Raw genomic sequence first — 57,138 nt, forward strand, 5'->3', positions numbered from 1 at the left:
ACGCCGTGTCCGCAAGGTCACCGGCACCCTCGACACCGTCGTCCGAGGAGGACACGATGCAGTTCCACCACCATGGCTACGTCTCCCAGGACCCGCGCGTGCTCCCGGCATCCGGCACCGGCGTCGAGCGCCCGGCCGATCTCCCTGACCAGGTCGATGTGCTGATCGTCGGATCGGGTCCTGCCGGGATGCTTTTGGCCGCGCAGATGTCGCAGTTCCCGAGCGTGACCACGCGCATCATCGAGAAGCGCGCCGGGCGGCTCGAACTCGGCCAGGCCGACGGCATCCAGCCGCGCAGCGTCGAGACGTTCCAGGCGTTCGGGTTCGCGGAGCGGATCACGGCCGAGGCGTACAACATCGGGTGGATGAACTTCTGGGGCCCGGACCCGGAGCATCCCGAGAACATCCGACGAACCACGCGGACGGCCGACTACGCGTACGACATCTGCGAGTTCCCGCACCTGATCGTGAACCAGGCGCGCGTGCTGGACTACTTCGCCGAGGCGGCGGCACACGGACCAGGGCGGATCGTGCCGGACTACGGTGTCGAATTCCTCGGGCTGACCGTGCACGACGAGGACGAGTATCCGCTCGAGGTGCGGGTCGAGGATGCCGGCGGCGAGCGAACAGTGCGGGCGAAGTTCGTCGCTGGCTGCGATGGCGCGCGCAGCGGCGTGCGGGACGCGATCGGGCGCAAACACGTCGGGGGCATCTCTGCGCATGCCTGGGGCGTGATGGACGTGCTCGTGAACACCGACTTCCCCGACTGGCGGACGAAGTGCGCGATCAATGCCGAGGCGGGCAACATCCTGCACATCCCTCGCGAGGGCGGCTACCTCAGCCGGATGTACATCGATCTCGGCGAAGTCGCCGCCGATGACGACCATCGGGTGCGGCAGACGCCGATCGAAGCGATCATCGAGAAGGCCAACGCGATCCTGCATCCGTACTCGATCGACGTGAAGCAGGTCGCCTGGCACAGCGTGTACGAGGTCGGCCACCGCGTCACGGACGGCTTCGACGATGTGATCGACGGGTCGGGTCGCACCCCGCGGGTGTTCCTCACGGGGGATGCCTGCCACACGCACAGCGCCAAGGCGGGGCAGGGGATGAACGTGTCGATGCAGGACGGGTTCAACCTGGGGTGGAAGCTCGGTGCCGTGCTCACCGGGCGCTCGCCCGAGTCGCTGCTGGCGACGTACGGTGCGGAGCGGCGGCCCGTGGCGCAGCAGCTGATCGACTTCGACCGGGAGTGGTCGGCGCTGATGGCCCGCAAGCCCGAGGAGATCTCGGATCCGAACGATCTGGCGACGTACTACCTTGCGACGGCGGAGTTCCCGTCCGGGTTCATGACGCAGTACACACCGTCGATGATCACCGGGCCGGATGCGCATCAGTCGCTCGCCGTCGGGTTCCCGCTCGGCAAGCGCTTCAAATCCGCCGAAGTGGTGCGCGTGTGCGATGGAAACGTCGTGCACCTCGGCCACCACGCCAGGGCGGATGGCCGTTGGCGTGTCTACGCGTTCGGGGACCAGGACGGTTCGGCTTTGTCTGCCTGGGCGACCGGCGCCGCCTCGGTCTTCGCGCGCTTCACTCCATCGGATGCCGACGTCGACGCCGTCTTCGACGTCAAGGCGGTGTACCAGCAGTCCTTCGAAGAGGTCGACGTTCCGTCGGTGCCGGCACTGTTCCAACCGAGGACCGGTCCGCTCGGGTTGACGGACTGGGAGAAGGTGTACGCGGCGGGGCCGTCGAAGTGGACGTCGACCGACATCTTCTCGGTGCGCGAACTGTCACGGGACGGCGTCGTGGTCGTGGTGCGCCCGGACCAGTACGTGGCGGCGATCCTGCCACTGGAGGGTGTGGAGGAACTGGCGGAGTTCCTCGAGGGCGCGTTCGTGCCGGCGGACTGAGGATCGGGTGGCAGGGGTGGCGCATGTCGGAGGCGGGCCCTACCTTGGACTCGGGCGGGACGGTCTCGCCGTGGAGGTGTGCACTATGGATTGGAAGATCGAGCTGATCTTCGTGCCGGTGAGCGACGTCGACCGGGCGAAGGACTTCTACGTCAAGATCGGCTTCAACCCCGACCACGATCACCAGGTGAACGATGAACTCCGGTTCGTGCAGATGACCCCGCCTGGGTCGGCCTGCTCGATCGCGTTCGGCACAGGGATCGGTGGCAGATTGACGCCGGGCCAGCAGGATTCGATCCAGGTCGTCGTTCCCGATGCGGATGCCGCGCTCGCGCAGCTTCGCGACGCAGGCGTCGAGGCGAAGGGCGTCGACGAGCAGGCGTGGGGCCGCTTCGTCACGTTCGACGATCCGGACGGCAACAGCTGGACGCTGCAGGAGCTGCCCGACTACTCGGCGGCGAATCAGGGCTGACGCGGATCGGACGAGCACCGTGAGTGCGATGACGCCGGAGCAGGCTGCGTTGATCGAGCGCCTCCGCAGCCTGCTCGCCGCGGAGCCCACCATGCGCGAGGTGTCGATGTTCGGCGGCAGATCGATCATGGTGAACGAGAAGATGGTCGTCGCCGCACAGCGAGATGGGGCGCTGCTGGTGCGCATCGCGGCCGAGCGGCACGACGCCCTGCTCGCCGAGCCGGGTGCCGCGCAGGCCGAGATGGGGGCGGGGCGCGACATGGGCCCCGGCTGGATCGAGGTCGAGGCTTCCACCATCGCGGGCGATGACCGGCTGGCGTTCTGGATCGCCGCGGCGATGGAGCACCACCGTGCGATGACGGACTCGCTGTAGCGGCCCGGGACGCGGTGGTGGTCATGAAGGGTCCTTCGCTCGCGTCGGGATGGTCGGCAGCGACGATGCGACCCCAGACCTGCGCTCCCATGAAGGGTTCGACTGGGCCTACGTGCTGAACGGCACCCTCCGCCTGGTGCTCGGTGACCAAGATCTGCTGTTGCAGGCGGGTCAGGCTGTCGAGTTCGACACCCGCACCCCGCACTGGTTCGGGGCTACCAGCGCCGGCCCGGTCGAGTACCTCAGCCGTGTCGGGCGCCAAGGCCAGCGCGACCATGTGCACGCTTCTGTCGGCGGCCACTAGCGGGCCGTCCATCGCAGGAGGGCGTTGACGGGCCCGACGCGATCGCTTGTTCAGTCTTGAACGGCGGCGACTGCCTCGATCTCGACTAGCTGGTCGTCGTAACCGAGAACTGTGACACCAAGGAGCGTGCTCGGCACATCGTGACCAGCGAACGCATCTCGCACGACGTCCCAAGCTGTGACGAGATCCGATTGCCGCGCCGACGCAACAAGAACGCGAGTGCTGATGACGTCGCTGATGTCAGCGCCTGCCTCGGCAAGAGCGACAGTCATGTTCTCGATGCACTTCGTCGCCTGAGCTGCGAAGTCTCCGACTCCAGCCGTGGACCCGTCTTCATTCAGAGGGCAGGACCCAGCGAGGAAGATCAACCGCGCCTCCGCCGGAGCCGTCGCGGCGTACGCGTACTCGGCGGCATCGGTGAGGGAAGACGAGCGAATCAGAGTTATCGCACTGGGCACGATGTACCTTCCTGATCAGGGATCGTTGTCTCATCCTTCCACGCACGTCGTCGGTTCCGAGAAGGCCACCGACGATCGGCTGGCAGCTGTGCGCTTGAACGTCGCGTGCTATCCGCCGACCCACTCGGGGAGGAGGGGTCGTGGGGTGCGCCATCTCTGTTCGGGGTCCCACCAGGCTGGCCCGCGGATCTGGGGTGTGCTGTCGGTCATGCGGATGTGCCAGCCGGAGTGGTTGATGGTGCGGTGGTGCCAGTAGCACAGCGGGACGCCGTTGCTGGTGCTGGTGGGTCCGCCGTGGGAGTGTTCGTGGACGTGGTGGATTTCGCACCAGGTTGCGGGGACGTGGCAGCCGGGGATGAGGCATTCTTTGTCGCGCAGGATGATGGCGCGGCGTTGGTGGGCGTTGAAGATGCGGTCGGTGGTGGTAATGCCCACGATGCGGCCCTCGTCGAACAGGACTCGTTGGATCATTGCCTGGCAGGCCAGGTGCGCGGCGACCGAGGAGGGGACGGGGGCGTCGATGCCGGCGATGTGCGCCCACCCGGTGCCGTGGGCGAAATCGTCGGCGTCGATCTGCACGACCAGTGTCGGTGCGGCGCCGCCGAGAGAGGGCATGTCGTCGTGGCGGGCGGCGATGCCGAGCGCTGCGGCGAGGGCGTCGTGCTGTTTCTGCGGCCGGGTGCGGGGGTCGATCACGTTTCGGGGGTCGGTGTTGAACGGGTCCTCCGGCGCACCGGAGTCGCCGCCGGTGGTGTCGGTGAAGGCCACGCCCAGGTCGACCGGTCCGGCGGTTTTCGGGTTGGTCTGGGCGTCGATGATGAGTTTCAGTTGTGCGAACGCTTCGGGCAGCAGGGCACCGCGGATCGGGTAGACGCCGTCGCGGAGCCGCCCGAACGTCAGCGACCGGTTCAGTGCGGCCTGCGCCTCGGAGGGTGCGGGCCCGTCCGGGTCCAGATAGGTGGCGATCAGCTGCGCGAACTGCCGCAGATCATCCGGCGTCGCCGCCGGCCCCGCACCCGCGTTCTCGTTGGCCGCGTCGTCCGTGCCATCGACACCCGCACCGTCGACCCCGCGGGCGCAGGCGGCGAGTTCGGCATCGGCGCGCAGCCGGTCCGCCCCGGTGATGCGGTCGCGGGTGCGGTCGATGGGGTCGGTCGCGGCGAGCAGCCCGGCGATGCCGATCGCACCGTCCAGCATCGCCTCGCGCAGCGCGGGCGACCGCGCGGGGAGGGGCGCCCCGGTGGTGAGTGAGACGTCGCGGTGCACGGCGCCGGCGGCTTTCACGATCCGCCCGGCCCCGGTCGCGTCGACGCGCAGTGCGCGTTGGAGCAGTTCGTTCATGTTCCGGCATCCGAACACGGCCGGGAACGTCGGCACCCCCGACCCGGCGGGGCGGGTGTCGACCGATGCGACCGTCTCGACGACCAGAGCGTCCAGGCGTCGGTGGGCCTCGCCCGCGAGGCGGAGCACGTCCATCTTCTCCGCGTCCGACATGCCGCCCAGCCCTGCGGATCGCACCGCGCTCTCGATCGTGAGATCGAGGTCGGAAACGACCCGATCAAGAACCGCCGCGGTGCTGTTCATAACTACTATTGAACACCGAATCACTGACACTCATGCCTCGAACATCTTTTCTGTGGAAAACTTCCGACACCCGGGGTCTGAGGTAGCGTTCTGTGTCATGTCGAGTCCTGAATCAGACAGGTCAGGGGCTGCCGGTCACACCGCCAGCCCCCTGAACCGCTGATCCCGGCGCCCGCTCCCGTGCGGGCGTGATCCGGCGTACTCCGGCTGCTGGCCGTGGTGACGAGAAGAACCCTTTCCTGACCTCGCACCTCGGAGTATTCGATGCCTCTTCCCCTCTATCTGCTCGCCCTGGCGGTCTTCGTCATGGGCACTTCGGAATTCATGCTCGCGGGGCTCGTCCCCGCCGTCGCGACAGACCTCGACGTGTCGATCGGCGCCGCCGGCCTGCTGACCTCGGCATTCGCCGTCGGCATGGTCGTCGGCGCGCCGCTGATGGCGGCTTTCGCGCGACGCTGGCCGCCGCGGAGCACCCTGCTGCTGTGTCTGCTCGTCTTCGCCGGATGCCACGTGGCCGGCGCGCTGACGCCGGACTTCTCCATCCTGCTCGCCACCCGTGCGGTCAGCGCTGTGGCCACCGCCGGTTTCCTGGCCGTCGCATTGAGTACCGCGACGGCGCTCGTGCCGCCCGACCGGAAGGGACGAGCACTGTCGATCCTGCTCTCCGGCACGACGATCGCGACCGTCGCCGGCGTGCCGGCCGGAGCGCTTCTCGGCGACGCGCTCGGCTGGCGCGCGACCTTCTGGGCGATCGCGCTCTTGTGCCTTCCCGCCGCTCTCGGCGTCATCCTCGGCATCCCGAACGGGCGCCGGTCACCGGGCCACGGCACGCCGACTCTCCGCGCCGAGCTCGGCGCTCTGACCTCGCCGCGGCTCATCCTCGCCATGCTGCTGGGCGCCATGATCAACGGCGGCACATTCGCCGTGCTCACGTTTCTGGCGCCCATCGTGACGGAAACCGCCGAACTGGCTGACGGCTGGGTGCCCGTCGTCCTCGTGGTGTTCGGCGTCGGCTCGTTCCTCGGCGTGACGATCGCCGGTCGACTGTCGGACCGCCGGCCCGGGCTCGTGCTGGCAGTCGGGGGACCGCTGCTTCTGGCGGGCTGGGTCGTGCTCGCGCTGGCGGCGTCGAGTCCGGTGCTGCTGATCGCCATGGTCCTGGTTCAGGGAATGCTGTCGTTCGGCGTCGGCAGCACGCTGATCGCGCGGGTGCTGTACGCGGCTACGGACGCGCCCACCATGGCCGGCTCGTACGCCACAGCGGCTCTGAACATCGGGGCCGTTGTCGGGCCCGTGCTCGGAGCCATCGTGCTCGCCGACGGACGGCCTCCGACGGCACCGATCTGGGTCGCCGGGATGCTGGTCACGATCGCTCTCGCCCTCATCGGCGCGACCGGCTTCCCCCGCGACAGGCCGGTCGCTCACGCGGCACGCTGACGATGCGGCGGCTCGCGACACCCCTATGCGCCGTCGCGAGCCGCCGCCCGCCACTCCTCGACGACCTCCAGCAGGATCCGCGAACTCGCCTCCGGTGCATCCCACGTGACGATGTGCCCGGCATCCGGGACGACATGCTCCGTGACGCCCTCCGCGTGTGCCCAGCGGGGCATCGCGCTCGCGATGTTCCCCGTGCGATCCAGCGCGCCGCGCACGAGAGCCAGCCGAACCGGCGTGCGATACGTGGCGTCGGGGTCGACGAACGACACTGTGGCGCGCCAGACGTCCAGGAACACGGACTTGGGCATCCGGGCGAACGTCGCCTCGGTCCGTGCGATCGCGTCCGCTGTGACCGCCGAGGCTCGCGCCATGAGGCCAGGAAGCCGTCGTGCGGGAACGAGCGCCAGCGACGGAGCGGCGAGCCGGAGGGCGAGGCGCTCCCACCAGGCGAGTGGTCCCGCGTTCCAGGTCGAGTCCATCACGACCAGGCCTGCGGCCCGGTGCGGATTCGCACGCACGAACGCCTGAACGAGGTTGCCCCCGAGGGAGTGCCCCACGAGAACCGCGCGGTCCACCCGGCGGTCATCCAGCAGCGCGGTCAGATCGCTGAGCGCGTCGGATGCCGTGAAGCGCGACGCCGCGGCGAGCCTCGATTCGCCGTGACCAGGAAGGTCCCAGGTGATGACCCGGAAACCCGCTCCCGTGAGTGCCGCCGCCTGAGCATCGAACATCGTCCGGTCCATCCCCGCCCCATGGCAGAGCACGACGGCGACGCCCGTGCCGCCGGAGTCCTCGAACGCGATCTCGGCGTGCGGACGGAGCAGGATCGTCATGAATTCGTGCCCACCAGAGCGAACAATGCCTCAGGGGCGCCTGCGGGGAACAGGGGCCGCTCGCCGTCGCGCAGGTCGTCGATGGGCACCCACCTCACGGGGGAGCCCTCGTCGAGGACGTGCAGTTCGGCATCCAGTGGAATCTGGTCGAGCGAAGCGCCGTCGACGGCGAAGACGTGGGCGATCTCGTGACCCTCCTCGCCCTCATAGGTGAAGATGTTCTCCGCAACGGCCAGCAGTCGAGAACCGTCCAGCGCGACGCCCAGCTCCTCCTTGAACTCTCGGCGCAGGGCCTCGTCGGCGCGCTCGCCGAACTCGATGCCGCCGCCGATCGCGCGGTAGAAATCGCGACCGATCGAGCGGTCCCGACCGGACAGGACGAGCACGTGGCCGTGCTTCACGGGCAGGCCGACACTGATGTTACGGATCCGAGGCACCCGGCCAGCCTAACCGCGCCGGGGATCGGCCCCAGGATCGGGGTGCGGGGGAATACGCTGGCGTCGACGGGCGCTGTGTCCTGAGCAGGTTCGCGGACCGTCGCGTGGCGGCAGAAGTGGTGGGGTCAGATGGAAGGTCTCGAGATCACGGTCCTGCTCGGGCTGACGATCCTGGTGGGAACGATGCTGGCGCCTCGCCTGCGTCTTGCGCTGCCGCTCGTACTGGTGGTGTTCGGCCTGCTGCTGGGGTTCGTCCCGGCTCTGCGCGAGGTGCAGCTTCCGCCGGAGACCGTGCTGCTCCTGTTCCTCCCCGTGATGCTCTTCTGGGAGAGCCTCACCACCTCGTTGCGGTCGATCCGTCGGGACTTCCGATACATCCTTCCGATGAGCACACTGCTCGTGGTCGCCTCGGCCTTCGCGGTCGCCGGCGTGGCCGTGCTGTTCGGGATGCCGTGGGAGATCGCCCTCATCCTCGGTGCCGCCGTCGCGCCGCCGGATGCCACAGCCGTCGCCGCGCTCGGACGACTCCTTCCGCGCCGCAGCTTCATGAAGCTGAAAGCCGAGAGCCTCACGAACGACGGCACGGCCCTCGTCCTGTACGCGATCGCGGTATCTCTGGCGGTCGGCGGCCAGGTGACGCCGCTGTCTGTCACGTGGACGGTCATCGTCTCGTACGTCGGGGGCATCGCGACCGGTGTCGTCGTAATGGCGGTGGCATGGGCGGTGCTCAGCCGCGTGCGGACGACGATCACGATCAACGTCGCGATGCTGCTCGTGCCGTTCACCGCCTTCCTGATCGCGGAGATGATGCATGCCTCAGGGGTGCTCGCTGTCGTGGTCGCGGGATTGATCGCGGCCTACATCAGCCCACGGATCAGCACCGCTGCGTCGCGCAGACAGGCGGACGCGGTCTGGCCGTTCGGGGTGTTCCTGCTCAACGGCGCCTTGTTCGTGCTCATCGGACTCGAGGTGCAGTGGGTCGTCCATGAGACGTCGCTGCGCGAAGTGGGCCGGCTCGTGCTGATCATCCTCGCCGTCTGGGCGACGCTGTCGATCGTGCGCTTCCTGTTCCAGCTTCTCTCCGTTCCGTTCCAACTGATGGGCGGAGGCAGCGCCCATCCCCGCGGCCTGCGCACGCGCGCGCAGTTCGTCAGCACTGTCGCCGGGATGCGCGGAGCCGTGTCCCTGGCGATCGCGCTGTCCGTTCCCCTCACGACATCGGCCGGTGCGCCGCTCGAGGGCCGGAACGAGATCATCTTCGTCACGGCGGGTGTGATCCTGCTCAGCCTCCTCGTGCAGGGACCGCTCCTGCCGGCCGTCGTGCGCTGGGCCGGATTCCCCGCGGATCACGCCGAGGACGAGGAGTACGAACTCGCCGAGCGCGCGATCTCCGGCGCGGCCATGTCCGCCCTCGACGTGATCGCCGCGGAACACGGCATCAGCGATGAGGTGCGTGACCGGGTGCGCCGTGACGGATACGAGGCCCTCGAGTTGGCGAACGCTCGCGCGATGGCGCGGGAGCGCGCGCTGATCGATGCCGAGGTCGGCGCGATGGAGGACATGCTGGCCGGGTCGGATCCGCTCGCGTCCGACCCGTCATCGACTGCCGCCGACGGGCTCGGAGAGCCCGATCCGAGCGGCGCCACGGGAGCGCAACCGGGTGACGGCGTCGTCCTCCAGATGGTGGCGACATCGGCCGATGTCGACGTGATGCAGCGTTCGCCGCTCGTGCGGCACGATCAGTACTCCCGTTTGAAGCTGGTTCTGCTGGATCACAAGCGCGAGGTGCTGCGGGGCCTCCGACGCGCCGGAACCGTCGACGATCTCGTGGTGCGGCGTCTCTCCGCGAGGCTCGACCTCGAACAGCTGCGCCTGCAGGGTGTGGAGGACATCGACTGAGCCGTCACGGGAACATGACACACGTCACGTCCAGCTGATGACATCGCCCTCCGGCATCCGATCCGCCGCGCGGCCACGCTGGAAGCATGCACACGATAGTTCAGGCGCAACCGACGCCGACTCGCACGACCGCCGACGCGGTCATCGACTTCGCCGGGGTCCGTCGCCACTTCGGCCACGGCGCCCGCCGGGTACAGGCGGTCGACGACGTGACCCTCACCATCTCGCGCGGCGAGGTCGTCGCGCTGCTCGGTCCCAACGGGGCAGGCAAGACGACCACGCTCGACATGCTGATGGGACTCTCCGAGCCCAGCGAAGGGACCGTCCGCGTGCTCGGCGAGCGTCCGGACCAGGCCACGGCACGGGGCGCCATCGCGGCGGTGCTGCAGACCGGCGGCCTGCTGTCGGATCTGACCGTCCGCGAGACGGTCAGCCTGGTCGCCTCCCTGCACGGGCGCGCGGCCCTCGCCCGCGTGCCGGAGGTGCTGGAGCGCGCCGACCTCGCCGGCCTCGCCCGTCGCCGGGTCGCGAAGTGCTCCGGCGGCGAGCAGCAGCGCATCAAGTTCGCGCTCGCGCTGGTCGCCGACCCCGACATCCTCGTCCTGGACGAGCCCACCGCGGGCATGGATGTGACAGCCCGCCGCCATTTCTGGGATGTGATGCGCTCGGATGCCGCGGCCGGCCGCACCATCGTCTTCGCCACGCACTATCTGGAAGAGGCCGAGCAGTTCGCGCATCGCACGATCGTCATGCACCGCGGCAGGGTCGTCGCGGATGCGCCGACCGCGCAGCTGCGCGCCGGCCTGGGCGCCAGGCTCGTGTCCGCGACCCTGCCGGGCGACGCGGATGCCGCAGACACCGTCCTCGCGGCACTGCACGCGCACGCCGGCGTCGCCGAGCTGCGCCGTGACGCCGATCGTGTCAGCCTGCACGCCGTGGATTCCGACGCCGTCGCCGGGATGCTGCTCACAGCCGGAGCGAGCGACCTGGAGATCGCCGCCCCTACCCTCGAAACCGCCTTCACCGCCCTCACGGAGGACTGACCATGCTGATCTCACCGACCATGCTGCGCATCGAGGGCGTCCGCCAGCTGCGCAACCCCTACACGCTCGCTTTCACGCTGACCATGCCCGTGGTGATGTACCTGCTGTTCGGCGGGGCCGCCGCCTACGGCGGGCAGTCCGCCGGACATGGGAACGTCTCGTTCTACGTGATGGTCTCCATGGCCGCATACGGCACGGCCGTCGCCATGAGCTCGCTGACCTCGCTCGCAGCAGCCGAGGCGAAGCAGGGCTGGGGTCGGCAGCTCGCCATGACCCCGCTCAGCACCGCCGGATATGCGGCGACGAAACTGATCACCGCCGTGGCCTTCGCCGCGCTCGCCGTGCTCGCCGTCTTCACGGCCGGACTGCTGACCGGCGCCGAGGTCGACGATCTCTGGCGCTGGGCGGCGTGCGCAGGGATCATCCTCGGGCTCGGCCTGATGTACGGGCTCTACGGCCTCGGCGTCGGACTGTTCTTCAACTCCGACTCGGCCGCGGCGCTGGCGTCGATCTCTCTGACCTTCTTCGCGTTCTTCGGCAACGTGTTCATGCCGCTGGACGGCGTCATGCTGGACATCGCCCGCTTCACACCGCTGTACGGGTACGTCGCGCTGAGCCGCTGGCCGCTGACGGACGGGATGCTGACCACGGGACAGAGCGATCCGCTGTGGGCGGTGCTCCTCAACATCGCCGTGTGGATGCTGGTGTTCGTCGTCCTGGTGCTCGCCGGGGCTCGGCGTGCGCGTTCGCGCCGCTGAAGCGCGCAGACCTGGCTAGGTTTGAACGATGACCGGTGAGAATCCCGACGTGGCGAAGAACCCGTGGGAGCGCTTCGCCTCGGTGATGGCGCTCATCTGGCTGGTCTTCCTGATCTATCCGGTGGTGGCGCTGGTCCGCTCCGAGGCGGCAGTGGGCTGGATCATCGCGGGGTGGATCGCGCTCGCGCTCTTCATCGCGCTGTACGTCGTCGGTGCCATCCGCGGGCTGCGCAGCGACATGCCGCTGGGGTCGCCCGTAGGACCGGCGCCGTGGCTGTTCTTCGCCGGGCTGATCGCGTCTGCCCTGGTCTCGATCCCCGCCGAGGGCGGAGCGGCACTGAGCTTCCTGCCGTTCATCATGTCGTTCGCCTCGTACGGTCTCACTCGGCTCTGGCACTGGATCACGATCGGGGCGGCGCTGACGGTCGCCGCGATGTACGTCTTCCTCGCGCCGGGCGGCATGGGGTACGTCACGATCCTCATCATCATCGCGCTGCTCGCCGTCGTGAACACCGTGTCGACGACCCTGGTCATCCGCTCCGCCGAGGCGGAGCGTCTCGGGCTCGAGCTCGCCACCAGCGAGGGTCGCGAAGCGGTGGCGCGTGATGTGCACGACCTGATCGGCCACTCGCTGACCGTCGTCGGCCTGAAGTCGCAGCTCGCCAGGCGTCTGATCGACTCCGATCCGGAGCGGGCGAAAGCAGAGCTCGCGGACATCGAGGCCCTCACAGCCGAAGCGATCGCGGGGGTGCGGGCGACCGTGTCCGGTGCGCGGACGGTCACGCTGGACGAGCAGCTCGCCGCGAGCGGCGACGCGCTGCGCGCGGCAGGCGTCGAACTCGCGGTGGACGGGGATCCGGCCGCGCTGTCGCCGGCGCAGGCGCTCACCGCCACCTGGATCCTCCGTGAGGCGACGACGAATGTGCTGCGCCATGCCGAGGCATCCCGAGTGCGGGTGCGCGTCGCGGCGGGGCATCTGTCCTTCACGGATGACGGCCGAGGCCGCGGTGGACGGGAAGGCAACGGCGTCCGAGGAATGCGAGAACGCGCAGCGGCCGCCGGCGCGCAGCTCCGGCTCGAAGACGAACCGGCCGGTGGGACCGTCGTGGAGGTGACGTGGTGAGCGACAGCATCCGACTGGTGATCGCCGACGACCAGGCACTCGTCCGCGGCGCGCTCGCCGCGCTGCTCGAGCTCGAGGGCGACCTCGTGGTCGTCGGTGCCGCCGCCGACGGTGAGGAGGCGGTGCGCCTGGTGCGCGAGCTGACGCCTGACGTGTGCCTGATGGACATCCAGATGCCGGGAACCGACGGCATCGACGCGACCGGGCGGATACGGCAGGCCAGCCCCGCGACGCGGGTGCTGATCGTGACGACCTTCGCCCGACCCGGATATCTTCGTCAGGCTCTGGATGCCGGAGCCAGCGGGTTCGTCGTGAAGGACACCCCGGCCGAGCAGCTCGCCGACGCCGTCCGCCGGGTGCACGCAGGGCAGCGTGTTCTCGATCCCGTGCTCGCCGAGGAGAGCCTGTTCACGGGAGCGAACCCGCTCAGCGACAGGGAACGCCAGGTGCTGAGGCTCGCCGCCGACGGGCGATCGGCGGCGGCGATCGCGTCCGAGGTGTTCCTCTCCGCGGGCACGGTGCGAAACCATCTGTCCTCGGCGATCGGCAAGACCGGGGCGTCGAACCGCGCCCAGGCCGTGCGGATCGCGCAGGACAGGGGCTGGATCTGACTTCTGCCGGTCGGACCTGCTGCGTCAGGAGTTCACGCGGATGATCTCCTGCTGATACGGCGCGATCACGGTGCCCGAGATGCGGAGGTCCAGCAGCAGGAAGCGCCGTGTTCCGGCGTCCTCTGCCGCCCACACGGCCAGGCGGTCCAGATCGGCGAGAGTGCGCACGACGACGCCCTCCGCACCGACGGCGGACGCGAACGCGGCGAAGTCGACCTCGGGGATGCGCATGGGCGCTTCGGCGAACCCCTTCAACCCGTACAGGTTCACCTCGGCGCCATAGGCGGCATCGTTCCAGATCACGGCGCATCCGCGGCCAGCGGCGGCGCGTACGGCGGATTCCAGATCGGCGATCGCCATCAGCCCCCCGCCGTCACCGGATGTGAGCACGATCGTGGTCTCCGGGCGGGCGCGTGCGGCACCGACCACGCTGGGCCAGCCCTGACCGATCGCCTGGAAAGCAGTGCCGATCATCATCATGCGATCGGGGCTCGCGACCGGCCAGTACATGTTCGCCCAGCCGATGAAATGTCCGCCGTCGGAGACGACCACGCGGTCCTCCGGAAGCAGTTCGGCGATCCGACGCGCGGCCGAACGAGGGTCGAGCCGACCGTCCGCCGCGAGCTCGTCGCCGGGCTCGTACGCACGTGCCGCGGCGACGTCGACCGATTCTCGCCACGATGCGCTGCGAGAAGGCTGCCCGACGGCACCCTCATCCCGCAGCCGGGACACGAGGGCGTCCGCCACGATCCGTGCATCGCCGCGGACGAATCCGCCCACGTGCGCGTGCGTCGCCGCCGGGGCGACGTCCACCTGGTACACCTGCGTGCCGGGGGAGAAGAGGGAGCCGAAGCGCATCGTGAACTGGTTCAGCGACGCTCCGAACACGACGGCGACGTCGGCCTCGCGGATGAGCTCCATCGCGCCTTCGGCGCCGAAGCCGCCGGTCACGCCGAGATCGTATTCGCCCCGAGGGAAGATCCCTCTGCCCAGGGCGGTGGATGCCGTGAGGGCGCCGACCTCGTCCGCGAGCCGTCCGAGCGCTTCACCCGCGTCCGCCAGCCACGCGCCGCGCCCGGCGAGCAGGAGCGGCCGCCGTGCGCCCCGCAACGCTGCGGCGATCTCTTCCAGCATCCCCTCGGCGAATGCCCCTGCTGGCGCGAGGGGATCAGGCAGCCGGAGCGCGCCCGCATCAGACGACGCCGAGACCTCCAGCGCCGCGACGTCGTAGGGGATGGCGAGCACCACCGGCAGCCGGTACTTCAGGGCGTGCTCGATCGCGATGACGGTGGTGGCCGCGGCATCCGTGCGTCCGACGGTGTACGTGCGGGCGCCGACCGCCGAAGCCAGCGCGATCTGGTCGACGTCCCACGGGCGCGGCCCCGAGGTCGGTTCGTCGCCGACGACGAGGACGAGCGGAATCCGCGCCTGCACGGACTCGGCCAGCGCGGTCAGGGTGTTGGTGAAACCGGCTCCGTAGGTCGCGGTTCCGGCGGCGATCCGGCCGGAGGCACGATAGTGCGCGTCAGCCGCGACGACGGCACCCTGCTCGTGGCGCACCGCGGTGAAGACGGCCGCGGTCCGGGTTTCGATGGCATCGAGGAAGTAGGCGTTGCCGTTGCCCATGACGCCGAAGACGGCATCGATGTGCTGGGCGAGGGTGCGGGCGACGTGTGCGGACACGGTGGGCATGCGAAGACCTTTCGACACGGACGGAGGGTGAGGTTCCGTATGTGTCTCGCCCCGTGGCGTCTTCGCCGCGAGCTTCGTGCCCCTTTTTCGGGCACCGGCGTCAGAGGCCGGACGGGTCCCATTCTAGAGTGGAGCCTGTGACTGATGCACTGATCGAGCGCGAGACGCTCACCTGGGACGGATTCGGTGAGGCGACGCGTGAACTCGCCAGGCGGATCGTCGAGAGCGGATTCGAGCCAGAGGTCGTCGTCGCGATCGCCCGCGGCGGTCTCCTGCCGGCTGGAGCGATCGCCTACGGACTGGGTGCCAAGAACTGCGGTGCGATCAACGTCGAGTTCTACACCGGCGTCGGCACGGTCCTGGAGACTCCAGAGGTCCTGCCGCCTGAACTGGACATGGCCTACTTGGTGGGACGTCGTGTGCTGCTCGTCGATGACGTCGCCGATTCAGGGCGCACGCTCGCTCTCGCGGCTCACCTGCTCGAGGACATCGGCGCCGAGGTGCGTTCGGTGACCGTCTACACCAAGCCTTCGACGATCATCCAGCCCGACTACGCCTGGAAGGACACCGATCTCTGGATCGACTTCCCGTGGTCGTACAAGGGCACCGTGCGCGAAGAGGACCAGGGGCTGGCGCCGACGGCGTGACGGCGGCGACCAGCGCAGGCTCTATCGTGAGGGCATGCACACTGCCGACACGAACCGCGTGCGCGACTGGCTGAGCCGATTCGTCCGGCGACCGGGGGAGACGACGATCTCGCTCGAGGCGGTCGCGCTGCTGGTGGGTGCGATCTTCTTCATCCTCGCTTTCCCGATCTCGTTCCTCGTCTTCTGGGGGCGCACGCTCGACATCACCGGCCCAGGATCGATCGGCACGTACGCGGCCATCGGCGGCGCCATCGTGGCGATCCTCGCGGTCGCGCTCGCCCGCATCGGCGTGCGATCGCGCGGCGAGCAGCCGGTCGTGCGCGCCGACGGCCTCGCCCTCCCTGATGTGCACGTGCGCTGGTACGAGAGTGCGGCGATCGCACTCGCCTACGCGGTGACCGCGCTGCTCGGCTGGGAGGGGATCGCCGTGCTGCTGGCGGAGAGCTTCACCGGCGCTCCGGTGTTCGCGTTCCCCGGTGCGATCCTCGTGGCCGTGGCCTTCGCGCTGACCGCATACATCTGCTATCTCAGCGCGGCCGCGCTCACGCCGATGTCGCTGTCGCTCGTGCTCGCCGTGTTCCTGGTGGTCGGCGCGTTCGCGAGCATGCTCACCGCCTCGGACCCGCTCTGGTGGCAGGACAACCTGTCCGCTCTGGGGATGTCGAGCAACGCCTCGGCCTGGATCTTCAACGGCACGCTCATCGTCGCGGGCATCATCGTCACCACGATCGGTCGGTACGCGACGGCGCAGCTGCCCGTCGACACGGCGGAACAGCAACGAGGGCGCCGCTTCGTGCGCATCGCGATGGCCTTGATCGGCGTGTTCCTCGCCTGCGTGGGCATCTTCCCGGTCGACGAGTTCTTCCTCGTGCACAACACGGTCGCGACCGGTATGACCGTCGCGTTCGCCGCGGTCGTGATCGGCCTGCCGTGGTTGCTGCCGACGATCGCCCGCGTCTTCGTCGCGCTCGGCTACATCTACGTCGCCGTGATCGCGCTCCTCGGGGTGTTCTTCGCGACGGGGTACTACAACCTGACGGCCGTCGAACTGATCGCGGCCGTGCTCATCTTCAGCTGGATCATCGTCTTCCTGCGCACGGCGAGCGTCGGGATGCCGGTGGCGGACGGCGTCGCGCCGGAGGCCGTGGCGGCGTGACGCGGCCGCCGGTCGAGTCTCAGCGCAGGCCGCGCGTCGCCTCGTGGGTGCGCCGCAGTGCGTCGACCGTGTCGTCGTAGCGCCGCTGGGCGATCCCGAGGAACAGGCAGTCGACCAGTGCGAGCTGCGCGATCCTGCTCACCATCGCTCCGGCCCGGAACGCCGGCTCGCGTACAGCCGTGTACAGCGCGTGCTCGACGGCTTTCGCGAACCGGGAGTCCTGCGCGGATGTGACCCCGACCGTGGTCGCTCCGGCGGCCTTCGCCGTTTCGACGAATCGCAGCGTCTCGACGGTCGTGCCCAGGTGCGAGAAGCCGATCGCCACCGTGCGAACGGTGGAGAGCGTGGCGGAGCTGACCGCCTCGTGCGCATCCGAGAGCACCAGGGCGTTGCGGCCGACGCGCAGCAGTTTGTGTCCGAGATCGGCGGCCGTGAACTGGCTCGCGCCGATGCCGAACAGCAGGATGCGATCGGCCGCATCGACGGCATCCACGACCGCGCCGAGCGTGGCGAAATCGAGGCCGGCGATGGTCTCCTCGATCGCGAGCGCTTCCAGCGAGGCCATGGTCGCCGCGATCTCCGGCAGCGAGTCGTCAACCCCGATCTCGGAACCGAACCCGGTGCGCTGCGAGAACTGAGCCGACTCGCGGCCGATCTCGGACGCCAGCGAGATGCGCAGTTCGGCGTAGCCGGCGACGCCGACGGCCCGGCAGAAGCGGACGACGGAGGCCACCGAGGTCTCGCAGCGCTGGGCGAGCTCGGTGATCGACAGGCGCGTCACGAGCGCGGGATCGCGCCGGATCTCGTCGGCGATGCGCTGCAGCGCGGGGGACAGCGAGGGCGACGTCGCGTCGATGCGGGTCTGAATGCTCATGCGTCTCCTCAGCGACGCCTCGACGGCGTCGAAATTTCGTTACAGCTCTCAGCTAGGAAATGTAGACTATTTTCATGCGTGCAGCGGCCATCGACCTCGGCAAGACGCGGTGCCGACTCGTCGTCAGCGACGCGTCCGCACCGATCCGGCTCGATGGTGACGGTGCCCCAGGTCTCGCCGCCCCTGCGGGGGTGGATGCCGCACTGGAAGCCATTCTGCCTCTGTTGGACGCCACAGGGGGTGCGATCGACGCGCTCGGCGTCGGAGCGGCCGGTGCATGGGCCGCTCCAGAGGGTGCTCGACGTCTCGCCGACGCGCTCGCCGCCCGGCTCTCCGCCTCCGTGGTCGTCGCCTCCGACGTCGTCACCGCGCACGCCGGAGCCCTCGGCGGCACGGCGGGTGTGCTGCTCATCGCCGGCACGGGCGCGGCCGCTCTCGGCGTCGACCAGGACGGCGTCCGACTCGTCGACGGATGGGGTCCGGAACTCGGCGACCTCGGCAGCGGATCCTGGCTCGGTCGCGAAGGCATCCGTGCGGTCCTGCGTGCCGACGCCGGACTCGGACCCGCCACCTCGCTCACCGAGGCGCTGCGCGCCCACCTCAGCCCCGACGTCGACGTGCACGCCTGGTTGGCCGGTCCCGTCCCGGCCCCGCGGCGTCTGGCCACGTTCGCCCCCGCGGTGCTGGATGCCGCGGCCGACGGCGACCGGGCAGCCCTCGGCATCGCCGACGAAGCGGTCGGGCTGCTCTCGGCATCCGCTGCCGCCGCTTCGGCCGCCACGACGGACGTCGTCCTCCATGGCGGGCTCACGGACCATGCCTGGTTCCGGACCGCTCTCGAATCGGCTCTGGTCGCCGCGGCGCGCACGATCGTGCCGGCGCGCGGCGACGCCCTCGACGGTGCGCTGCTGCTCGCGGCGCGCACCGACCTGCCCCACGAAAGGTATCTGCACCGTGCTGGATGACTCCTCCCGTTTCGCCGCTCTGCTCGCCGAGCTGTCCGGTCTGACGACCGAAGCGCAGACCGCGGACCGCGGTGATCTCGACCTGCTCGACACCGTCGACCTCGTCCTCGCCATGAACGCCGAAGACCGTCGCGTTCCGGATGCCGTGGCAGCCCAGGCCGAGCAGATCGCGCGTGCCGTGGACGGGATCACCGAGCGCTTCCGCCGGGGCGGACGACTCATCTACATCGGAGCCGGCACCGCCGGACGCGTCGGGGTCCTCGACGCCAGCGAATGCCCGCCCACCTTCGGCACCGATCCGTCGACGGTGGTCGGTGTGATCGCCGGCGGCGAGCGAGCGATCCGCTCCGCGGTCGAGGACGCCGAGGATGACGAAGACGCGGCGATCGCCGACCTCGAACGGCTGTCGCTGGCCCCCGAGGACACCGTCGTCGGGATCTCGGCGTCGGGGCGCACGCCGTACGTGGTGAGCGGACTCGTGCACGCCGGTGAGGCCGGGGCGCTGACCGTCGCGATCGCGTCCAACGCGGGCTCTGCGATCGGCGCAGCGGCCCGGATCGCCATCGAGGTCGTCACAGGGCCCGAGTTCGTCTCCGGCTCGACGAGGCTGAAGTCGGGCACCGTGCAGAAGCTCGTCGTGAACATGCTCTCGACGCTGTCGATGATCAAGCTCGGCAAGACCTACCGCGGTGTCATGGTCGACCTGCTCGCCACGAACGAGAAGCTGCGCGTGCGCAGCGTCCGGACGGTGACGCAGCTGGCGGGCGTCGGGGTCGACGAGGCATCGGAGGCGCTGCGCGAGGCGGGCGGATCGGTCAAGCTCGCGCTGCTGATGCTGGCCACCGGCGCGGATGCCGAGACCGCCGCACGCGCGCTCGAGGCGGCGGACGGGATCCTCCGGGAGGCGATCAGCGCGCTGAGCTGATATCGCGATGTCCCCGGCATCCGTCATGATGTCTCCGTGACCACGACTGCACAGCTGCGGACCGAACGACTGCGCTCGCACCTGCTCTCGGCGCCGGCCCCGGGCCTCGCAGAAGCGGCGAGTCACATGCTGGCGGTGCAGAGCCAGGAGTTCTGGGGTGGGCGCTGGGCGCTCGCCTCGCGCACACGCGGAGAACCGACGCTGCGACAGGTCGACGCGCTCTTCGACGACGGCACGCTGGTGCGCGCGTGGACGCAGCGCGGCACGCTGCACATCGTCCCGGCACGCGACTTCGCCTGGATGCTGCAGGTCACCGGAGCCAGGCAGCTGCAGTCCGCCGCGCCCCGGTATCGTGAACTCGGCCTCGACGCCGAGGTGCTGGCGAGCATCGAACGCGCCGTGCGGGCCGCGCTGCGCGGCGGCAACGCTCTGACTCGTGCCGAGATGTTCGACGTCCTCTCCGGCATCGGCGTCGATCCGACGGGACAACGCGGAGTCCACGCCATCGGCCACCTGGCGATGCGCGGCATCATCTGCCAGGGACCGGTCGTCACGCGGTCCGACGGCGTCAGCCGCGAGCAGCGCTTCGTGCTCGCGGAGGACCACGTCGCCGACGCGCATACACCGTCCGATCCTGCGGCCGAGATGTTCGCCCGCTACATCGACGGCCACGGGCCGGCGACGATCGCCGACTTCGCGTGGTGGTCGGGCCTCACGCTCACCGCGTCGCGGGTTGCGGCGGCAGCGGCGGCCGATCGAGTGGACGAGATCGACGAGGGCGTGTTCCAGGCTCGCGTCCGTCCGCGGCGTCGTGCGGTGCCCGACGTGCGGGCGCTCGCCTCGTTCGAGGAGTACTACATCTCGTACGCCGACCGTTCGATCGCCGGCCCCGCCGAGCGCTTCGGCGCGGTCGGGCCGGGAAAGAACGGCATGGTCCGGCCGATCCTGCTCGCAGAGGGCGAGATCGTCGGCACCTGGCGCCAGTCGACAGCGCTCGGTCGCCACACCGAGCATCCGACGGTCGAACTGCTGGCCGGCGTCCCAGAGGCCGACATCGCGGACGCGCTCAAGCGCTACGCCGCATTCGTCAGCGGGTGAGCCGCCATGCGATCAGCCGATCGCGACATCGAAGCCGTCACCCGCCGCGGTGATCCGCACCGCGGTCAGGTCGTCGACGTGATGCGACGGGTCGAACGACGGCGCGTGGGGTCCAACGCCGATCACGGTCATCCCGGCGTCCAGGCCCGCGCGGATACCCGCCGCAGAGTCCTCGAACACGATGCAGTCGGCGGGGTCGACGCCCAGCTTCGTCGCGCCGAGCAGGAAGCCCTCCGGGTCCGGCTTGCTGAGCGACACGCTCTCGGCCGTGACGGCGAGCGAGGGGACGGCCAGGCCGGCCGCGCCCATCCGCGCCGTCATCAGACGCACGTCCGCCGAGGTCACGATCGCGTGCGGGAACGGGGCGAGCGAACGCAGGAACCTCGCAGCGCCGGCGATCTCGACCACGCCGTCGACGTCGGCGCTCTCGCGCAGGAGCATCTCCTGGTTCTCGACGAGGTTCACGGCATGGTCGCGCTCCGGCAGCAGCAGGGCCATGCTCTGGTGCCCCTGTCGGCCGTGCACCGTGCGCAGCACCGTCTCGGGTTCGAGTCCGTGCGGACGAGCCCAGTCCAGCCATAGCCGTTCGACGACGGCGGTCGAATCGACCAGCGTGCCGTCCATGTCGAGCAGGGCGGCGCGGGCATGCAGGGTGATCGTCATGCTTCCAGCGTACGTGCGGCTCACTCGGCCGCGTGACGGGCGAGGAAGTCGTACACCTCGTTGTCGTCGACGCCGGGGAAAGCCCCACGGGGCAGCGGGGAGAACATGTGGGTGTGCACGCGCGCACTCGGCCACGCCTTGCCGCTCCAGCGGTCGGCGACGTCCGCCGCCGGACGGCGGCAGCACGCCTCATCGGGGCAGGTGGATGCCGCGCGATCCGGCGTCTCCCTGCCGCGCCACCAGCGCGCGTCGTCGAAAGGCACGCCGACCGTGATCGAGAACTCTCCGTCGCTGGACGAGCCGGTCTGCGTCGAGCACCAGAACGTGCCGGAGGGCGTGTCCGTGTACTGATGGTGCTCCGTCGTCCGGTTCTGCTGCGAGAACGCGGCTCTCGCCTGGAACTTCCGGCACACGCGCTGGCCCTCGACGGCGCCGGTCACGTCCATCGGCAGGGGCAGATCATCGTTCTCGTACACCCGGGTGATCGCCCCGGTCTCGTCGACGCGCAGGAAATGCAGCGCCATGCCCAGATGTTCGGTGAGCAGGTTCGTCATGCGCATCCCCGCGGCCTCGTGCGTGACGCCGAACGCGTCACGGAAGTCCTCGACAGCGAGGTTGCGATCCTTGCGCGCCTGCTGGAGGAACGCGACGCCCGCAGTCTCGGGGACCAGGCAGCACGCGGCGAAGTAGTTGATCTCGAGTCGCTGCTGGAGGAAATCCGCGTAGTCCGTCGGGGGAGTGTGGCCGAGCAGCCGGTGCGCCATCGCCTGCAGCGCCATCGAGCGCAGGCCATGGCCGCCGGGGATCGACGCCGGCGGAAGATAGATGCGGCCGTTCTCGAGATCGGTGACCGAACGCGTCGAATGCGGAAGATCGGCGACGTAGATGAGCTCGAAGCCGAGCTTCTCGGCCATGATGCTCACGGTGCGGTGCGTCAGTGCTCCCGTGACATGCCCCGCAGCCCGCAGCTGCTTCTCGGCGAGCTTCTCGATGTCGCCGATGTAGTTGTTCTGCGCGCGCATGCGCAGACGCAGCTCGGTGTTCGCACGGCGCGCTTCCTCCGGCGTCGCGATGGCCTCGCGTTCGCGACGCTGCAGCTCGCGGTGCAGACCCAGCATGGACTCGATGGTCTCGTCGGACATGCCCTTGGTGACCCGGACCGGCGCGATGCCGAGCTGGCGGAACACCGGGCTCGCCTGCGCCTTCTCGAGCTCGATCTCCAGCGCAGCTCTGCGGTTCGGCGGCTCGCCGGAGATCAGGTCGGCCACCTCGGTGCCGGTGGCTTGTGCGATCGCCTGCAGCAACGACAGCTTGGGTTCGCGCTTGCCGTTCTCGATCAGGCTGAGCTGCGACCCGGCGACGCCGACCATGGCACCGAGTTCGTCCAGCGTGAAGCCTCGCGCGGTGCGGTGGTGACGGATGCGATGACCGAGGGTCGTGAGATGGATGCCGGAGCCGCTCATTCCTTGAGCATAGCGAAAGAAACGCGGTTCTTATGCGCCTCACCGCCCGAAAGTCATGCTCTGTTCGGCGCAGAATTGCCATATCGACCTACTCTTCAAAGGAGCGGACATGGCCATCGCCGAGACCTTCACCCTTCGAGCAGCTTCCGTGGCACCCGTGCGCGCGCTGGGGGCGGAGCCGACGTACGACACACCGGGGATGGCAGACCTGCGCGCCTGGGTGGAGGAGATCCGCGCCCTCACCCAGCCGGATGCCGTGCACTGGGTGGACGGGTCCCGTGCCGAGAACGACGCGCTGCTGCGCGGCCTCGTCGACGAGGGCAAGCTCATCAAGCTGAACCCGGAGTGGCGCCCCGGCTCCTACCTCGCCCGCTCGCACCCGAGCGATGTGGCGCGCACCGAGGGGCGCACCTTCATCGCCTCGGAGCGTGAGGAGGACGCGGGACCCACCAACAACTGGGCGGAGCCCGGCGCCATGCGCACGAAGATGGACGTCCTGTTCTCCGGCTCCATGCGCGGCCGCACGATGTACGTCGTCCCGTTCTCGATGGGCGCCGTCGGCGGCCCGCTCTCGCACATCGGCGTGCAGATCACCGACAGCGCGTACGCCGTGGCATCCATCGGCATCATGACCAGGGTCGGCGACGCCGTGACCCGTGAGATCGCCGGCGGAGCGCCGTGGGTGCGCACCGTGCACACCGTCGGTGCCCCGCTGGCATCGGGCGCGCGCGACGTCGAGTGGCCGTGCAACGACGAGAAGTACGTCGTGCACTTCCCCGACACGCTCGAGGTGTACTCCTACGGCTCCGGATACGGCGGCAATGCGATCCTCGCCAAGAAGTGCTTCGCGCTGCGGATCGCCTCGGTCATCGCCCGCGACGAGGGCTGGCTCGCCGAGCACATGCTGCTCATCCGGATCATCGACCCGAACGGCCGGCGGTACCACGTCGCCGCCGCGTTCCCGTCGGCCTGCGGCAAGACGAACCTCGCCATGCTGCGTCCGACGATCCCCGGCTGGCGCGTCGAGACGATCGGCGACGACATCGCCTGGATCCGCCCCGGCGAGGATGGCCGACTGTGGGCCATCAACCCGGAGGCCGGCTTCTTCGGCGTGGCGCCCGGCACCGGCGAATCGACGAACGTGACCGCCGTCGAGACGCTATGGGGCAACACGATCTTCACGAACGTCGCGCTGCGCCCCGACGGCGACGTGTGGTGGGAGGGACTCACCGACACTCCGCCGAGCGACCTCATCGACTGGGAGGGCAACCCCTGGACGCCGGACTCCGGCCGTCCGGCCGCACACCCGAACTCGCGCTTCACGGTCGCTGCCTCGCAGTGCCCGCAGCTCTCCGATGACTGGGAGGAGGCCGTCCCGCTGGACGTCATCCTCTTCGGAGGTCGGCGCGCGTCCAACGTCCCGCTGGTCGTGGAGGCGACGGACTGGGCGCACGGCGTCTTCCTCGGCTCGACGATCTCGTCCGAGCGGACAGCCGCCGCCGAGGGCACCGTGGGCGAGCTGCGCCGCGACCCGTTCGCGATGCTGCCGTTCTGCGGCTACAACATGGGGGACTACTTCGCGCACTGGCTCGATGTCGGACGCAGGCTCCGCTTCGATCGCGCCCCGCGCATCTTCCAGGTGAACTGGTTCCGCCGCGGCGAGGACGGCCGGTTCCTGTGGCCCGGATTCGGCGACAACTCGCGCGTGATCGACTGGATCATCCGCCGTATCGGCGGCGAGGTGGCGGCCGTGGACAGCCCGGTCGGCCGGCTTCCGCTGGCATCCGATCTCAACACGGCCGGCCTGGACATCCCGGACGCCGATCTCGATGAGCTCTTCCGGGTGGATGCCGAGGCCTGGCAGGCCGAGGCGGACGGCATCGAGGAGTTCTACGACACCTTCGGCGACAAGCTCCCCGCCGCGCTGCGGGCGGAACTGGCCTCGCTGCGCTACCGGCTCGCCCGGGCGAACTGAGCGCCGCGCAAGACCCGCGACGGCGGGATGACAGGGACGAACCCATGGCTGAGTGGTCCCCGGCATCCCGCCGTCGCGTCGCATCCCGCCTGATCGGTCGATTTCGCGTATTCTCGGCGTGACAGTGCCCTCAGGAGGAGCCGTGACTTCAGCCACCCGCGCCGATTCCGATGCACCGCTCTCGAGCGCGACCGTGCTGCGACGCAACGCCGTCACCGTGCTCGGACCGGACGACGGGCGCGTGATCGTCTTCGGACACGGCTACGGCACCGATCAGACGACGTGGCGAAAGATCGCGGAGCGATTCGCGGAACGGTTCCGTGTCGTCCTCTTCGACTACGTGGGCTCTGGCGCGTCCGATATCGCGGCGTACGACGCCCGCCGCTACGATTCCCTCGACGGTTACGCCGAAGACCTCATCGAGGTGATCGACGCTGTCGGCGCCCGCGATGTGATCTTCGTCGGGCACTCGATCAGCGGGATGATCGGGGCGCTGGCGTCGATCAGGCGACCGGAGCTGTTCGCGTGGCTCATCATGGTCTGTCCGTCCCCACGCTACGTGGATGATGGAGACTACATCGGCGGATTCCAACGCGAGGATGTGCTCGGCCTGCTGGCCAGCATCGAGGCCAACCAGCCGGCCTGGGCGGCGTCGCTGGCTCCGGCAGTCACCGCGCGCGACGACCTTCCCGATGTCATCGATCGCGTCAAGGGTCTCTTCGCGGCGACGCCTCAGCACGTCGCGACGCATTTCGCGCGCGTGGTGTTCTTCAGCGACGTCCGCCATCGTCTCGGTGAGATCCGCACGCCCAGCCTCGTTCTGCAGTCCACCGGAGACATCATCTGCCCACCGCATATCGGTGCGTATCTCGTCGAGCGGATGCCGTCTGCGAAACTCGTCCGACTCGACACCGCCGGACATTTCGTGCACCTGACGGAACCCGAACTCATCGCGGAACACATCCGGACCGTTCTGTGAGCGAGGCGCCGGGCATGCTGCCAGCCGCACCAGACGACCTCGATCTCCTCGCTCGCAGTCCCGCAGCGCTGTTCGCGCTGGATCTCAACGGGACGGTGCTCTCCCACAACGAGACGCTGGGCGAATGGTTCGGTCGAGCCGGAAGGCAGAGCCTGCGCGGGCGCAATATCGTCGAGTGGCTGACGCCGTCCGCGCGTCTGCTCTACGAGACGAAGGTGATGCCGAGGCTCCTCGAGGTCGGACGGCTCCGCGAGATCGTGCTCGACGTCGTCGACACACGCCAGCGCCAACGCGTCGTGCTGCTGAACGCCGTCGTGGGCGACGAGCCGTCGGGACGACGACGCGTGTACGTCGCCGCCGTAGAGGCGAGTGCCCGCTCGAACTTCGAGCGCGAACTTGTCGAAGCACGCCGTGCAGCTGACCTCGCGCACCGGCGACTCAGCGTCCTGCAGGAGGCGACGAGCGCGCTGGCCATCGCCGGAGGCCTTGGCGATCTGGGCAGGACGCTCACGGCGGCGGCGACGACGGCGACGACCGCGGGCTGGTCGCTCGTACGGCTGGTCGACACATCAGCGTCCACTGGAGTCGTCATCCGTGAGTGGGGGCGCGCGCCGGAGGGAGTGCTGCCGGGCGAGCGGCTTCTGCCGGACGGCGGCCAGCGCGTCCATCGGGATCCGGACCAGATCGCCGACCTGCCACCCGAGGAGGCCGCGGCCCTCCGTTCGGCTGGGGTCGAGTCTCTTGTCGCGACACCGATCGTCCGGGGTGCCGAAGGTTCGGCGTCGGTTCTGGGGGAGATCTGGTGCTGGTTCCGTCGCCCGCGGACACTCGACGCCGATGAGCTCGAGACCCTGCGTTCCATCGCGGCGCAGGCGGAGCGGGTCGTCGAGCATCTTCGGCTGCAGGAGAAGACGCGGCATCACGCGCTGCATGATCCCCTCACCACGCTCCCCAACCGGCTGCTGTTCGAGGAGCGCCTCGACGCACTCCTGGCAGCACCGCTCGCAAGCGGCCGTGTGTGCGCCGTGCTCTTCCTCGACTTGGACGGATTCAAACAGATCAATGACCGCTGGGGGCACGCAGCGGGTGATGAAGTGCTGCGCGTCATCGCAGCGCGACTTGCTGCCGCGATACGCGTCGGCGACACGGTCGCACGACTCGGGGGCGACGAGTTCCTCGTCGCGGTCGGCGACATGGAGCCGGACCGTGTCCTCGACCTGGCCGACCGACTGCGAAAGGCGATCAGTGCCCCGAGAGACGGAGAGGCCGGAGCCGAGCCTCTTTCCGCGAGCGTCGGTGTTTTCGCCTGGCGGCCCGACGAGACCGGATCGCCGCCGTCGGCGGCGGAACTCATGGCGGGCGCGGACGAAGCGATGTACGCGGCCAAGCGCGCCGGCAAGGACCGCGCAATAGTCCGCTTCTGGGAGAGCCGTTGACGCTGCTTCGCCCGGGGACAGTCGGCAGGGTCAGGCGAGAAGCTGGTGGCGGGCGAGGTCTCGATACAGTGGCGTGGTCTCGATCAGCTCGGCGTGGGTTCCCTGACCGACGACCTGGCCGTCCTGCAGCACGACGATGACGTCGCTGTCGACCACGGTGGACAGCCGATGCGCGATCACCACGAGCGTGCGGTCGGTGGCGACGGCGTCGATCGCCTCGCGCATCCGCTGCTCGTTGACTCCGTCCAAGGACGAGGTCGACTCGTCGAGCAGCAGGATTGGCGCCTCGGTGAGCAGCGCCCTGGCGATGGCGAGCCGCTGACGTTCGCCACCGGACAGCATCACGCCGTCCTCGCCGACGGGGGTCGAAAGTCCCAGCGGCCCGCGCTCGAGGACCTCAGCGAGGTTGACGGCATGCAGGACGCGCTCGCAGTCGGCGTCGGTCGCATCGGGAGATGCCAGACGAAGATTGTCGGCGAGCGTGCCTGCGAGCGTCGGAGCATCCTGCTCGACGTACCCGAAATGCGCCCGCAGCTCGGCGCGCGGATACGTGCGGATGTCGTGGCCGCCGAGTCGGATCGAGCCGCCGGTCGGATCGTAGAAGCGCTCGATGAGCGCGAGGATCGTGCTCTTGCCGGCACCGCTGGGACCCACAAGAGCCACGCGGGAACCGCGAGGGACCGAGAACGAGATCCCCCGGAGCACCTCGCGGTTCGAGTCGAGGGCGGCGGGGACCGGCGAGTCGCCGTCGCGTTCCAGGTGCGCATCGACGAGCAGGCTGTGCGCCTCGGTGGCCGCGGCCTTGCGCGCGGCCACCACGTCGTCCGGGTACCGGAAGTGCACGTCGTCGAACGCGAGAGCCGGAGCATCCGAGACATCGGCGGCTCGCCCCACGCGCTCCGCGGTCGCCGCATCGGCATCCGACTCCTGCGGCAGGTCGAGGACCTCCTGGATGCGTCCCAGTGCGCCGAGCGCCTGGTTGACGGACGTGATCGCGCCGAACGTCGATGCCAGCGGCATCACGAGCATGAACAGGAACATCACGAAGGTGATCAGCGCCGCGATCGAGATCGATCCGGCCGCGACGCGGAATCCGCCGACTCCGAGCACGACCAGCAGCGACAGCTGCAGCGCGATGCCGGCGATCGGCACGACGAGCGCGGAGACCTTCGCGATGCGCACACCGAGGCCGTACGCTTCTCCGGCCAGCTCCGACACCGCTGCGGTCTCGCGTTCGGTGGCGCCGGACGCCCGCACCGTGCGGATCGAGCCGACGGCGCGCTCGACTCCGGACGCGAGCTCGCCGACCTTGACCTGCTGCGCGGTCGACGCCTCGCGGATGCGGCCGCTGAGGGCGATGACCACCGCGACGGATGCCCCGATCACGATCACGATCAGCAGCAGCAGGATCGGGTCGATGACGAGCATCGCGATGAGGGCGCCGAGGAAGAGGATCGCGTTGCCGACGGCATCCGCGAGGCCCTGTGTCAGCACCGCGTAGAGCAGGGTCGTGTCGGTGCCCACGCGGGAGACGAGATCTCCGGTGCGCCGGGCGTCGAACTCGCTGATCGGCAGATGAAGGATGCGCGCGATGAGTTTGCGCCGTGAGGAGTGCACGACGGCCGTGCCGGTGCGTTGGAGCAGGTAATGCTGGTAGCCGGAGATGATCGACGACACGATCACGAAGCCGACCAGCAGCCAGATGAGCACGCCGAGCGCCTGCTCGTTCTGGACGGCGGTGATGACCTGCCCGACCAGAAGCGGCTGCACGAGCGATGTCGCGGCGCCGAACACGCTGAGCACGGCGACGACGATCAGGGTGCGCTTGTGCTCGAACAGGAAGGGGAGGAGCTGGCGGAACGTGGCGCGCGGACCATCCTGCGGCGCGCCGCGACCGCGGCGGCGTGCGGGCGCCGTGCGGGACATGCGGAGACCTCGTTCTGAGAGAAGGGAGTACTACGACCGTACTTCCTGTCGGGCGGGAGACTGTGATCGGGAGTGCAGGTTCACGGGGGACAATCGCACGGGTCGGGCTCTCAGGAGTCTTATAGGCAGAGTCGGAGGCCGTCGCTAATGTGTGGAGTACGGGGATACAACGCCGGGCGCCGCCCGCGTCTGGGTGGAGGCACGCGATGACATCAGCGATTCACGCGACTGCACGACCGTCCTCGCGCGCAGGTGGCGCGTCGCCGATCCCGATGGTGATCGGTCTCGGCGCACTCGTGGTGAGCCTGGTCATCGCGATCATCGTGATCGCCGGGTTCAGCGCTCCGGTGGAGCTGTTCCCCGGCGTGCCGCTGCCGCTCGTGCTCGCCGAGCACTGGTGGCTCAGCTTCGTCGGCTATCTGCTCACGCCGCTGATCGTGATCGCCTGCTACGGGTGGGATGTGATCGGGCAGCGGGCGGGTCTGCGTCGAAACGCGAACTTCGCGATCGACGCGCGCTTCACATCGACGCTGCGCTGGGCGCTGTGGCCTGCTGTCGTGATCGGCATCTGGCACATCCTGAATCTCAGCGTGCCCCTGTCCGAGGCCTGGGGGCTCTCGTGACCAGGATCACGCGGCTCAGGACCGCGGTCGTGACCACGATCATCGCGCTGGTGGCGTCCTTCGGGGCGACCGGCTCGGCCGCAGCAGCTCCCGTGACGGCCGTCGCCCCCGTCGCGACGGCGGTCTCGAACGGCGAGCTGTCGGACTCGGGCAGCGCGGCCATCGCGGATCTGCGCGCCTGCCTCGCTTCGCAGAGCACCCTGAACGTCTACTACCTGATCGACTCGTCCACGTCGCTGCGCCGGGCTGATGGCGGGGGCGCAGGCTCGGATCCCGACATGGTGCGCGCCCAGATCCTCGGCAACAGCCTGTCGCAGCTCGGTGCGCTCGGCGACGACATCACGGTGAACTGGGGGGCCGGTTTCTTCGCGACCGATTACTCCGAGGCGATCGACTGGCAGGGCTACGACGCCGGCAGCCCGGACAAGCTCGCCGCTGCGATCGAGAACAAGCGTCCTGAGGGCTACACGAACTGGCCGGATGCGCTCGCCGGCGCGCAGCGGCAGCTCGCCGACCAGCAGAGCACGGCACCAGGGTGCCAGATGCTCATCTGGCTCACGGACGGTGCGCTCGACATCAAGGCGCCCGACGGTCAGCAGACGGAGGATTTCGACGCCCTCAATGCGATGTGCGGCGCGGTTCTGGACGACCGCGGTGCCCAGCCCTCCGGCTACGGCGTCTTCAACTCGTTCCGTCAGTCCGGCGTCGTCGTGGTGGGTGCGCTGCTCGCAGTCGGAGCGGATGCGGCGGATGCCTCGGGCACCATGCAGACGCTCGTCGAGGGCGGGGCTCCCGGCGCTGACCCGGTCTGCGGCCAGCAGCCGATGCCCGACACGTTCGTGCACGGTGCGTTCGTGAACGCGGACGCGCCGGATGCCCTGTCGCTGGTGTTCCTGCAGCTCGGCGCACAGGTCGCCGGCGGCTTTCCCCAGCCGTTCGACGAGGACGGCGGATTCTGGATCGACCAGGGCGTCTCGCGGTTCCGCGTGATCGTGTCGGGCGACTGGACCCTGAACCCACCAGAAGGATCGGACCTGCCGGCCGTCTCCTCCGACGCGGCAGACGCCGCCGAGTGGGCGACTGTGCAGACCGATGTCGGCGTGAGCATCATCGAGGTCGCCGTCGACGACGAGGCCGAAGGGCGCTGGCGACTCGAAGCCGAGAACCGGACGACCTCGTCGCTCTACCTGTTCAGCGACCTGGGCATCGAATTCGACGACATCAATGAGATCGAGATGTCGGCGGATGGCTCGTTCGCGGCGGCCCTCAGCGCGACGGTGCGGGATATCGACGGTGAGGCGGTGGATCTCGGCGGGTTCGGAGAGGCGGCGTTCAGCGCTTCCTACCTCTCCGAGGGCAAGCGCACCGCCCTGCCCGAGGCGACCGTCGATCAGGACACCGGACGCATCACGATCCCGCTGCCGGCCGATGTGAACCTGGCCTCGATCGATGTGTCCGCCTCGATCGATCCGCTGCGCACTGCCGAGCACGACCTCCCGCTCGCCCCGGTGACGACGCAGAAGACGATCACGCTGACGCTCGGCGCAGACTTCCCGCACGCGGTGACCGACCCGCCGACACGCCTCAGCGATCTCGAGGGCGCGGACGGCAGGGCCGAGGGAGTCATCACGATCGTCGGGCCGAGCCAGAACGGGGCGGGCACCGCCTGCGTCGCGGCCGATCGGACCACGATCGCGAGCGACGCCGGTGATCGCGGCGACACGTGGCGGTGGAGCTTCGCAGGCCTGGACGAGAACGGCTGCGTCGCCGTCCCGGAGAACGGCGAGGTGCAGATCCCCGTCGCGGCGACCAATGAGATCGCGGCCGACAGCGATGTCGCGGCCATGGTGCCGATCACCTTCGCGTCCGCCAACGGCGAGGCCGTCGAGCAGAACGTCCCGGTCGAGTTCCGCTCCACCCATCCGGTGAACACGGCCGCCGTACTGCTGCTGGCTCTCGCGCTGCTGGCCGTCGGCCTGCTGCTGCCGCTGCTGGTGCTGTGGGTGCTGAACTGGCTCACCACTCGGATCGACGTGCCCAAGAGCACGCAGCGTGCGGCGTTCCCCATCGAGATCGGCACGAGCGCCGTGCACATCACCGCACCGACTCAGGGCACTGCCCTGTCGGACGCCTTCGCATACCGGTCGCCGTCCGACGGAGAGCGTTCGATCTCCGACCCCGTGCTCGGTGCCTTGCGGGCGCGCGTGCCGTGGTTCCCGCTGCGCGCGCCGTGGTACGAGGTCACGGCCCCCGCGGGGACAGCCCTCATCACCGCGCGAGCAGGCCGAATGGCGACGGGGTCCACGGACTCGCGGCGTCGGCTGCGCTTCGCGAAGCTGCCGCTGGACCGCTTCTTCGGCGTCGTGGTGCCCGAATCCGAGCTGCGTCGGACCGCCCGCGGCGACTCCGTCACGGGCACGGTCGTCATCTACCACCGGGCATCGCCCAGCGATCAGGGCCAGCACGCGCAGCGGCTCGCCGAGATCACGGTGGATTCCACTCTCGCCGAAGCGGTGAACCGCGCCCGCGCCGAGCTCGTCGAGAGCGACAGGGCGAAGGCCTCGTCCGCGACGAACGGCCCCGGTGGGGCAGCGGCGCGGCCCGTGACGGGCTCCCCGGCATCCGCACCGGCGCCCGCGCCGCGACCGTCGTCCGACGGCGGCACGCCTCCTCCGCTTCCCGGCCGAGCCGGCGGCGCGACCGCTCCACCCGCCCGCGGCGGGTCAGGAGCACCGCAGCGCTCCGGCGGCCCGGGGACTCCGCCTCCTCCGCGCCCGGGCACCCCGCCCCCGCCGCGGCCCTGACACCCGAACCGATCGCGAAAGACAGAGAGACATCATGCTTCGTCCCTTCCTCATCATCGGCGTCGGCGGCTCCGGCGGAAAGACGCTGCGCGGCCTGAAGTACCAGCTCGAGCTCAAGCTGCAGCAGGCCGGTTGGAACGGCGGGATTCCCGCCGCCTGGCAGTTCCTTCACTTCGATACGCCAACGGTGCAGGACGGCGTCGACTACCCGGCCCCGTTCCTCCCGGCGCAGGAGTACAAGGGCCTCGTCTCGGCCGGTGCGAACTACGACACGGTCTACAAGACGATCGAGGGCGCCCACGCGACGAATCAGAGCGTGCACTCGGACATCGAGCGTCAGCTGCCGGATCCCCGTCGCGTCAGGGTCGACGTGACGAAGGGCGCCGGGCAGTTCCGTGCGGTCGGTCGCGCCGTCGCGCTGTCATCGACCAGGGACATCGCCGTCGCCGCGCGCAACGCGATCGCCCGACTCGGCGATGCCGCGGCCCTTGCAGAGCTGCAGACGCTGGGTCGGGCTCTGCGAGCCAGGGACGAGTCGGCGAACAGCAGCCCGACGGTCATCGTCGTCTCGTCGGTCGCCGGCGGGTCCGGCGCCGGTCAGTTCCTCGACATCATCGAGATCGTCAAGTCCACGGCCAAGCAGTATCCGTGGTCGAACGAGGTCTTCAGCATTCTCTACGCCCCCGACGTCTTCGATCAGCTCGGCGTCACCGCCGGCACCCCGGGCAACGCGCTCGCGGCGATCGCCGAGACCATGAACGGTTTCTGGACCGACACTCCATCGAGCTCGACGATCGAACTGCTGCAGACGCAGGGCGTCGCTCCGTCGTACGGCGGCGCACGCGACAGGGTGGGGGCCGCGTATCCGTTCATCGTCGGCCGCAGCAACTCCAAGGTGACCTTCGCCGACCAGAGCGAGGTCTACAACGCCGTCTCCGCCAGCCTCGCGGCCTGGATCACGGACGACCGCGTGCAGGACAGCATCACCGCGTACGCCTCGGGCAACTGGCAGGCGCGCGTCGGAGCGAACGTGCTCCCCGACGCCACCGGACTCATCAACTCGGCCCACCACTCGCCGGCGTTCTCGTCGATGGGGTTCGGTCGGGTCACGCTCGGCAGGGAGAAGTTCTTCGAGTACTCCGCGGAGCGCCTGGCACGCTCCGTCATCGACCGGATGCTGTACGCGCACACCGAGGCGGACCCCCTGTTCGCCCAGCGCACGGAAGCCGAGTGGATCTCGGTCCGCGCCGACCAGGACTACCAGCTGTTCATCCGCGAGCTGCGACTGAACGAGGACACCGAGGATCACAACGACGTCACGGATCAACTGCGTCCTGCCGCCGAGCGCGCGGCGCTGGCGACCAAGCTCGGCCAGGACATCCAGCTGCGCCTGAACGACCCGGCCCAGCTCGACAAGAACGGCGGCCTGGACCTCACGACCTGGAGCCAGCGGCTGCTCGCCGAATGGTCGGTGCGAAAGCCAGAGCTGCTGCGCGTCGAGCAGAACCACCGGCAGGTTCTGCTGGACACGTGGGAGCGCGAGGCGCCGGGCGAGATGCTCCGCGTGATCGCTGAGCACGTCGCGACGAACGGGCTTCCGGTCGTGGTCGAGCTGCTGACACGTCTCGACCGCACGCTCAAGAGCACGGTCGATGGACTCGAGTCCGAGGCCCAGATGCACGAGGAATGGGTCCAGTCCCTGCCGTCCCTGGTCAGCGAGCAGTTGCAGAGCGCGCCCAACCAGCAGTCGATCCGTCCGGATCAGGATGCCGTCATCGGTGCCGTCGAGCGCATCCAGCAGGCGTTCGAATGGGCCGCGGAGGCACCGCTGCGCCGCAGTGCGGCCCAGCTGCTGAACGAGCTGCGACGGGAGTTCCTCACCCCGCTGCGCGTGCACCTCGAGGGTGCGTACAAGGAGCTCGCACTGCGCGTGAAGGCGCGCAAGACCGCCGACGACCGCGACAACGACTACGACTTCTGGCCCAAGCGCGAGGACTCGACCGTTCCGCGCAAGTACACCCCCGCGCCGAACGAGCGGCTTCTGGTCGAGCAGGACGAGTACCCGCGAGAGTTCGAGAGCCTCGTCCGCTCCACGTTCTCCTCGGGGACCGGCCGATTCGCGGACGCGATCCTCGACGCCGTGCGCGAGCTCATCGTCGGCGTCGCCGCCGTCTCGCGCAGCGAAGAGGACGCCGGCACCTGGTCGATGATCGACCAGGCCCGCACATGGAAGCCGTCGGTGACAGCCGACCCCGAGGCCTCCCGGTCGCCGCAGAACCCGCGGTTCACGATGGCCACCACGCCGGATGCCTACGTCGACCGCGCTCGGAAGTGGATGCGCCGCGAGGGCACCGCCTTCAACGCGTACGTCACCGAGGACCTGCGGAGCTTCTTCGACGAGTCCGAACTCGCACCCGACGTGTTCGGTCGGCGGCGCGAGAAGTTCCGCGAGCAGCTGCAGTCCGCGCTCGGCGCGAGCGAGCCGCTCGTCAAGCTCAACCCGACGCTGCTGCGTCTCGTGCACGACAAAGCCATCAACGAGGCCACCAGCCTGGTGTTCAGCTCGATCCCCTTCAAGGCCGGCACGGAGATGTATGCGGTCACCAAGCAGGTGCTCGGCGCGATGGGCTTCTGGAACGACGCGGTCTCGGACAGCTGGTTCCAGGATGCGCGGGTCGAGGGCATCGAGGTGTTCGCGATGAGCGGGTTCCCGTATCAGCCGATCGTCATGGACTCGGTGATGGAGCCGATCGCGCGTGACTGGCTGCGCCAGTCGAACACGCAGGAGAGCCGAGAGGCGTTCTGGCGGTTCAAGCGATCGCGCCTGCTCGGCGAGGCGATTCCGGCCGACCCGACCGTGATCAACGCGATGATCCGCGGCTGGTACGTGGCGAAGGCCCTGGGGTGGCTGAAGGTCGAGGGCGACGGCGGCGAGCGAGGACCGGGGCTGTCGCTGTGGGACCCCGAGTCGCGTCGCCACGCAGGTTTCCCTCGTCCGCTGCTGGACACCAGGCGCACCCAGCCGTACGACTACCCCGGTGTGGTCATGCAGTCCCTGACGATCGCCCTGGCGCTGTGCAACACGCAGGAGTCGCTGGAGCCGCTGCGCCCGTACCAGATCCTCGCTTTCCTCGGCGGTGACGATCTCGAGATGTCCGACACGCTCGTGCGCTGGGTGCAGGAGGGGCGACTCGCGCCTGATGCCCCTGTCCCCGCCCCCGCGCGTGCCGGAGAGGCCTCCGGCACGCTGGCCGAACGTCAGCAGGCGCTGCGCGACTACTTCGGCGACGAGTACGCCAACTTCCGCTCGCAGGTCGCCGAGCACGACTTCTCGGTGTCGGTGTACGACTACCCGGTGAGCTGGGAGATCCGCCATCGGGTGGCCGCAGCCCTGCAGAGCCTGTCTTCGGCGGTCATGGCGACGCGCGCCGTGGATACCGGAGTCTGACATGGTCCGATCGTCCTGGCCGGATCGCAAGGTGAGCGTCATCCTGCTCCCCAGTGGGGAGCAGGGTGAGACGCTGCTCGCGCTCGCCGGCGAGTGGACGAGGATGGGGCTGCTCGGCCCGGCGCTCTGGGTGCGTCCGGAGCACGTGCGGCGCGCGCGCTCCGGCCCGCCGCGCATCGGCGCGACGATCCTCGTGCTCGATCGTGAGCACCGTCTGACGGCGGTCGATGTCGACCTCTTCGAATCCCTGGCGCGCGAGAGTCTGACCCTCGTCCGGCTCGTCAAGCTCCGCTCGGCGGTTCCCTCGCGCGAGATCGACGCCGAACAGGATGACATCGCCGAGCAGGTGGGGGAGTACCTCGTCAAAGCCATGCCGATGGCAGTGCCGTCCGTGAGCATCGCCGACCAGCCCACGGACCTCTCCCGGTTGACGCTCATCTGCGCGCCGACCGAGTTCCAGCTGCAGCAGCGTGTGGATTGGGCGGCGTCGGAGTACGGCACGGTCGTCGTGGCCTCGCCGGAGGATCGCTCCACCCCGTGGTCGGGGGACGCGTTCGTCCGCGACAACGACCGTTTCGTCGGGTTCGCGCTCATGCACCTCGCCAGCGTCGCAGGATTGTGGAACGGCGCAGGGGTCGGGAGCTTCGAGCTCGTGCAGCGCGAGGCATCCAGCCACCAGAGCGTCTGGGTGTCCCGGGTGTTCGTCAACGCCGTGATCACCGAAGCGCTCGGCCGCAGGACCGCGGCGCAGGTGCTCGACCTGGCCAGCCGAGCCGACTCGCTGCTCATCGACCCGAGTGCCGGGTCGCCGCCGACGGGCACCGCGTTCATCGAGGACGGCCTCGTCCCCGGATACGTGGAGCAGATGGTCGCCGCCTCGATGTCGCTGGACCAGGGGGCGCTGAGCTTCCACCCGATCGACGAGGAGCGACAGCCGGACCGCGACCGCATCGGCATCGTCGAGCAGTTGCGCCGCTTCGGATCGTTCAGCGCCGACAAGCTGGCGTCGATGCCGCGATGGACGTGGCGCTGGATCACGTCCAGGACCGGCAGGGCGCTCACTCGCCAGCTGCAGTCAGATGACGGCACGCACATCGTCGGACAGGACTTCGACTCCGTGCTCGACGCGCGCGACGCGCAGCTCATCGCCCGTCGAGACGAGATCTTCGACGCCGAGAAGGCGGCGAGGGCCGCGATGGCGGCCCCCGTCGGAGTCGGCGGAGTGCGGACGACACCGCGACTGTGGGCGCGTCTGCGCGAGCTCGTGTTCGGGTCGCTGGACGGCAGCTCGGACCTCTCCGACCTCGGTTTCGTCAAGATCGAGGAGAAGGTCCCGGTGTTCGGCCGCGTCTCGGACGTCTTCCCCGACCCGGGTGATGTCTGGACGATCGAAGCGGGCCCTGCGAATCTTCCCGTACCCGTGGATTGGTACATCCTGGCGGCGGGTGAGCCTCGCACGCACCTGGCCGCATGGGCCAGCGCCGGGGTCGGCGAAGCGCAGCAGGCGGCCAACGAGATGGCAGCCGCGGAGCACGCGTTCCGGCTGCTGCCGGAGCCCGTCACCGTGCCCGCGCCGCCCGCCGCGGTCTCGCCGGTGGTCGAGACCGCGGTGGAGACCGCGGTCGCACCGTCGCCCGCCACGCCCGAGGCGTCCGGATCGGCGCGCCCGGGAGAGCCGGATGCGGTGGTCCCGACGTCACGTCGCGCCCTTGCGGCGTCCGCCGGTCGCTCGGCGGAGGTCGTCGTGGCGGCCCAGGACTCGGCAGCCGAACCGGACTCGGACGTCCCCCACGCCGGTCAGGATGCGCACTCGGACGAGACGCGTTCCGACCAGGACGGGCGTTCCGACCCGTCTCCTGACGAGCCGCAGACGACAAGCCAGGATGACGCCGAGGCTTCGGGTCAGGACGACGCTGAGACGACCGGCCAGGACGACCCTGAGGCATCCGGCCAGGACGACGCTGAGGCTTCCGAGCCCGCGCCGCCCGCGAAGCAGACGCCTGCTCCCGCCCCACCTGCTCCCGCAGCACCGCTCCAGTCATCCGTGCCGGAGACCCCGGAGCAGACGGCGAACCGCGAGTACCGCGAGCAGATGCAACGCGAGATGCGCGTGCAGTGGGAGGACGCCAAGGCGCGACGCGACGCGGCAGCATCCCGCGCCAGGGCAGCCGAGGCGGAGCGCCGCCGCCGAGACGATGCGCTCGCCTCCTACGACGATTGGGCCGTGGGGCGCGAACGCTCGTTCACGTGGCGTCTGCTCGCGGCGCTCAACGCCGACCGCACCGCCGCCCAGACCGCCGTCGCGCGCTATGCCCGTGAGATCGATCGCCTTCGGGCGCCGATGCCCGGTGAGTTGATCCGCCTGCGCAAGGCGTTCCACCGGCGGATGCTCGTCGCGTGGCTCGTGATCTTCGGCGTCGTCGCCCTCGTCGAACTGCTTCCGGTTCTCATCCCCGAGCTGCGCGACACCGTACGGCGGGTCGGATTCTGGTACCCCGAGACATGGGGGACCATCACCCTCGGCGTCGTGGTGGGCGTGCTGCTGACGATCGGTTTCCTCGCGGCCTATCATCGGGGCTGGTCCACGTTCCAGCGGCACGTGAATCTCACCCATGCGCATCTCGAGCACATCTCGGATGCCTCTCGACACGCCAGACGCGAGCTCGCCCGGCTGTCCTCGCTGCATCGTCAGACGGTCGATTGGCTCGACCTGCTCGCCAGGGCAGTCCATCACCCGTGGGCCATTCGTCCGGAGTGGGAGTCGAAACCCGATTACGAGGTCGCGCGGGAGTCGTTGCCGTTCGCGATGAACATCGGGACGGTGGTCGAGACCGACTACGCCGCGGCCACGCGGCTGCGGCGGATGACCACCGAGCACCTGCTGCGCCGCGGTTGGCGCGCCGATGCGTTCCGGGATCTCGTGCGCGAAGTCGGCGCCGAGCTCGGGCAGGACGGCGCGTCCTTCGGCGTCGGAGCACTCGACGACGACCTTCCGCACTCGTCGAACAACGCCAGACGGATGCTGCGCGACGCGATGTCGCAGGAGACGGTCCTGACGCGCGTGGCCGCGCCGCGACTGCGTGAGCTGATGGGCGAGATCCAACGGCACTCGCTGCACGGCAGCAAGCCGCGGGTCACGGCGATCGATGAGAACCCGTTGGATGCCCTGGCGCACATGACCGACCCGATCGGCATCGACGACGGCATCGCCTGGGACGATTTCCTTCTCGATTCGCTGGCCGGCCGGCGCGAGCCGGTGACGCCCCTCAGCGCGAGCTGGCTGGCCCCGCGTCAGGTGCAGGAGGGCCATCACGAGAACGTCACGAGCTATCTCGTCATGCCCGATCGGCTGGAGCGGCAATTGGGTTTCCACGACGATGCCAGGGTGGTGACGGCGCCGTTCCGCGGCTCCGGCCGCGCCGGCATCGACCTGGTCTGGCGAGTGGATGTCGCCGGCCCCCTGCCCATCGGAGCGATCGGTCTGTGGGACGCACCGCAGCGCGCCATCGCGGTCGAGATCGACCCCGACACCTACGACAGCGGCATCTGAGGTGGCGCCGGCTCCGCCCCCGCGTCCGTCGGGGGGAAGTGATCGCGCGCCCGCAGGCAGCGCTCCGCCGCCCCATCCTCGGGCGGGGCGGCCGAAGAACGGTGGGGCTGGTCGGACGCACCGCCGACGGCCGCCGCGTTCTCGTCGGAGGACATGGAGCACCGGCGCCATCGCGCTGGTGATCGTGGCCGTAGCGATCGGCGTCGGTGTCATGAATCTCGGCTCGTCGCCCGCCGCGGGCGGACCTCCGTCAGGACGGCCGGCCGCGACGCCGATGCCTGCGTCGACGCCGGAAGCGGATGCCGTGGTGACGCCGTCTCCCACGGCATCCGATCCGCAGCCACCGACGGGCCCGGCCGACCAGGTCGACGCCTCCGCGCGGGCGCTCGATGTCCTCGAAGGGTTGGCGCCCGTCTCGGGCCAGGCGCCGTACGACTACGACCGCGACCTGTTCGGTCAGCGCTGGGCCGACGTGGATCGCAACGGGTGCGACACTCGCAACGACATCCTGGGGCGCGATCTGCTCGATCCGGTGTTCAAGCCGGGCACGCGCGAGTGCAAGGTGCTCGCCGGTGAGCTCATCGATCCGTATGACGGTTCGGCGGTGGCCTTCGTCTCGGGCCAGGACACCTCGGTGCTGGTGCAGATCGATCACGTCGTAGCGCTCGCCTGGGCGTGGGAGCACGGCGCCCATGCCTGGAGCGACGAGCAGCGCACGGCGTTCGCGAACGATCCGCAGAACCTGGTCGCCGCGTCCCAGGAGACGAATCAGTCCAAGAGTGCGTCGGGGCCGGCGCAGTGGCTCCCGCCGGAGCCAACGTTGCGCTGCGCGTATGTCGAGCAGTGGGTGGGGGTGCTCGGCGCGTACGATCTCGGCATCGACGATCGCGAGCGCGCCGCTGCGGGAGCGGTGCTGCGGACCTGCTGATCCGCCTCGACGACTATGCGCGCCCGAAACGCCGGTGCGCGGCCTGCTTGCTGACGCCCAGGGCGCTGGCGATCGCCTGCCAGGAGTATCCGGCGGTGCGCGCGCGGCGCACCTGAGCCTCCTCGGACTGCGCGATCTCGCGGCGCAGCGCCGCGAGCCGGTGCAGCTCTGCGATCGGCTCGCCTGTCGGGTCCGTGGCGTTGGCGGTGCGCGTGCTCATGATGCCCTCCGATCGTCAATTTACGTTGACGAGGTTCAGATGTCAACATCCATTGACGCGTCCGCGCCGCGACTCGTGATGGGATGGACCCATGCGCATCCCGCCCAAGCTCCGCCCCGGTGACCGCGTCGCCATCCTGTCGCCCGCGTTCGCAGCCCCCGCGGTGGCGCCCGAGCTGCACGAGCAGGCGCTGCGGAGGCTGATCGAGTCGACCGGTCTGGTGCCCGTCGAGTATCCGACGACACGGATGCTCGACGCGAGCCCGGTGGCGCGCGCGACCGACGTCAATGCCGCCCTCGCGGACCCTTCGATCCGAGGCATCCTCGCGACCATCGGCGGAGATGACCAGATGCTCGTCGTGCCGCATCTCGACGCGTCCCTCGCCCTCGCCGACCCGAAACCGTTCCTCGGCTACAGCGACAACACGAACATTCTGAACTGGCTGTGGGGGCTCGGCATCGCGGGGTACCACGGCGGATCGACCGCGGTCCAGCTCGGGCCTGGGCCGGCGGTGGACGCGATCCACCTGCGGTCGTTGCGGGCCGCGCTGATCGAGGCCGCCGAGATCGAGATCACCGAACCGGGGGAGTCAGAGGATGTGGGCCGCCGCTGGGCCGATCCTCGTGCGCTCACCGAGTACGGCGACCGTGCGCCGACCGAGCCATGGACGTGGAGCGGGCCGGAACGACGCGTCGAAGGCCGCACCTGGGGCGGATGCCTGGAGGTGCTCGACGGCCTGGCCTGGGTCGACCGGCTTCCTGCGGCATCCGATCTGGAGGGAGCGATCCTGCTCCTCGAGACGAGCGAGGAGCGCTCGAGTGCAGGCTGGGTCGCACGCTGGCTGCGCGGCCTCGGCGAGCGGGGCATCCTGAACGCCATCGACGGCGTCGTCCTGGCCAGGCCGCCGGTCAGCGACTTCGAGTTCCACCCATCGCCGGCCGAGGCGCAGGAGCTGCGTGATGCGCAACGGGATGCCGCGGTCGACGTGGTCGCGCGCTACAACCCGGAGGCAGTGATCTGCGTTGGCGTGCCGTTCGGCCATACGCGCCCGCAGTGGATCCTGCCGTACGGCGGGACGGTCGTCCTGGACGGTTCCACCCGCCGCCTCTTCGCCCGTTACTGAACGGGCGAACGCCCGCGTTCGAATCGCTCGATCTGCTCAGCTCGGACTGATTTCGAGCAGATCGAGCGATTCGAATCGGATTCCGACCGCTAGAGCGTGGCACCCACACCGAGGTCGGACTCGTAGTCGTGGTCCTTGGTCTCGGGCGTGAAGATCAGTGCGATGAACGTCAGCACACCCATCGACGACAGGTATACGCCCACCAACCACGGCTGGCCGTCGACCAGCGCCCACAGCGCCACCGCGATGAACGGTGCGACCGCGGCGCCGAGGATCGACGACACGTTGTAGGCGATCGCGGAGCCCGAGTAGCGGACGTTCGTCGGGAACAGTTCAGGGAGCAGCGCCCCCATCGGGCCGAACGTGGTGCCCATCAGCACGAAGCCGAAGATGAGGAACGCCTGCGTGAGGGCCCCGGTGAACTTCGGGTCGGCCTGCGGCAGCAGGAACGTGTTGAAGAGCAGTCCGAACACGATGATCGCGGCGGTCGTCCACAGCAGCAGCTTGCGGCGGCCGATGGCGTCCGCGATCGGCCCTGACAGCAGCGTGAAGATGCCGAAGAACACCACGCCGATGATCTGCATCAGCACGAAGTCCGTGTAGCCGAAGCCGAGGCCGGGGTAGAACTGCGCGGCGAACGCCGACGGATCGAACGCCTTGCCTGTTGCCTCTGCGGCGGCTTCGGCAGCGGCGGATGCCGTCTCCAGGTCGGCAGCCTTCGTTCCGTAGGTGAGCGTGAAGTTCGTCATCAGGTAGAACAGCACGTAGGTCGCGAGCATGATGAACGTGCCCAGGATCAGCTGCTTCCAGTGGTGGCGGAACACGGTCACCAGTGGCAGCTTGCGGATCGCACCCGAATCGGATGCCTTCTTGAACGTGTCGGATTCGACGAGCTTCAGTCGAACCCACAGGCCGATGATGACCATGACGGCCGAGAAGAGGAACGGGATGCGCCATCCCCAGGCCAGGAACGCCTCGGACTTCAGCGCCGGGTTCTCGGCGTGCGGCAGCATCCAGTTGATGGCCAGGAACAGCACGTTCGCGATGATGAAGCCCAGTGGAGCACCCAGCTGCGGGAACGAGCCGTACCAGGCGCGCTTCCCGGCGGGGGCGTTCTCGGTCGCGACGAGCGCCGCCCCCGACCACTCGCCGCCGAGCGCGAAGCCCTGCGCGAGACGCAGGATGAGCAGGAGCAGCGGCGCCACCCAGCCGATCTGCTGGAAGGTCGGCAGCAGGCCGATGACGAACGTCGCGATGCCCATCGTCAGCAGCGAGGCCACCAGCGTGGCCTTGCGTCCGAACTTGTCACCGAAGTGCCCGAACACGACCGCGCCGATCGGACGGGCGACCATCGCCGCGCCGAACACGGCGAACGACGCCAGCAGGGATGCCGTGTCGTTGTCGCTCGGGAAGAACAGTACGGGGAACACGAGCACGGCTGCTGTCGCGTAGGCGTAGAAGTCGTAGAACTCGATGGTCGTGCCGACCAGGCTCGCGGTGATGACGCGCGAGCGGGGATTCGCCGGCTTGGTGACGGAACTCATGGGGCCTCCGGTGTGCTCGAGTCGGGGAAAGAGCACACCGGAGTTTACGCCCGGCTGTGCGTTCCCCGTGGGATTCGTACGTGTCGCGTCACTCGCTGAGGTCGCCCAGCGCCGCCCCGGCGACGAACGCCGCGGTCGGCTCCAGCACGTTCTCGAGTTCGAGCACGACGAGGCGGTTCTGACCGGCGCGCGTCGCCGGGGCGGGGACGAACAGCGTGCGCTGCGGTCCGTTGCGCCAGTAGCGGCCGAGGAAGAACCCGTTGACGAACGCGTAGCCCTTGCTCCACGCCGAAGTGTCCAGGAACAGGTCGGATGCGGCATCCAGCGTGAACTCGGCCGTGTACGCGAGCGGACCCTCACCGTTCAGGTGGGTCCCCTCAGTGACACGGCCCGCGATCGCTGCCACGTCCAACGGTGTGGAGGACCAGCCGCCGAGCGCCTCGCCATCCAGCACGGGAGCCGCGATCATTCCCTTGTGCTCACCCAGGCGGTGGTCGTAGTTGACCCGCCCCTGATCCTCGACGAGGATGCTGAGCCGTTGCCCTGCCGGCAGTTCGATCGCCCGATCGTGACGGGTGCGCGAGAGCGTCCCGACGCGCCGGCCGTCGACGGTGACCCACGCCAGGTCGCGGATCTCCTCGTCGACTCGGAGGATGCCGCCGGCGAACCCCTCCGGCAGTGCGGCGTCGTAGCGCACGAGCGCGCTCAGGTGATCGAGATCGTCGAAGGAAGCGGGCGCATCGGACGCAGTGCCGGTGACTGCGGCATCCGTCCACGCGCCTACGGGACGCAGCTCCGCCGTGAAAGCGGGCGCGGGGGAGGCCAGGGGCGGCACCTCATCGGGGACCGGCGCGTACTTCGCGATCACGTCCCGCAGGGCGAAGTACTTCGCCGTGGGATTTCCCGCCTCATCGAGCGGAGCGTCGTAATCGTACGAGGTCACCAGCGGCAGATAGCGCCCCTTGTGGTTCGCACCGTTCGTGAGGCCGAAGTTGGTGCCGCCGTGGAACATGTAGATGTTGACGGAGGCGCCCGCTGCGAGCAGCGCGTCGAGCTCGGAAGCGGCCGCAGCGACGTCGGTGGTGTGGTGCACGCCGCCCCACCAGTCGAACCAGCCGTCCCAGAACTCCGAGCACATCAGCGGCCCCGTGCGCTGGTGCCTGCGCAGAGTCTCCAGACGTTCGACGCTGCGGGAGCCGAACGAGCCGGTCTTGTGCAGTTCGGACAGGCTCCCGTCGTCGAGCATCCGGTCGGTGGGCTGGTCGACCGTGGTGAGCGGCACCTCGATGCCGGCCGCGCGGGTCACACGGACGAGTTCTTCCAGGTAGGCCTTGTCCGAGCCGTAGGCGCCGTATTCGTTCTCGATCTGCACGAGCACGACGGAACCGCCGTGGTGGATCTGCCGCGGCGCGACGATCTCGTAGACGCGCTCGAGGAAACCGGTGACATCGGCCAGGTACGCCGGATCGGAGGTCCGCAGGGTCCGCTCGTCGGCATCGACCCAGGTCGGCAGACCGCCGTTGTGCCACTCGGCGCAGATGTACGGACCCGGCCGGACGATCGCGTCCATGCCCTCCGCCGCGATGAGGTCGAGGAAGCGGCCCAGATCATTCCATCCGGTGGCGTCCCACTCTCCTCGACGCGGCTCGTGAGCGTTCCAGGCGACGTAGGTCTCGATGGTGTTGAGCCCCATCAGCCGGGCCTTGCGGATGCGGTCCTGCCACTGGTCGGGATGCACCCGGAAGTAGTGCAGCGCTCCAGAGATGATGCGGTGGGGTGCGCCGTCGCGGAGGAAGTCGGTGTCGCCGATGGAGAAGGTGGTCACGTGCCGTGCTTTCGAAGAAGAGGTGGGTCGGGGTGCGCGCCCGAACTCGTCGATACGCGCACCCCTACTCGGGATATCACTTGTTTACGGCGAAGCCCTGCTCATTGCCGTACTGCACGAGCGCGTCCTGCCAGTCCGCGAGGCCGTCGTTCAGATCCGTGCCGTTCTGGTAGGACTGACCGACGGTGTCGCCGAAGATGCTGTTGCCGTACACCTGGTAGGGGAGGTAGCTCCACCCCTCGACGACGTCGCCGGCAGCGGCGGCGAGCACCTCGTTGATCTTCTGGCCGCCGAAGTACTCCGGTGCGTCCGCGAGGAACTCCTCGTCGGCGAGCTCGGCCGCGGTCGAGGGGAAGCCGCCGGACTCGAGGAAGATGTCGATGCTCTCCTCGCTGTTGTTCAGCCACCACAGGAAACCGGCCGCGAGCTCGGGGTTCTTGCTCTGCTTCGTCACGGCCTGACCGCCGCCGCCGTTCTCGGCGCTGGCCGGCTGGCCGTCATAGGTCGGCATCGGGGCCACGCGCCAGTCGCCTGCGCCGTCAGGGGCGCCGGAGATGAGGTTGCCGGGCATCCAGGCGCCGATCACGAGCGTGGCGATGCTGCCGTCGCCCAGGGCGCGGAACCATTCGTCGCTCCAGCTCCCCGTGGGGGCGATGAGGCCCTCGGCGACGAGGCGGTTCCAGTTCTCGGTCCACTTCGCGGAGCCTTCGTCGGCCAGGTCGATGGTCACATCGGTGCCGTCGGTCGCGAACGGCTGGCCGCCCGCCTGCCAGATCATGCTCGTCGCGAAGCCGGCATCGCCGATGTCGTTCGTGATGTACTTCGTCGGATCGGCGGCATGGATCGCCTTGGCCGCCTCGTAGTACTCGTCCCATGTGGTGGGAACCGCCAGGCCGAGCTCGTCGAAGACGGCCTTGTTGTAGAACAGCGCCATGGGGCCGGAGTCCTGGGGCAGGCCGTAGATGGCGTCGCCATCGGTCACCGAGTTCCAGGTGGATGCCGTGTAGTCATCCTCGAAGTCCGCGAACCCGTACTGCGACAGGTCGACGAAGGCATCCGTCAGAGCGAACTGGGGCATCGCGTAGTACTCGACCTGAACGACGTCGGGCGCACCGGAGCCCGCCTTGATCGCGTTCTGCAGCTTGGTGTACTCGTCGTTGTTCGTGCCGGCATTGACGACGTTGACGTCGACGTTCGGATACTCCTTCTCGAAGGCGGCGACCTGTGCCTCGGCGGACGGCGTCCACGACCAGTACGTGATCTCGCCGCCGGCTTCGAGTGCGGCTTCGACGGAGGCGAACGAACCGTCACCGGCCGCCGCGCCTTCTTCGTCACCGCCGGCGCTGCAACCGGCCAGCGCGAGCGTGGCGACGGTTCCGGCGGCGACTGCCGTGAGAGCCCGCCTGAGGGCGGGGGAGGGAAGGTGCTTCATTGCTGTGTCCTTTCAGGGTGGTGCGTTCAGGGAGAACTCGGGGCTACTGCTTGACGCCGCCGGCGGTGAGACCGGACTGCCAGAAGCGCTGCAGCATGAGGAAGGCGATCACGATCGGGATGATCGTGATGAGCGACCCCATGATCACGAGGTTGTAGATCGGCTGCGATCCGGCACCGATGGCCTGAGCGCTCCACTGGTTGAGGCCGACGGTCAGCGGGTACCACGCCGGGTCCGAGAGCATGATCAGAGGGAGGAAGTAGTTGTTCCACGTCGCGACGACCGTGAACAGGGCGACCGTCACGATGCCGGGGGCCAGCAGGCGGATCGAGATCGTGAAGAACGTCCGGAACTCACCGGCGCCGTCGATGCGGGCGGCTTCGAGCAGCTCGGTCGGGATCGACTCGGAGGCGAACACCCAGATGAGGTAGAGCCCGAACGGGCTGATCAGCGACGGGATGATCACCGCCCACGGCGTGTTCGTGAGCCCCAGCTCGCTGAAGAGCAGGAAGGTCGGAACGGCCAGCGCCGTTCCGGGGACCGCAACGGCGCCCAGCACGACGGCGAACACCCCACGGCGACCGGGGAAGCGGTACTTGGCGAGCCCGTAGCCGGCCATGGTCGCCAGCAGCGTGGCGCCGCCTGCGCCGACGACGACGTAGAGCAGGGTGTTGCCGAGCCACCGCAGGAAGATGCCGTCGCGGTAGGTGAAGGTCTCCACGAGGTTGTCGAAGAACGCGAAGTCGTCGGCGAACCAGAGGCCGAACGAGCTGAACAGGCCCGACTGGGTCTTGGTCGAGGCGAACAGCAGCCACACGAGCGGGATGAGCGTGTACAGCGCGTACGCGACCATGACGACGAGCAGCGTCTTGGACTTGCGCGGGTTCAGCGGGTCGTTCTTCTTGCGCGTGTCACGTGCGAGGGGGAGAGCCATCTCAGCGCACCTCCGGGTTCGAGCCGCGCAGCTGCACGACGTAGGCGATCACGGCGGTGATGACGCCCATGATGATGGCGATGGTGGCGGAGTAGTTGAACTGCTGCCCGGCGAAGGACAGGTTGTACGCGTACATGTTCGGCGTGAAGTACGTCGTGATCACGTTCGGCGCGAGCGGCCGAAGGATGTTGGGCTCGTTGAAGAGCTGGAAGCTGCCGATGATCGAGAAGATCGTGGCGATCACGAGTGCGCCGCGAACCGACGGGATCTTGATCGCGAAGATCGTCCGCCAGGCGCCGGCACCGTCGAGCGCCGCTGCCTCGTACATGTCGGTCGGGATGGTCTTGAGCGAGGAGTAGAAGATCAGCATGTTGTAGCCGACGAACTCCCACGTGACGATGTTGCCGATCGAGACGAGCATCCATTCCTTGGCGAACGGCGTGATCGCGTCGATGCCGAGGAAGTCGTTGATGTTCGCCGTGAGACCGAACTGATCGCCGTAGATGTAGCCCCACATGAGCACGGCGACGACCGCCGGGACCGCGTACGGCAGGAAGATCAGGATGCGGAAGAAGGATGCTCCGCGCAGGCGTGCGCTGTCGAGCGCGAGCGCCGCCCCGAGGGCGAGCACGAGCATGATCGGCACCTGGATCACGAGGAAGATCGCGACCCGTCCGAATGCCTCCCAGAACTGCGAGTCGGTCAGCGCGCGCACATAGTTGTCGAAGCCCACGAATGCCGTGCCGCCGACGAGCTTGTCCTGGAAGAAGCTCAGGTACAGGGCATAGAGCAGCGGGGTGAGGAAGACCAGGGCGAACACGACCATGAACGGGCCGACGAAGGCCCATCCCTTCCAGTCGCGCCGTTCGCGGCGTGGCGTGCCGGTGGCCGCTGGCGCTGCGGCGAGCTGTGTCGTCATCGACGAACCTTCTTACGTTGATGGGCGCGACGTGCGCCAATATGTCAACGTCAACATATGCGATGCGGTGCTAGTGTGTCAACGTCAACACATGAACGGATGAATGATCGTGTCTCCAGAGCTCTCGGCAGAGTCGCCGCAGCGCAGGCGTGAACCTTCGATGGAGGACGTCGCCCGCGAGGCGGGCGTCTCGGGGCAGACCGTCTCGCGGGTCGTGAACGCGCGAGGGTACGTCGGGGCTGCGACCCGGACGCGGGTCGAAGAGGCCATGCAACGGCTGGGCTATCGGCCGAACAGCGCGGCCCGGGCGCTGCGCTCAGGTCGATTCCGTGCGATCGGCGTCGTCATGTTCTCGTTCAGCTCGTACGGCAATCAGCGAACGCTCGACGCGATCGCCGTCAGGGCGGCGCAGGCAGGATACGCGCTCACGCTCATCCCGATCGAATCCAGCGCCACCGAAACCGTGGCCGGTGCCTTCCGCAGGCTTGAGGAGCACGCGGTCGATGGGATCGTGATCGTCATCGAGGCGCACCAGCTGGATGAATCGGCCGTCGAGATCCCTGTCGGAGTGCCGGTGGTCTTCGTCGACTCGAGCCGCGAGAGCACGCGGCCCTTCGTCGATACGGACCAGGCGCAGGGTGCGCGTTTGGCGACCGAGCACCTGCTCGAGCTCGGCCACGAGACGGTGTGGCACGTGGCGGGACCGGCGAAGTCGTATTCCGCTGAGCGACGGCGGCAGTCCTGGCAGGCGACGCTGGAAGCGCGCGGATGCCGTGTGCCCGACGTGATCGTCGGGGACTGGTCAGCCGATTCCGGGTACCGCGCGGGCGTCCGGCTGCGCGACGAGGCGGACGTGACGGCCGTGTTCGCCGCGAACGACCAGATGGCGATCGGAGTGCTGCGGGCGTTCCGCGAGATCGGACGCGCCGTCCCCGGCGAGGTCAGCATCGTCGGCTTCGACGGTCTGCCGGATGCCGCGCAGCTGTGGCCGCCCCTGACGACCGTGCAGCAGCACCCCGAACGCGTCGGTGCGGCCGCCGTCGACCTGCTCCTGGCCGAGCTGGATGGCGAGCACGCGGCTCCGCTGCCGCTGATCGGCACGGAACTCGTCATCCGCGAGAGCACGGCCCCGCCGCAGGCGCGTTGATGTTCAGGCGAACATGACGCACGGCGCTCGCGCGACGAACGTCACTTTCGGCTCACTGCGCTCGCTCGGTACGGCTCTCCGCGGCTCGACGCGCGTCAGCGACTGAGTCGCGTCAGCGCCACAGCACCGCGATGCCGGCGTTCGTCACGGTGAGGATGCCGACCAGCCAGAACACCGCGGGCGGAACCGTCGCGCCGCGCTTCTGACGCGACAACCCGGCGCCGACCAGCCCGCCGATGACGATGAGGACGACCAGCTTGATGCCGATCTTCACGTAGTTCATCTCGGCGCCTTCCGGCAGACCCCAGGGCGCCGCCAGTGCGAGCCCGGCGACTCCGGCGATCAGAAGGCCGTACTCCATGATCTTCCCGAACTGGCGCTTGCCGCCGAAGGCCTGCACGGCCCACGAGCCGAACAGCACGGCGAAGCCGATGAGGTGGACGAGCAGGACGATGTGTCGCAGTGTCTCCATGCCCTCACCGTACGCCCGGCGCGGGATTCGCCGCCAGGTAGGCGAGCCTCAGCCGCGCAGGTGCTTCACGAGCAGCGCGGTGCGGATCGCGGCATCCGCGGCCTCGGCGCCCTTGTCCTCCTTGGAACCGGGAAGGCCCGCGCGATCCAGGCCCTGCGTCTCGTCGTCGAGGGTGAGGACGCCGAACCCCACCGGCTTGCCCGCATCCAGCGACACCCGGGTCAGCCCGTCAGTCGTCGCAGCCGAGACGTACTCGAAGTGCGGCGTGCCTCCGCGGATGATGACGCCGAGGGCGACGACGGCATCCGCTCCGCCGGCGAAGGCGGCCTGTGCGGCGAGGGCCAGCTCGAACGAGCCGGGTACGCGCACGAGGCGGTGCGTCGCCTGCGCCGCGTTCAGCGTGCGCTCGGCACCCGCGATGAGACCGTCGGTGATCGTGTCGTGCCAGGTGCCGGCGATGATGACCACGTTCAGCCCGGTTCCATCGACCGGTTCCTGCGGGGTGGGGGCTCCTGCGCCGCTCATACCTTGTCCTTCCCGTTGGCGAGAGCTTCAGCGAGCTCCGCCTCTCCGATGATGTGACCCATCCGGTCGCGCTTGGTCTCGAGGTACTGGTGGTTGTTCGGTCCGACGCCGACGATCAGCGGCACCTGCTCGACGACATCCAGTCCGAGTTCGCGCAGCTGCTTCACCTTGTCGGTGTTGTTGGTGAGCAGACGCACCTTCGAGACGCCGAGATCGCTGAGGATTCCGGCTGCCGCCGCGTACTCGCGGGCATCCGCCGGCAGTCCGAGCGCGAGGTTGGCATCGACCGTGTCGAGGCCCTCCTCCTGCAGGCTGTACGCGCGCAGCTTGTTGATGAGGCCGATGCCCCGGCCCTCGTGACCGCGCATGTAGATGACCACGCCGCCGTCCTGCTCGATCGCGTCGAGGGCGGCGTCCAGCTGGGGACCGCACTCGCACTTGAGCGAACCGAAGGCCTCGCCGGTCAGGCACTCGGAGTGCACGCGCACGAGCGCCGTCTCGCCCACATCTCCCTTGACGACCGCGATGTGGTCGGTGCCGGTGACGCGGTCCTTGTACGCGAGGAAGCGGAACGTGCCGTGCTCGGTGGGGACGGTGGCGTCCGCACGGAGGCTGACGCGGCGCCTGCCCGTGGCGGATGCCGCGGGTGACTCGTCACGCGGGTCGACCTCGTTCAGGTGGGCGATGAGCTGCTCGATGGTGATGACGGGGACGTCGTCGCGCTCACCCAGTTCGATGAGTCCGGGAAGGCGCATCATGCTGCCGTCCTCGGCGACGACCTCCGCGATCGCGCCCACGGGGCGCAGGCCCGCGAGCTTCATCAGCTCGACGGCGGCCTCGGTGTGGCCGCTGCGCTCGCGGACGCCGCCGTCGACGGCGCGCAGCGGCAGGATGTGTCCTGGGCGGATGATGCTCGTGGATGTCGATTCGGGGTTCGCCAGGACGTTGAGCGTGTGTGCGCGATCGTGTGCGCTGATGCCCGTGGTCACGCCTTCCGCGGCATCCACGCTGACCGTGTACGCGGTCGAGCGCGCGTCCTCGTTGGCCTCGACCATCGGCGGCAGGTTCAACTGGTCGGCGAGATCGGTGGGCATCGGGGCGCAGATGAATCCGGAGGACCAGCGAACCGTCCACGCCACCCACTCGGGCGTCGCGAGCTCGGCGGACAGGATGACGTCGCCCTCGTTCTCACGGTTCTCATCGTCCGCGACGATCACGGGGCGACCGGCGCGCAGGGCGTCCAGGGCCGCAGGAATGGTGGCAAGGCTCATCGCGAGCCTCCTTCCGGAGCAGAGCGGAATGCGAGCAGGCGCTCGACATGACGGGCCAGGATGTCCGTCTCGAGATTGACGACGTCGCCGACGTTTCGGCCGCCGAGGGTGGTGGCGGCCAGAGTCTCCGGGATCAGCGAGACCTCGAGCCACGGGTCGATGGCGCCGGCGTCGCTGACGGCGCTCACCGTGAGCGAGGTGCCGTCGATCGAGATGGATCCCTTGTCGACGACGAGCGGGGCGAGCTCGGCGGGCAGCGCGACGCGGAGGACGCTCCACTGATCGCCGGGGCGGACTTCGACGATGCGGCCGATGCCGTCCACGTGGCCCTGGACGATGTGGCCGCCCAGACGGGCGCCCACCGGCATCGCCTTCTCGATGTTGACGCGCGAGCCGACGGATGCCGCGGCCAGCGCCGAGACGTCGAGGGTCTGCTTCATCACATCGGCGTCGAAGGTCTCGGGCGTCGAGTCGACGACGGTCAGGCACACGCCCGATACCGCGATCGACTCGCCGTGCACGGCATCCGCGGCCGCGCCGGGGGCGCGGACGGTGAGTCGCCACCCGTCTCCGGACGGTGCGATGGCGGTGATCTCGCCGATCTCGGTGATGATTCCGGTGAACATCAGCTTCCTTCTTCCGTGACTTCCGTAGCGGCGGACGCGTCCTCGGGGTGCGCGACGACGAGCAGGTCGGCGCCGAGTTGCACACGCTCGTCGACGATGAGGCGCCTGGCGTGGGCGATCGAGCCGACGCCGATCTCGGTGAGCGCGAGACGACGGCCGCCCAGCAGCACCGGCGCGATGTAGGTGAGGATCTCGTCGGCCAGCTCCGCGGCGATGAACGCGCTCGCGAGCGTCGGGCCGCCCTCGACGAAGAGCCTCTGGATGCCGCGGGCGTGCAGTTCGCGCATCACCGTCTGCAGGTCGCGGGTCTCGAATCGCAGCAGCGCGTGCGGGTGGCGGTGCAGCGCAGCGGTCTCGGGGATCTCACGCGATCCGATCACGACAGGGATCGGCTGATGGGGGAAAAGCGCGTCACCGTCCCTCGCCGTGAGCAATGGATCGTCTGCGAGCACGGTTCCGGTGCCGACGGCGATCGCATCGGATGCCGCGCGCCGTCTGTGCACGTCCGCGCGGGCCTGCGGGCCGGTGATCCACTGACTGCTGCCGTCATCCGCGGCGGCGCGTCCGTCCAGGCTCTGCGCCCATTTCACGGTGACGTGCGGGCGGCCGAGGCGCTGCGCGGTCAGCCAATCGCCGATGACGGTGCGTGCGGCATCCGCCTGCTCGCCGGCTTCGACCTCGATGCCGGCGGCGCGCAGGCGATCCGCGCCACCACCGGATGTGGCACCAGGGTCGTCGAGGGCGTACACGACACGGCGGACGCCGGCGTCGATGAGTGCGAGCGCGCACGGGCCGGTGCGGCCGGTGTGGTTGCAGGGCTCGAGCGTGACGACGGCGGTGGCGCCGCGCGCGGCGTCGGGATCGAGGTGCGACAGCGCGTCGACCTCCGCGTGCGCGGTGCCGGCGCCGCGGTGCCATCCCTCGGCGATGACGTCGCCGGTCGGGGAGAGGAACACGGCACCGACCTGCGGGTTCGCGCCCCGCGGGCCGCGGACGGCGAGTTCGATGGCGCGGGTCATCGCCCGGCGCTCAGCCTCGGTCACTGCCATCCGTCGTCCTTCGTGAAGGCTCCGGGGGTGGTCGAATGCGCGCGTACGCGCATCGTGCTGCCTCCCATCCGGACTAGCGAGGTCTCCCTCGCATCACCGTCGGTTCCGGATTTCCACCGGATCGGCGTCTCGGATGAACCGAGACGTTCGCGGACTGTCACCGCCGGTTCGGATTCTCACCGACCCCGGAGCACGTTGATGCTCTGAGTGTACTCAACGCACCTGAGCGGATTTCATTCCTCGGCGGAACCGTCATTTCAGCAGTCGTGACAGCCGTCGATCGGCGAGCACCTTGCCCCCGGTCTGGCAGGTCGGGCAGTACTCCAGGGAGCGGTCGGCGAAGAAGACGCTGCGGACGGTGTCGCCGCACACAGGGCATGCCTCTCCTCGGCGTGCGTGCACCTGCATTCCGCGCCGCTTGGCGTCTTTGAGGTCGGCGGGCGGCTTGCCCGAGGCTTCCGCCACGGCTTCTCGCAGGGTGTCCTGCAGTGCGGTGAACAGCCGATCGACCTCGTCGTCTTCGAGCGTGCCGGCGATCGCATAAGGCGACATGCGCGCCGCATGCAGGATCTCGTCGGAGTAGGCGTTGCCGATGCCGGCGATCACGCCCTGGTCGCGCAGCAGCCCTTTGATCTGCATGCGCCGCCCTTCGAGCAGACCCGCGAACACCTCGCGCGTGAACGCATCATCGAGCGGGTCCGGTCCGAGGCGCGCGATTCCCGGTACGTCCTGGGCGTCGCGCACGACGTACACGGCGAGGGATTTCTTGGTGCCGGCCTCGGTGAGATCGAACCCGCTGCCGTCGTCCAGCGCGACGCGCACGGCGATCGGACTCTTGCCCGGCTTGATGAGAGTGGTCGGCAGTTCGTCGTACCAGCGCAGCCATCCCGCCTTGGCGAGATGGAACACGAGGTGCAGGTCGTCCCCGCAGGTCAGGTCGACGAACTTGCCGTGCCTGGTGGCCCCGGTGATCGTGGCTGCGTGCAGCGCCGTGTTCGGCGGATCGAACGTCTTCAGCGCGGCGATCGCACCGATGCTCGTCCGCGTGATCGTTCGGCCTGCGGCGCGCTCGCCGAGGAAATCGACGAGCCCCTGGACCTCCGGCATCTCAGGCATGCAGCCATCCTGTCACCGGCATCCGACAACGTCACCCCCCGCGGCTGCGCCGAGCGCGTGCCGACGGGGTCGGCCCGGCTCAGTCCAGCACCGTCCAGGCCACCGGCATGCGGTCGTCGGTCGCCAGCAACCCGGCGAACCAGCCGTCGTCACGGCCTCGAGGGCTGGTCAGTGCGAGGCGCTGCAGGCCTTCGTACCGGAAGCCGAGCGTCCGCGCCGTACGAGCGGACGGGATGTTCCCCGCGACAGCGCGCCAGCCCAGACGCACCATGCCCTGCTCGGCGAACGCCCAGTCGATGACGGGCCGCGCAGCCTCGCTCAGGTAGCCCTTCCCTCGCGCATCGGAGACCATCCAGAATCCGATCTCGGCATCCGTGCCGGCCGGGTGGGCGTTCACGTGGTGCAGTCCGATCATCCCGACCAGCGCGCCGTCGGCCCTCACCGCCCACACGAAGTCCTTCTCCTCCTCCCAGCCCTTCGCCACGGAGACGATGAAGTCGTCGGCGTGCTCACGCGTGTAGGGGCTGGGGACCGTCGTCCACCGAGGGATCTCAGGGTCCTGGCAGGCCCGGGTGATGTCATCCGCATCGGATGCCGTCGGAGTGCGCAGCTCGAGGCGGTCGGTGGTCAGCACGACGGTTTCCATCCCGGCATCCTATGAGCCCGACCGGCGGTGGTCGACGTCGGACCGCGCGCGTGTCGGAGGTGCGGCATAAGCTGGTCCGGTGACTGTTCCGGGGATTCTGCGCGCCTTGGAAGAGGCGTCTCTGTATCGTGACGCCTTGACCTGGGCGCAGACCGACGCCGACCTCGGCCTGGTCGACGGCCTCGATGCGCCTGCGCTCGCCGGGCTGCTGCGCAAGCGCGCGCAGGGGGGACATCCGGCCTCGCTGCTGGCGATCGCGCCCACCGGACGCCGCGCCGAGTCGCTCGCGCAGGCTCTGGAGGCGTACCTGCCGGATGCCGAGATCCTCAGCTTCCCCGCGTGGGAGACCCTGCCTCACGAGCGGCTCAGTCCGAGTCCGGATACGGTGGGCCGGCGCCTGGAGACCCTGCGGCGCATCACCGCATGGACGGGCGAACGTCCGCTCGTCGTCGTCGCGTCCGTGCGCGCGGCCCTGCAGCCCATCGCCGGCAACCTCGGTGAGGCCGCGCCGCTCGAACTCGTCCTCGGCGGACGGGGCATCGAGCTCGAGCAGGCCGTCGAGCAGCTCGTCGAGCGCGCGTACACCAGGGTCGACATGGTGTCGCGCCGAGGGGAGTTCGCCGTCCGAGGCGGCATCTTGGATGTCTTCCCCGCCGCGTCCGAGCATCCCTACCGCGTGGAGTTCTTCGGCGACGAGGTCGATCAGATCCGTGCGTTCTCGGTCGCCGATCAGCGCTCCCTGCCCGGCGATGTCGACCGGGTCGAGCTGCCGGCCAGCCGCGAGCTGCTGCTGACGGCCGATGTGCGCGAGCGCGCTCGCGCCCTGGTCGGCGCGTTCCCGGCGATCGCCGGGATGCTGGAGAAGATGGCCGAGGGCATCCCGGTCGAGGGCATGGAGTCTCTGCTCCCGGCCGTCGCCGGACCCCTCCAGTCTCTGGTGGAGTATCTGCCGGAGGGCTCGGCGACGGCGCTCGTCGACCCCGAGCGCTCGACGACCCGCGCGCAGAGCCTCGGCGACACGAATCGCGAGTTCCTGGATGCCGCATGGAGCGCTGCGACCTCCGGCGCCTCGGCACCGATCGACCTCGGGGCCGGCGACTTCCTCACTGTCGCGCAGCTGCGCGAGGTCGTCACGGAGCGGGAAGGCGTCTTCTGGCGGCTCAGCCCTTTCGCGACGGACGATACGGATGCCGAGAACATCGACGCGTCGATCATTCCGTCCTTCCACGGGAACGTCGACGGAGCGATCGCGTTCGTCGAGGCCCGCGTCACCGACGGCTGGCGCGTCGTCGTCATCGCGTCCGGTTCGGGACTCGTCGAGCGCGCGCGCGATGTGCTCAGCGATCGCGGTGTCGCCGCGCGCATCGTGGACAGCCTGGAGGCAGCGCCGGAGGCGGGTGTGGCGACGCTCGTCACCGGATCCGTCGAGAGCGGATTCCAGGTGCCGGAGGCGAAGCTCGCCGTCCTCACCGACAACGAGTTCTACGGCCGCACGATCGGCGGCGATCAGCGGGTCGTGAAGAAGCTCGCCTCGCGACGCAAGAACGTCGTCGATCCCCTTCAGCTCAAGCAGGGCGATCACGTCGTGCACGCCACGCACGGCATCGCGCGCTTCGTCGAGATGACCCAGCGCGAGGTGTCGACCGGTGGGCGCAACGCGACCAAGACGACGCGCGACTATCTGGTGCTCGAGTACGCGCCGTCCAAGCGCGGCTACCCGGGCGACAAGCTGTACGTGCCCACCGACCAGTTGGATCTGCTGTCGAAGTACGTCGGCGGCGAGGCCCCTGTGCTGTCCAAGATGGGCGGCAGCGATTGGTCCGCGGCGAAGGGCAAGGCGCGCAGGGCCGTCCGCGACATCGCGGTCGAACTGGTGAAGCTGTACTCGGCCC

48 protein-coding genes and 1 riboswitch (1 of these 49 running past the window's edge) are annotated in these 57,138 nt (G+C 69.2%); of the genes, 26 read left to right on the forward strand and 22 right to left on the reverse strand.

Annotated elements, in window-relative coordinates; all coding sequences use genetic code 11:
- Window positions 1-56: 56 nt before the first annotated feature.
- The 4 genes from ACFCYE_RS12480 to ACFCYE_RS12495 all read left to right on the forward strand — a co-directional run bounded on the left by ACFCYE_RS12480 (window position 57) and on the right by ACFCYE_RS12495 (window position 3,062).
- Complete coding sequence (locus ACFCYE_RS12480) at window positions 57-1,913, forward strand: FAD-dependent monooxygenase (protein ID WP_376179156.1); 1,857 nt, start codon at window positions 57-59, stop codon at window positions 1,911-1,913.
- Between the two features lie 85 nt (window positions 1,914-1,998).
- Window positions 1,999-2,385 carry a VOC family protein gene (locus ACFCYE_RS12485; protein WP_376179158.1) on the forward strand — a complete coding sequence of 129 codons (387 nt, stop codon included), beginning with the start codon at window positions 1,999-2,001 and terminating at the stop codon, window positions 2,383-2,385.
- Between the two features lie 28 nt (window positions 2,386-2,413).
- Window positions 2,414-2,758, forward strand: a complete 345-nt coding sequence (locus ACFCYE_RS12490) for a TfoX/Sxy family protein (RefSeq protein ID WP_376179573.1) — start codon at window positions 2,414-2,416, stop codon at window positions 2,756-2,758.
- Between the two features lie 49 nt (window positions 2,759-2,807).
- On the forward strand, window positions 2,808-3,062 hold the full coding sequence (locus ACFCYE_RS12495) for a cupin domain-containing protein (protein ID WP_376179159.1): 255 nt from the start codon (window positions 2,808-2,810) through the stop codon (window positions 3,060-3,062).
- A gap of 50 nt (window positions 3,063-3,112) precedes the next feature.
- Here the strand turns inward: ACFCYE_RS12495 and ACFCYE_RS12500 are convergent, their stop codons facing one another.
- Window positions 3,113-3,520: a RidA family protein gene (locus ACFCYE_RS12500; protein ID WP_376179160.1), complete on the reverse strand. Its 408-nt coding sequence runs from the start codon at window positions 3,518-3,520 to the stop codon at window positions 3,113-3,115.
- A gap of 108 nt (window positions 3,521-3,628) precedes the next feature.
- On the reverse strand, window positions 3,629-5,104 hold the full coding sequence (locus ACFCYE_RS12505; protein ID WP_376179161.1) for a DUF222 domain-containing protein: 1,476 nt from the start codon (window positions 5,102-5,104) through the stop codon (window positions 3,629-3,631).
- Between the two features lie 264 nt (window positions 5,105-5,368).
- On the opposite strand from ACFCYE_RS12505, the gene ACFCYE_RS12510 reads away from it, so the two are divergent.
- Window positions 5,369-6,541: a Cmx/CmrA family chloramphenicol efflux MFS transporter gene (locus ACFCYE_RS12510; RefSeq protein ID WP_376179163.1), complete on the forward strand. Its 1,173-nt coding sequence runs from the start codon at window positions 5,369-5,371 to the stop codon at window positions 6,539-6,541.
- A 23-nt stretch (window positions 6,542-6,564) separates the two neighbouring features.
- Here ACFCYE_RS12510 and ACFCYE_RS12515 read toward each other — a convergent pair whose 3' ends face one another.
- A complete protein-coding gene (locus ACFCYE_RS12515; protein ID WP_376179164.1) occupies window positions 6,565-7,374 on the reverse strand; it encodes an alpha/beta fold hydrolase in 810 nt (269 codons plus the stop codon).
- Window positions 7,371-7,811 carry an NUDIX hydrolase gene (locus ACFCYE_RS12520; protein ID WP_376179165.1) on the reverse strand — a complete coding sequence of 147 codons (441 nt, stop codon included), beginning with the start codon at window positions 7,809-7,811 and terminating at the stop codon, window positions 7,371-7,373. The genes ACFCYE_RS12515 and ACFCYE_RS12520 overlap by 4 nt, the downstream gene beginning before the upstream one ends.
- A gap of 129 nt (window positions 7,812-7,940) precedes the next feature.
- Between ACFCYE_RS12520 and ACFCYE_RS12525 the strand changes: the two genes are divergently transcribed.
- From ACFCYE_RS12525 to ACFCYE_RS12545, 5 genes are all read left to right on the forward strand, one after another.
- Window positions 7,941-9,710, forward strand: coding sequence for a Na+/H+ antiporter (locus ACFCYE_RS12525; protein ID WP_376179166.1), 1,770 nt, complete (start codon window positions 7,941-7,943; stop codon window positions 9,708-9,710).
- 86 nt (window positions 9,711-9,796) lie between these two features.
- On the forward strand, window positions 9,797-10,753 hold the full coding sequence (locus ACFCYE_RS12530; protein WP_376179168.1) for an ABC transporter ATP-binding protein: 957 nt from the start codon (window positions 9,797-9,799) through the stop codon (window positions 10,751-10,753).
- 2 nt (window positions 10,754-10,755) lie between these two features.
- Window positions 10,756-11,511, forward strand: a complete 756-nt coding sequence (locus ACFCYE_RS12535; protein WP_376179169.1) for an ABC transporter permease — start codon at window positions 10,756-10,758, stop codon at window positions 11,509-11,511.
- Between the two features lie 28 nt (window positions 11,512-11,539).
- Window positions 11,540-12,634, forward strand: a complete 1,095-nt coding sequence (locus ACFCYE_RS12540) for a sensor histidine kinase (RefSeq protein ID WP_376179171.1) — start codon at window positions 11,540-11,542, stop codon at window positions 12,632-12,634.
- Window positions 12,631-13,245, forward strand: coding sequence for a response regulator (locus tag ACFCYE_RS12545; protein WP_376179173.1), 615 nt, complete (start codon window positions 12,631-12,633; stop codon window positions 13,243-13,245). Before ACFCYE_RS12540 ends, ACFCYE_RS12545 begins: the two co-directional genes overlap by 4 nt.
- 24 nt (window positions 13,246-13,269) lie before the next feature.
- Here the strand turns inward: ACFCYE_RS12545 and ACFCYE_RS12550 are convergent, their stop codons facing one another.
- A complete protein-coding gene (locus ACFCYE_RS12550) occupies window positions 13,270-14,937 on the reverse strand; it encodes a thiamine pyrophosphate-binding protein (protein WP_376179175.1) in 1,668 nt (555 codons plus the stop codon).
- A 137-nt stretch (window positions 14,938-15,074) separates the two neighbouring features.
- On the opposite strand from ACFCYE_RS12550, the gene ACFCYE_RS12555 reads away from it, so the two are divergent.
- A complete protein-coding gene (locus tag ACFCYE_RS12555) occupies window positions 15,075-15,584 on the forward strand; it encodes a phosphoribosyltransferase (RefSeq protein ID WP_376179177.1) in 510 nt (169 codons plus the stop codon).
- A 34-nt stretch (window positions 15,585-15,618) separates the two neighbouring features.
- Window positions 15,619-16,740, forward strand: coding sequence for a DUF998 domain-containing protein (locus ACFCYE_RS12560; RefSeq protein WP_376179179.1), 1,122 nt, complete (start codon window positions 15,619-15,621; stop codon window positions 16,738-16,740).
- 19 nt (window positions 16,741-16,759) lie between these two features.
- Here the strand turns inward: ACFCYE_RS12560 and ACFCYE_RS12565 are convergent, their stop codons facing one another.
- Window positions 16,760-17,614: a MurR/RpiR family transcriptional regulator gene (locus tag ACFCYE_RS12565; RefSeq protein ID WP_376179181.1), complete on the reverse strand. Its 855-nt coding sequence runs from the start codon at window positions 17,612-17,614 to the stop codon at window positions 16,760-16,762.
- A gap of 74 nt (window positions 17,615-17,688) precedes the next feature.
- On the opposite strand from ACFCYE_RS12565, the gene ACFCYE_RS12570 reads away from it, so the two are divergent.
- From ACFCYE_RS12570 to ACFCYE_RS12580, 3 genes are read left to right on the forward strand one after another with little or no spacing between them, the layout of a single operon-like run.
- Window positions 17,689-18,579, forward strand: coding sequence for a BadF/BadG/BcrA/BcrD ATPase family protein (locus ACFCYE_RS12570; RefSeq protein ID WP_376179183.1), 891 nt, complete (start codon window positions 17,689-17,691; stop codon window positions 18,577-18,579).
- Window positions 18,569-19,504, forward strand: coding sequence for an N-acetylmuramic acid 6-phosphate etherase (murQ, locus tag ACFCYE_RS12575; RefSeq protein WP_376179184.1), 936 nt, complete (start codon window positions 18,569-18,571; stop codon window positions 19,502-19,504). The genes ACFCYE_RS12570 and murQ overlap by 11 nt, the downstream gene beginning before the upstream one ends.
- Window positions 19,505-19,540: 36 nt before the next feature.
- Window positions 19,541-20,602 carry a winged helix DNA-binding domain-containing protein gene (locus tag ACFCYE_RS12580; RefSeq protein WP_376179185.1) on the forward strand — a complete coding sequence of 354 codons (1,062 nt, stop codon included), beginning with the start codon at window positions 19,541-19,543 and terminating at the stop codon, window positions 20,600-20,602.
- Window positions 20,603-20,614: 12 nt separating this feature from the next.
- Here the strand turns inward: ACFCYE_RS12580 and ACFCYE_RS12585 are convergent, their stop codons facing one another.
- Both ACFCYE_RS12585 and ACFCYE_RS12590 read right to left on the reverse strand, forming a co-directional pair.
- Entirely contained in the window at window positions 20,615-21,265 is a 651-nt protein-coding gene (locus ACFCYE_RS12585) for an HAD-IA family hydrolase (protein ID WP_376179187.1), read from the reverse strand.
- Window positions 21,266-21,285: 20 nt separating this feature from the next.
- On the reverse strand, window positions 21,286-22,728 hold the full coding sequence (locus tag ACFCYE_RS12590) for a helix-turn-helix domain-containing protein (RefSeq protein WP_376179188.1): 1,443 nt from the start codon (window positions 22,726-22,728) through the stop codon (window positions 21,286-21,288).
- 109 nt (window positions 22,729-22,837) lie between these two features.
- Between ACFCYE_RS12590 and ACFCYE_RS12595 the strand changes: the two genes are divergently transcribed.
- From ACFCYE_RS12595 to ACFCYE_RS12605, 3 genes are all read left to right on the forward strand, one after another.
- Window positions 22,838-24,703 carry a phosphoenolpyruvate carboxykinase (GTP) gene (locus ACFCYE_RS12595; protein ID WP_376179190.1) on the forward strand — a complete coding sequence of 622 codons (1,866 nt, stop codon included), beginning with the start codon at window positions 22,838-22,840 and terminating at the stop codon, window positions 24,701-24,703.
- Window positions 24,704-24,845: 142 nt separating this feature from the next.
- A complete protein-coding gene (locus tag ACFCYE_RS12600; RefSeq protein WP_376179192.1) occupies window positions 24,846-25,682 on the forward strand; it encodes an alpha/beta fold hydrolase in 837 nt (278 codons plus the stop codon).
- Window positions 25,679-27,118 (forward strand): diguanylate cyclase domain-containing protein, encoded by a 1,440-nt coding sequence (locus ACFCYE_RS12605; protein ID WP_376179194.1) that lies wholly within the window; start codon window positions 25,679-25,681, stop codon window positions 27,116-27,118. The genes ACFCYE_RS12600 and ACFCYE_RS12605 overlap by 4 nt, the downstream gene beginning before the upstream one ends.
- 30 nt (window positions 27,119-27,148) lie before the next feature.
- Here the strand turns inward: ACFCYE_RS12605 and ACFCYE_RS12610 are convergent, their stop codons facing one another.
- Window positions 27,149-29,044, reverse strand: coding sequence for an ABC transporter ATP-binding protein (locus ACFCYE_RS12610; protein ID WP_376179197.1), 1,896 nt, complete (start codon window positions 29,042-29,044; stop codon window positions 27,149-27,151).
- A 206-nt stretch (window positions 29,045-29,250) separates the two neighbouring features.
- Here ACFCYE_RS12610 and ACFCYE_RS12615 point away from each other — a divergent pair, with 206 nt between their 5' ends.
- The 5 genes from ACFCYE_RS12615 (at window position 29,251) to ACFCYE_RS12635 (ending at window position 40,397) form a co-directional block, all read left to right on the forward strand.
- Complete coding sequence (locus tag ACFCYE_RS12615) at window positions 29,251-29,667, forward strand: hypothetical protein (RefSeq protein ID WP_376179199.1); 417 nt, start codon at window positions 29,251-29,253, stop codon at window positions 29,665-29,667.
- A gap of 29 nt (window positions 29,668-29,696) precedes the next feature.
- Window positions 29,697-32,471 carry a hypothetical protein gene (locus ACFCYE_RS12620; protein ID WP_376179200.1) on the forward strand — a complete coding sequence of 925 codons (2,775 nt, stop codon included), beginning with the start codon at window positions 29,697-29,699 and terminating at the stop codon, window positions 32,469-32,471.
- 34 nt (window positions 32,472-32,505) lie between these two features.
- Window positions 32,506-35,919, forward strand: a complete 3,414-nt coding sequence (locus ACFCYE_RS12625; protein ID WP_376179201.1) for a tubulin-like doman-containing protein — start codon at window positions 32,506-32,508, stop codon at window positions 35,917-35,919.
- A gap of 1 nt (window position 35,920) precedes the next feature.
- The gene (locus ACFCYE_RS12630; protein ID WP_376179203.1) at window positions 35,921-39,469 is read left to right on the forward strand and encodes a hypothetical protein; all 3,549 of its coding nucleotides are present in this window, start codon (window positions 35,921-35,923) and stop codon (window positions 39,467-39,469) included.
- Between the two features lie 184 nt (window positions 39,470-39,653).
- Window positions 39,654-40,397 (forward strand): DUF1524 domain-containing protein, encoded by a 744-nt coding sequence (locus ACFCYE_RS12635; protein WP_376179204.1) that lies wholly within the window; start codon window positions 39,654-39,656, stop codon window positions 40,395-40,397.
- A gap of 13 nt (window positions 40,398-40,410) precedes the next feature.
- On the opposite strand, the gene ACFCYE_RS12640 is transcribed toward ACFCYE_RS12635, so the two are convergent.
- Window positions 40,411-40,617, reverse strand: coding sequence for an AsnC family protein (locus ACFCYE_RS12640; protein ID WP_376179206.1), 207 nt, complete (start codon window positions 40,615-40,617; stop codon window positions 40,411-40,413).
- Window positions 40,618-40,708: 91 nt separating this feature from the next.
- On the opposite strand from ACFCYE_RS12640, the gene ACFCYE_RS12645 reads away from it, so the two are divergent.
- A complete protein-coding gene (locus tag ACFCYE_RS12645; protein WP_376179207.1) occupies window positions 40,709-41,740 on the forward strand; it encodes a S66 peptidase family protein in 1,032 nt (343 codons plus the stop codon).
- An 89-nt stretch (window positions 41,741-41,829) separates the two neighbouring features.
- On the opposite strand, the gene ACFCYE_RS12650 is transcribed toward ACFCYE_RS12645, so the two are convergent.
- From ACFCYE_RS12650 to ACFCYE_RS12670, 5 genes are all read right to left on the reverse strand, one after another.
- On the reverse strand, window positions 41,830-43,284 hold the full coding sequence (locus ACFCYE_RS12650) for an MFS transporter (RefSeq protein WP_376179209.1): 1,455 nt from the start codon (window positions 43,282-43,284) through the stop codon (window positions 41,830-41,832).
- Between the two features lie 88 nt (window positions 43,285-43,372).
- A complete protein-coding gene (locus ACFCYE_RS12655; RefSeq protein WP_376179210.1) occupies window positions 43,373-45,109 on the reverse strand; it encodes a beta-galactosidase family protein in 1,737 nt (578 codons plus the stop codon).
- Between the two features lie 76 nt (window positions 45,110-45,185).
- A complete protein-coding gene (locus tag ACFCYE_RS12660; RefSeq protein ID WP_376179212.1) occupies window positions 45,186-46,541 on the reverse strand; it encodes an ABC transporter substrate-binding protein in 1,356 nt (451 codons plus the stop codon).
- A 43-nt stretch (window positions 46,542-46,584) separates the two neighbouring features.
- Complete coding sequence (locus ACFCYE_RS12665) at window positions 46,585-47,475, reverse strand: carbohydrate ABC transporter permease (RefSeq protein WP_376179213.1); 891 nt, start codon at window positions 47,473-47,475, stop codon at window positions 46,585-46,587.
- A gap of 1 nt (window position 47,476) precedes the next feature.
- Window positions 47,477-48,394: a carbohydrate ABC transporter permease gene (locus tag ACFCYE_RS12670; protein WP_376179214.1), complete on the reverse strand. Its 918-nt coding sequence runs from the start codon at window positions 48,392-48,394 to the stop codon at window positions 47,477-47,479.
- Between the two features lie 160 nt (window positions 48,395-48,554).
- Here ACFCYE_RS12670 and ACFCYE_RS12675 point away from each other — a divergent pair, with 160 nt between their 5' ends.
- Window positions 48,555-49,541, forward strand: a complete 987-nt coding sequence (locus tag ACFCYE_RS12675) for a LacI family DNA-binding transcriptional regulator (protein ID WP_376179216.1) — start codon at window positions 48,555-48,557, stop codon at window positions 49,539-49,541.
- A gap of 112 nt (window positions 49,542-49,653) precedes the next feature.
- On the opposite strand, the gene ACFCYE_RS12680 is transcribed toward ACFCYE_RS12675, so the two are convergent.
- The 7 genes from ACFCYE_RS12680 to ACFCYE_RS12710 all read right to left on the reverse strand — a co-directional run bounded on the left by ACFCYE_RS12680 (window position 49,654) and on the right by ACFCYE_RS12710 (window position 55,246).
- The gene (locus ACFCYE_RS12680; protein ID WP_376179218.1) at window positions 49,654-50,013 is read right to left on the reverse strand and encodes a Fe-S protein; all 360 of its coding nucleotides are present in this window, start codon (window positions 50,011-50,013) and stop codon (window positions 49,654-49,656) included.
- A gap of 48 nt (window positions 50,014-50,061) precedes the next feature.
- Window positions 50,062-50,538 (reverse strand): 6,7-dimethyl-8-ribityllumazine synthase, encoded by a 477-nt coding sequence (ribH, locus tag ACFCYE_RS12685; RefSeq protein WP_376179220.1) that lies wholly within the window; start codon window positions 50,536-50,538, stop codon window positions 50,062-50,064.
- Window positions 50,535-51,809, reverse strand: coding sequence for a GTP cyclohydrolase II (gene ribA, locus ACFCYE_RS12690; RefSeq protein WP_376179222.1), 1,275 nt, complete (start codon window positions 51,807-51,809; stop codon window positions 50,535-50,537). Before ribA ends, ribH begins: the two co-directional genes overlap by 4 nt.
- Window positions 51,806-52,435 (reverse strand): riboflavin synthase, encoded by a 630-nt coding sequence (locus ACFCYE_RS12695; protein ID WP_376179224.1) that lies wholly within the window; start codon window positions 52,433-52,435, stop codon window positions 51,806-51,808. The genes ribA and ACFCYE_RS12695 overlap by 4 nt, the downstream gene beginning before the upstream one ends.
- Window positions 52,435-53,484 (reverse strand): bifunctional diaminohydroxyphosphoribosylaminopyrimidine deaminase/5-amino-6-(5-phosphoribosylamino)uracil reductase RibD, encoded by a 1,050-nt coding sequence (ribD, locus tag ACFCYE_RS12700; RefSeq protein ID WP_376179225.1) that lies wholly within the window; start codon window positions 53,482-53,484, stop codon window positions 52,435-52,437. The genes ACFCYE_RS12695 and ribD overlap by 1 nt, the downstream gene beginning before the upstream one ends.
- 50 nt (window positions 53,485-53,534) lie before the next feature.
- Window positions 53,535-53,682, reverse strand: a riboswitch (FMN riboswitch).
- Window positions 53,683-53,736: 54 nt separating this feature from the next.
- Complete coding sequence (locus ACFCYE_RS12705) at window positions 53,737-54,600, reverse strand: Fpg/Nei family DNA glycosylase (RefSeq protein WP_376179227.1); 864 nt, start codon at window positions 54,598-54,600, stop codon at window positions 53,737-53,739.
- Between the two features lie 79 nt (window positions 54,601-54,679).
- Window positions 54,680-55,246, reverse strand: coding sequence for a GNAT family N-acetyltransferase (locus tag ACFCYE_RS12710; RefSeq protein ID WP_376179229.1), 567 nt, complete (start codon window positions 55,244-55,246; stop codon window positions 54,680-54,682).
- A gap of 79 nt (window positions 55,247-55,325) precedes the next feature.
- Here ACFCYE_RS12710 and mfd point away from each other — a divergent pair, with 79 nt between their 5' ends.
- A protein-coding gene (gene mfd, locus ACFCYE_RS12715; RefSeq protein WP_376179231.1) for a transcription-repair coupling factor crosses the window boundary here: on the forward strand, window positions 55,326-57,138 show its 5' portion. 1,736 nt of this gene lie beyond the right edge of the window; the window shows 1,813 of its 3,549 coding nt (coding positions 1-1,813); it begins with the start codon at window positions 55,326-55,328; its stop codon lies off the right edge, out of view.

It is taken from the genome of Microbacterium sp. NPDC056234 (genome assembly GCF_042267585.1).
Lineage (GTDB): Bacteria > Actinomycetota > Actinomycetes > Actinomycetales > Microbacteriaceae > Microbacterium.

Excerpts from the sequence above, each read along its gene's own strand:
- ACFCYE_RS12695 (WP_376179224.1), bottom strand. The coding sequence starts at position 52,435 with ATGTTCACCGGAATCATCACCGAGATCGGCGAGATCACCGCCATCGCA.
- ACFCYE_RS12550 (WP_376179175.1), bottom strand. The coding sequence starts at position 14,937 with ATGCCCACCGTGTCCGCACACGTCGCCCGCACCCTCGCCCAGCACATC.
- ribD (WP_376179225.1), bottom strand. The coding sequence starts at position 53,484 with ATGGCAGTGACCGAGGCTGAGCGCCGGGCGATGACCCGCGCCATCGAA.
- ribA (WP_376179222.1), bottom strand. The coding sequence starts at position 51,809 with ATGAGCCTTGCCACCATTCCTGCGGCCCTGGACGCCCTGCGCGCCGGT.
- ACFCYE_RS12640 (WP_376179206.1), bottom strand. The coding sequence starts at position 40,617 with ATGAGCACGCGCACCGCCAACGCCACGGACCCGACAGGCGAGCCGATC.
- ACFCYE_RS12530 (WP_376179168.1), top strand. The coding sequence starts at position 9,797 with ATGCACACGATAGTTCAGGCGCAACCGACGCCGACTCGCACGACCGCC.
- ACFCYE_RS12665 (WP_376179213.1), bottom strand. The coding sequence starts at position 47,475 with ATGGCTCTCCCCCTCGCACGTGACACGCGCAAGAAGAACGACCCGCTG.
- ACFCYE_RS12615 (WP_376179199.1), top strand. The coding sequence starts at position 29,251 with ATGACATCAGCGATTCACGCGACTGCACGACCGTCCTCGCGCGCAGGT.
- ACFCYE_RS12630 (WP_376179203.1), top strand. The coding sequence starts at position 35,921 with ATGGTCCGATCGTCCTGGCCGGATCGCAAGGTGAGCGTCATCCTGCTC.
- ACFCYE_RS12585 (WP_376179187.1), bottom strand. The coding sequence starts at position 21,265 with ATGACGATCACCCTGCATGCCCGCGCCGCCCTGCTCGACATGGACGGC.
- ACFCYE_RS12535 (WP_376179169.1), top strand. The coding sequence starts at position 10,756 with ATGCTGATCTCACCGACCATGCTGCGCATCGAGGGCGTCCGCCAGCTG.
- ACFCYE_RS12680 (WP_376179218.1), bottom strand. The coding sequence starts at position 50,013 with ATGGAGACACTGCGACACATCGTCCTGCTCGTCCACCTCATCGGCTTC.
- ACFCYE_RS12595 (WP_376179190.1), top strand. The coding sequence starts at position 22,838 with ATGGCCATCGCCGAGACCTTCACCCTTCGAGCAGCTTCCGTGGCACCC.
- ACFCYE_RS12560 (WP_376179179.1), top strand. The coding sequence starts at position 15,619 with ATGCACACTGCCGACACGAACCGCGTGCGCGACTGGCTGAGCCGATTC.
- ACFCYE_RS12485 (WP_376179158.1), top strand. The coding sequence starts at position 1,999 with ATGGATTGGAAGATCGAGCTGATCTTCGTGCCGGTGAGCGACGTCGAC.
- ACFCYE_RS12705 (WP_376179227.1), bottom strand. The coding sequence starts at position 54,600 with ATGCCTGAGATGCCGGAGGTCCAGGGGCTCGTCGATTTCCTCGGCGAG.
- ACFCYE_RS12480 (WP_376179156.1), top strand. The coding sequence starts at position 57 with ATGCAGTTCCACCACCATGGCTACGTCTCCCAGGACCCGCGCGTGCTC.
- ACFCYE_RS12610 (WP_376179197.1), bottom strand. The coding sequence starts at position 29,044 with ATGTCCCGCACGGCGCCCGCACGCCGCCGCGGTCGCGGCGCGCCGCAG.
- ACFCYE_RS12515 (WP_376179164.1), bottom strand. The coding sequence starts at position 7,374 with ATGACGATCCTGCTCCGTCCGCACGCCGAGATCGCGTTCGAGGACTCC.
- ACFCYE_RS12670 (WP_376179214.1), bottom strand. The coding sequence starts at position 48,394 with ATGACGACACAGCTCGCCGCAGCGCCAGCGGCCACCGGCACGCCACGC.
- ACFCYE_RS12650 (WP_376179209.1), bottom strand. The coding sequence starts at position 43,284 with ATGAGTTCCGTCACCAAGCCGGCGAATCCCCGCTCGCGCGTCATCACC.
- ACFCYE_RS12570 (WP_376179183.1), top strand. The coding sequence starts at position 17,689 with ATGCGTGCAGCGGCCATCGACCTCGGCAAGACGCGGTGCCGACTCGTC.
- ACFCYE_RS12505 (WP_376179161.1), bottom strand. The coding sequence starts at position 5,104 with ATGAACAGCACCGCGGCGGTTCTTGATCGGGTCGTTTCCGACCTCGAT.
- ACFCYE_RS12660 (WP_376179212.1), bottom strand. The coding sequence starts at position 46,541 with ATGAAGCACCTTCCCTCCCCCGCCCTCAGGCGGGCTCTCACGGCAGTC.
- ACFCYE_RS12710 (WP_376179229.1), bottom strand. The coding sequence starts at position 55,246 with ATGGAAACCGTCGTGCTGACCACCGACCGCCTCGAGCTGCGCACTCCG.
- ACFCYE_RS12565 (WP_376179181.1), bottom strand. The coding sequence starts at position 17,614 with ATGAGCATTCAGACCCGCATCGACGCGACGTCGCCCTCGCTGTCCCCC.
- ribH (WP_376179220.1), bottom strand. The coding sequence starts at position 50,538 with ATGAGCGGCGCAGGAGCCCCCACCCCGCAGGAACCGGTCGATGGAACC.
- ACFCYE_RS12645 (WP_376179207.1), top strand. The coding sequence starts at position 40,709 with ATGCGCATCCCGCCCAAGCTCCGCCCCGGTGACCGCGTCGCCATCCTG.
- ACFCYE_RS12625 (WP_376179201.1), top strand. The coding sequence starts at position 32,506 with ATGCTTCGTCCCTTCCTCATCATCGGCGTCGGCGGCTCCGGCGGAAAG.
- ACFCYE_RS12495 (WP_376179159.1), top strand. The coding sequence starts at position 2,808 with ATGGTCGGCAGCGACGATGCGACCCCAGACCTGCGCTCCCATGAAGGG.
- ACFCYE_RS12490 (WP_376179573.1), top strand. The coding sequence starts at position 2,414 with ATGACGCCGGAGCAGGCTGCGTTGATCGAGCGCCTCCGCAGCCTGCTC.
- ACFCYE_RS12525 (WP_376179166.1), top strand. The coding sequence starts at position 7,941 with ATGGAAGGTCTCGAGATCACGGTCCTGCTCGGGCTGACGATCCTGGTG.
- ACFCYE_RS12510 (WP_376179163.1), top strand. The coding sequence starts at position 5,369 with ATGCCTCTTCCCCTCTATCTGCTCGCCCTGGCGGTCTTCGTCATGGGC.
- ACFCYE_RS12675 (WP_376179216.1), top strand. The coding sequence starts at position 48,555 with ATGGAGGACGTCGCCCGCGAGGCGGGCGTCTCGGGGCAGACCGTCTCG.
- ACFCYE_RS12590 (WP_376179188.1), bottom strand. The coding sequence starts at position 22,728 with ATGAGCGGCTCCGGCATCCATCTCACGACCCTCGGTCATCGCATCCGT.
- ACFCYE_RS12540 (WP_376179171.1), top strand. The coding sequence starts at position 11,540 with ATGACCGGTGAGAATCCCGACGTGGCGAAGAACCCGTGGGAGCGCTTC.